The 57,671-nt window shown below is 34.4% G+C and carries 44 protein-coding genes and 1 tRNA gene (1 of these 45 cut by a window edge); 22 read left to right on the forward strand and 23 right to left on the reverse strand.

Features of this window, described 5'->3' with window-relative positions:
* The 5 genes from purB to dnaE all read right to left on the reverse strand — a co-directional run.
* Window positions 1–869, reverse strand: partial view of an adenylosuccinate lyase gene (purB, locus tag AAGD65_RS00890; protein WP_264682931.1) — the 5' portion only. The gene continues 433 nt to the left of window position 1, outside the view; the window shows 869 of its 1,302 coding nt (coding positions 1–869); the start codon lies at window positions 867–869; its stop codon lies beyond the left edge, outside the window.
* 112 nt (window positions 870–981) lie between these two features.
* Window positions 982–1,506 carry a 50S ribosomal protein L9 gene (gene rplI, locus AAGD65_RS00895; protein WP_264682932.1) on the reverse strand — a complete coding sequence of 175 codons (525 nt, stop codon included), beginning with the start codon at window positions 1,504–1,506 and terminating at the stop codon, window positions 982–984.
* Window positions 1,507–1,509: 3 nt separating this feature from the next.
* The gene (gene rpsR, locus AAGD65_RS00900) at window positions 1,510–1,788 is read right to left on the reverse strand and encodes a 30S ribosomal protein S18 (protein WP_010402759.1); all 279 of its coding nucleotides are present in this window, start codon (window positions 1,786–1,788) and stop codon (window positions 1,510–1,512) included.
* Window positions 1,788–2,561 (reverse strand): 30S ribosomal protein S6, encoded by a 774-nt coding sequence (gene rpsF, locus AAGD65_RS00905; protein ID WP_029237619.1) that lies wholly within the window; start codon window positions 2,559–2,561, stop codon window positions 1,788–1,790. Before rpsF ends, rpsR begins: the two co-directional genes overlap by 1 nt.
* A gap of 48 nt (window positions 2,562–2,609) precedes the next feature.
* On the reverse strand, window positions 2,610–5,930 hold the full coding sequence (dnaE, locus tag AAGD65_RS00910; RefSeq protein WP_341810944.1) for a DNA polymerase III subunit alpha: 3,321 nt from the start codon (window positions 5,928–5,930) through the stop codon (window positions 2,610–2,612).
* 199 nt (window positions 5,931–6,129) lie between these two features.
* Here dnaE and AAGD65_RS00915 point away from each other — a divergent pair, with 199 nt between their 5' ends.
* Window positions 6,130–7,452: an ankyrin repeat domain-containing protein gene (locus AAGD65_RS00915; RefSeq protein ID WP_264682935.1), complete on the forward strand. Its 1,323-nt coding sequence runs from the start codon at window positions 6,130–6,132 to the stop codon at window positions 7,450–7,452.
* A gap of 190 nt (window positions 7,453–7,642) precedes the next feature.
* Here AAGD65_RS00915 and AAGD65_RS00920 read toward each other — a convergent pair whose 3' ends face one another.
* Window positions 7,643–8,611: an LD-carboxypeptidase gene (locus AAGD65_RS00920; RefSeq protein WP_264682936.1), complete on the reverse strand. Its 969-nt coding sequence runs from the start codon at window positions 8,609–8,611 to the stop codon at window positions 7,643–7,645.
* Window positions 8,611–9,228 carry a lipoyl(octanoyl) transferase LipB gene (gene lipB / locus AAGD65_RS00925; RefSeq protein ID WP_264682937.1) on the reverse strand — a complete coding sequence of 206 codons (618 nt, stop codon included), beginning with the start codon at window positions 9,226–9,228 and terminating at the stop codon, window positions 8,611–8,613. Before lipB ends, AAGD65_RS00920 begins: the two co-directional genes overlap by 1 nt.
* Before the next feature lie 220 nt (window positions 9,229–9,448).
* Here lipB and AAGD65_RS00930 point away from each other — a divergent pair, with 220 nt between their 5' ends.
* The 3 genes from AAGD65_RS00930 (at window position 9,449) to AAGD65_RS00940 (ending at window position 13,164) form a co-directional block, all read left to right on the forward strand.
* Window positions 9,449–11,212 (forward strand): hypothetical protein, encoded by a 1,764-nt coding sequence (locus AAGD65_RS00930; protein ID WP_264682938.1) that lies wholly within the window; start codon window positions 9,449–9,451, stop codon window positions 11,210–11,212.
* Between the two features lie 273 nt (window positions 11,213–11,485).
* Complete coding sequence (locus AAGD65_RS00935; protein ID WP_264682939.1) at window positions 11,486–12,661, forward strand: phage portal protein; 1,176 nt, start codon at window positions 11,486–11,488, stop codon at window positions 12,659–12,661.
* Window positions 12,662–12,714: 53 nt separating this feature from the next.
* A complete protein-coding gene (locus AAGD65_RS00940; protein WP_264682940.1) occupies window positions 12,715–13,164 on the forward strand; it encodes an ankyrin repeat domain-containing protein in 450 nt (149 codons plus the stop codon).
* A gap of 69 nt (window positions 13,165–13,233) precedes the next feature.
* Here the strand turns inward: AAGD65_RS00940 and AAGD65_RS00945 are convergent, their stop codons facing one another.
* A complete protein-coding gene (locus tag AAGD65_RS00945) occupies window positions 13,234–15,714 on the reverse strand; it encodes an AsmA-like C-terminal region-containing protein (RefSeq protein ID WP_264682941.1) in 2,481 nt (826 codons plus the stop codon).
* A gap of 354 nt (window positions 15,715–16,068) precedes the next feature.
* Entirely contained in the window at window positions 16,069–17,565 is a 1,497-nt protein-coding gene (gene murJ, locus AAGD65_RS00950; protein ID WP_264682942.1) for a murein biosynthesis integral membrane protein MurJ, read from the reverse strand.
* Between the two features lie 144 nt (window positions 17,566–17,709).
* On the opposite strand from murJ, the gene AAGD65_RS00955 reads away from it, so the two are divergent.
* The 8 genes from AAGD65_RS00955 to AAGD65_RS00990 all read left to right on the forward strand — a co-directional run bounded on the left by AAGD65_RS00955 (window position 17,710) and on the right by AAGD65_RS00990 (window position 25,524).
* A tRNA-His gene (locus AAGD65_RS00955) sits at window positions 17,710–17,785 on the forward strand.
* 136 nt (window positions 17,786–17,921) lie between these two features.
* On the forward strand, window positions 17,922–18,482 hold the full coding sequence (locus AAGD65_RS00960) for a hypothetical protein (protein WP_264682943.1): 561 nt from the start codon (window positions 17,922–17,924) through the stop codon (window positions 18,480–18,482).
* Between the two features lie 89 nt (window positions 18,483–18,571).
* Window positions 18,572–20,620 (forward strand): tRNA uridine-5-carboxymethylaminomethyl(34) synthesis enzyme MnmG, encoded by a 2,049-nt coding sequence (gene mnmG, locus AAGD65_RS00965; protein WP_264682944.1) that lies wholly within the window; start codon window positions 18,572–18,574, stop codon window positions 20,618–20,620.
* A gap of 1 nt (window position 20,621) precedes the next feature.
* A complete protein-coding gene (locus tag AAGD65_RS00970) occupies window positions 20,622–22,418 on the forward strand; it encodes an aminopeptidase P family protein (protein WP_264682945.1) in 1,797 nt (598 codons plus the stop codon).
* A gap of 94 nt (window positions 22,419–22,512) precedes the next feature.
* Window positions 22,513–22,878 carry a hypothetical protein gene (locus tag AAGD65_RS00975; RefSeq protein WP_019236690.1) on the forward strand — a complete coding sequence of 122 codons (366 nt, stop codon included), beginning with the start codon at window positions 22,513–22,515 and terminating at the stop codon, window positions 22,876–22,878.
* 97 nt (window positions 22,879–22,975) lie between these two features.
* Window positions 22,976–23,620 carry an alpha/beta hydrolase gene (locus AAGD65_RS00980; RefSeq protein ID WP_264682946.1) on the forward strand — a complete coding sequence of 215 codons (645 nt, stop codon included), beginning with the start codon at window positions 22,976–22,978 and terminating at the stop codon, window positions 23,618–23,620.
* A gap of 5 nt (window positions 23,621–23,625) precedes the next feature.
* On the forward strand, window positions 23,626–24,405 hold the full coding sequence (locus AAGD65_RS00985; protein ID WP_007302062.1) for an SDR family oxidoreductase: 780 nt from the start codon (window positions 23,626–23,628) through the stop codon (window positions 24,403–24,405).
* 90 nt (window positions 24,406–24,495) lie between these two features.
* Window positions 24,496–25,524 carry an ankyrin repeat domain-containing protein gene (locus AAGD65_RS00990; protein WP_264375802.1) on the forward strand — a complete coding sequence of 343 codons (1,029 nt, stop codon included), beginning with the start codon at window positions 24,496–24,498 and terminating at the stop codon, window positions 25,522–25,524.
* Window positions 25,525–25,545: 21 nt separating this feature from the next.
* Here AAGD65_RS00990 and AAGD65_RS00995 read toward each other — a convergent pair whose 3' ends face one another.
* The 8 genes from AAGD65_RS00995 to AAGD65_RS01030 all read right to left on the reverse strand — a co-directional run bounded on the left by AAGD65_RS00995 (window position 25,546) and on the right by AAGD65_RS01030 (window position 35,578).
* Entirely contained in the window at window positions 25,546–26,046 is a 501-nt protein-coding gene (locus tag AAGD65_RS00995) for an IS630 family transposase (RefSeq protein WP_306794344.1), read from the reverse strand.
* A 10-nt stretch (window positions 26,047–26,056) separates the two neighbouring features.
* Window positions 26,057–26,404, reverse strand: coding sequence for a transposase (locus AAGD65_RS01000; RefSeq protein WP_264336399.1), 348 nt, complete (start codon window positions 26,402–26,404; stop codon window positions 26,057–26,059).
* Window positions 26,405–26,690: 286 nt separating this feature from the next.
* Entirely contained in the window at window positions 26,691–29,570 is a 2,880-nt protein-coding gene (locus tag AAGD65_RS01005) for a hypothetical protein (RefSeq protein WP_341810945.1), read from the reverse strand.
* Window positions 29,551–31,905: a type VI secretion protein gene (locus tag AAGD65_RS01010; RefSeq protein ID WP_264682950.1), complete on the reverse strand. Its 2,355-nt coding sequence runs from the start codon at window positions 31,903–31,905 to the stop codon at window positions 29,551–29,553. Before AAGD65_RS01010 ends, AAGD65_RS01005 begins: the two co-directional genes overlap by 20 nt.
* Window positions 31,906–31,959: 54 nt before the next feature.
* Entirely contained in the window at window positions 31,960–32,325 is a 366-nt protein-coding gene (locus AAGD65_RS01015) for a hypothetical protein (RefSeq protein ID WP_264682951.1), read from the reverse strand.
* 101 nt (window positions 32,326–32,426) lie between these two features.
* A complete protein-coding gene (locus AAGD65_RS01020; RefSeq protein WP_341810946.1) occupies window positions 32,427–33,923 on the reverse strand; it encodes a DUF350 domain-containing protein in 1,497 nt (498 codons plus the stop codon).
* A gap of 132 nt (window positions 33,924–34,055) precedes the next feature.
* Entirely contained in the window at window positions 34,056–35,051 is a 996-nt protein-coding gene (locus AAGD65_RS01025) for an NAD(P)H-dependent flavin oxidoreductase (RefSeq protein WP_007302056.1), read from the reverse strand.
* Between the two features lie 5 nt (window positions 35,052–35,056).
* Window positions 35,057–35,578 carry a cytochrome b gene (locus AAGD65_RS01030; protein WP_264682953.1) on the reverse strand — a complete coding sequence of 174 codons (522 nt, stop codon included), beginning with the start codon at window positions 35,576–35,578 and terminating at the stop codon, window positions 35,057–35,059.
* 265 nt (window positions 35,579–35,843) lie between these two features.
* Between AAGD65_RS01030 and AAGD65_RS01035 the strand changes: the two genes are divergently transcribed.
* A complete protein-coding gene (locus AAGD65_RS01035; RefSeq protein WP_019236681.1) occupies window positions 35,844–37,016 on the forward strand; it encodes an NADH-quinone oxidoreductase subunit D in 1,173 nt (390 codons plus the stop codon).
* A gap of 18 nt (window positions 37,017–37,034) precedes the next feature.
* On the opposite strand, the gene recJ is transcribed toward AAGD65_RS01035, so the two are convergent.
* Window positions 37,035–38,771, reverse strand: a complete 1,737-nt coding sequence (recJ, locus tag AAGD65_RS01040) for a single-stranded-DNA-specific exonuclease RecJ (RefSeq protein ID WP_341810947.1) — start codon at window positions 38,769–38,771, stop codon at window positions 37,035–37,037.
* A gap of 666 nt (window positions 38,772–39,437) precedes the next feature.
* On the opposite strand from recJ, the gene miaB reads away from it, so the two are divergent.
* Window positions 39,438–40,760, forward strand: coding sequence for a tRNA (N6-isopentenyl adenosine(37)-C2)-methylthiotransferase MiaB (gene miaB, locus AAGD65_RS01045; protein ID WP_264682955.1), 1,323 nt, complete (start codon window positions 39,438–39,440; stop codon window positions 40,758–40,760).
* Between the two features lie 55 nt (window positions 40,761–40,815).
* On the opposite strand, the gene AAGD65_RS01050 is transcribed toward miaB, so the two are convergent.
* On the reverse strand, window positions 40,816–41,049 hold the full coding sequence (locus tag AAGD65_RS01050; RefSeq protein ID WP_341810948.1) for a hypothetical protein: 234 nt from the start codon (window positions 41,047–41,049) through the stop codon (window positions 40,816–40,818).
* A 138-nt stretch (window positions 41,050–41,187) separates the two neighbouring features.
* Here AAGD65_RS01050 and ileS point away from each other — a divergent pair, with 138 nt between their 5' ends.
* Both ileS and AAGD65_RS01060 read left to right on the forward strand, forming a co-directional pair.
* A complete protein-coding gene (ileS, locus tag AAGD65_RS01055) occupies window positions 41,188–44,358 on the forward strand; it encodes an isoleucine--tRNA ligase (protein WP_264682956.1) in 3,171 nt (1,056 codons plus the stop codon).
* Window positions 44,359–44,402: 44 nt separating this feature from the next.
* On the forward strand, window positions 44,403–47,393 hold the full coding sequence (locus AAGD65_RS01060) for a hypothetical protein (RefSeq protein WP_264682957.1): 2,991 nt from the start codon (window positions 44,403–44,405) through the stop codon (window positions 47,391–47,393).
* Here AAGD65_RS01060 and pheT read toward each other — a convergent pair.
* Together pheT and AAGD65_RS01070 are read right to left on the reverse strand one after the other, a co-directional pair.
* Entirely contained in the window at window positions 47,390–49,729 is a 2,340-nt protein-coding gene (gene pheT, locus AAGD65_RS01065; RefSeq protein WP_264682958.1) for a phenylalanine--tRNA ligase subunit beta, read from the reverse strand. The genes AAGD65_RS01060 and pheT overlap by 4 nt on opposite strands.
* Before the next feature lie 112 nt (window positions 49,730–49,841).
* Complete coding sequence (locus AAGD65_RS01070) at window positions 49,842–50,111, reverse strand: hypothetical protein (RefSeq protein WP_010402566.1); 270 nt, start codon at window positions 50,109–50,111, stop codon at window positions 49,842–49,844.
* Window positions 50,112–50,319: 208 nt separating this feature from the next.
* On the opposite strand from AAGD65_RS01070, the gene AAGD65_RS01075 reads away from it, so the two are divergent.
* Genes AAGD65_RS01075 through AAGD65_RS01100 form a run of 6 tightly spaced genes read left to right on the forward strand, consistent with a single transcriptional unit; the run spans window position 50,320 to window position 54,865 of the window.
* On the forward strand, window positions 50,320–51,045 hold the full coding sequence (locus tag AAGD65_RS01075) for a F0F1 ATP synthase subunit A (protein ID WP_007302047.1): 726 nt from the start codon (window positions 50,320–50,322) through the stop codon (window positions 51,043–51,045).
* Window positions 51,046–51,104: 59 nt separating this feature from the next.
* Window positions 51,105–51,332, forward strand: a complete 228-nt coding sequence (locus tag AAGD65_RS01080) for a F0F1 ATP synthase subunit C (RefSeq protein WP_006014985.1) — start codon at window positions 51,105–51,107, stop codon at window positions 51,330–51,332.
* Window positions 51,333–51,335: 3 nt separating this feature from the next.
* A complete protein-coding gene (locus tag AAGD65_RS01085) occupies window positions 51,336–51,815 on the forward strand; it encodes an ATP synthase F0 subunit B (protein WP_007302046.1) in 480 nt (159 codons plus the stop codon).
* A gap of 7 nt (window positions 51,816–51,822) precedes the next feature.
* Entirely contained in the window at window positions 51,823–52,299 is a 477-nt protein-coding gene (locus AAGD65_RS01090; protein ID WP_052264897.1) for an ATP synthase F0F1 subunit B, read from the forward strand.
* A 5-nt stretch (window positions 52,300–52,304) separates the two neighbouring features.
* Window positions 52,305–53,894 carry a glycosyltransferase family 2 protein gene (locus AAGD65_RS01095; protein ID WP_052264898.1) on the forward strand — a complete coding sequence of 530 codons (1,590 nt, stop codon included), beginning with the start codon at window positions 52,305–52,307 and terminating at the stop codon, window positions 53,892–53,894.
* Window positions 53,876–54,865: a COX15/CtaA family protein gene (locus tag AAGD65_RS01100; protein ID WP_341810949.1), complete on the forward strand. Its 990-nt coding sequence runs from the start codon at window positions 53,876–53,878 to the stop codon at window positions 54,863–54,865. Before AAGD65_RS01095 ends, AAGD65_RS01100 begins: the two co-directional genes overlap by 19 nt.
* Here the strand turns inward: AAGD65_RS01100 and AAGD65_RS01105 are convergent.
* Together AAGD65_RS01105 and AAGD65_RS01110 are read right to left on the reverse strand one after the other, a co-directional pair.
* Window positions 54,848–56,818: an acetyl-CoA carboxylase biotin carboxylase subunit gene (locus tag AAGD65_RS01105; RefSeq protein WP_264682961.1), complete on the reverse strand. Its 1,971-nt coding sequence runs from the start codon at window positions 56,816–56,818 to the stop codon at window positions 54,848–54,850. The genes AAGD65_RS01100 and AAGD65_RS01105 overlap by 18 nt on opposite strands.
* A gap of 61 nt (window positions 56,819–56,879) precedes the next feature.
* Complete coding sequence (locus AAGD65_RS01110; protein ID WP_264682962.1) at window positions 56,880–57,557, reverse strand: ankyrin repeat domain-containing protein; 678 nt, start codon at window positions 57,555–57,557, stop codon at window positions 56,880–56,882.
* Between the last annotated feature and the right edge of the window lie 114 nt (window positions 57,558–57,671).

Here is a 57,671-nt window from a genome sequence, read left to right on the forward strand (position 1 = left end):
GGAAAAACATAGCTGCGTATTAAGCGTGAGAGCCCAGTCAAATTCTCACTTAAAATAGGATTACACTTATGCGGCATAGCAGAACTTCCCTTCTGACCAGTGGAAAAATACTCAGAAATTTCTCCAACTTCAGTTCTTTGCAAGTGACGTATTTCAACGGCAATATTCTCTATTGAACTTGCAATCACTCCTAAAACTGAAAAGAATATTGCGTGTCTATCACGAGGAATGACTTGAGACGATATGGTTTCAGGTATAAGTCCCATTTCTTTCGCTACATACTCTTCAACAAACGGATCAACATTTGAAAAATTACCTACTGCACCTGATATTTTACAAATCGAGATCTCTGTTTTCGCGCTAATTAATCTCTGATAATTGCGTTTAAATTCAGCATAAAATCTAGCAAATTTTAATCCAAGAGTTGTTGATTCTGCATGCATTCCATGACTGCGCCCAACACAAACAATATTTTTATAGTCCTCAGCCTTTTTTTTCAGTGCTGCAAGTATATTTTTTAAATTTTCGAGCAAAATATCACATGATTCCTTTAACTGAACCGCAAGGCATGTATCTAAAACGTCAGAACTTGTCATTCCATAATGAAGATAACGAACATCAACTCCCGCTTCTTCAGCAACATATGTTAAAAAAGCTATAACATCATGTTTTACAATGGATTCAATTTCGTTAATACGTTCAATATCAAATTCAATAACATCAGAGAGCTTCTGAGCAACACTATTTGGAATCACTCCTAACTCTGCTTGAGCTTCACACGCTAATTTTTCTATTTTGAGCCATATATTAAACTTATTTTTTTCTTCCCAGATGGAAGACATTTCTTTGCGGCTATAGCGTGGGATCATTAGATGATCCCTGTCTTATCTTTGAACATACTAGACCCCAGTGTGTAACACTGGGACGACAGAAAAAAAAGGCACTGGAATGACAAGAGTAGTTGAAATATTTTATTCACTGCTATTCGTTATTTGTATCTTCCTGTTGCTCAGATTTCTGATTTTGCAACTTTACTTGCCTCAATTCATGTGCATCTTTTTCAGATCTTACAACGTATATAGTAATTGGAACTATCACTTTACTATGTAATTCTATATTTACTTGATACTCGCCCAAATTTTTGATACTTATTCCACCAAAAGATAAACTATGATGACTTATATTATATCCTTCTTGTAATAAAGTTTTTGCAATTTCACGTGTGGTTACAGAGCCAAAAATCTTTCCATCCTCTGAAGCTTGCTTTATTAATATAATAAATTTATCATGCAGTGATGATGCAAGCACTTTTGCTGCATTTAATTTTTTGATATTTTCTTCTTCCAATAATAAACGCTGTTCCTCTAACTTTATTAAATTTTCCTTAGTGGCTTTCATCGCCTTTTTTTGTGGAAAAAGAAAATTACGTGCATAACCTGGCTTAACTTTGACAACTTCACCAAGCTTACCTAAAGTTGTTATATTTTCCTTTAAAATTATTAACATAAATTACCTAACTTTTTTAGTACAGTAAGGAGCAAGAGCTAAAAAGCGTGCTCTTATAATTGCTAAGCGCAACTTTCTTTGTTTTCTTGCGCACACACCTGTTAACCTTCTAGGTAATATTCTACCATAGTCAGAGGTGAATTTGGACAATAAATCTATATTCTTATAGTCTATGTCCTCATCTTTAGATGCAGTAAGAGGACAGACCTTAGGACGCCTAAAGCCAGTTCTGTTATTTACAGACACGTAAGAATTATTAAAACTATTTCGTCTTTTCATCATTATGCACTTTTCTCCTCAATTTGTTTATCCAGCATGTAAGATTTACCTTTAAAAAACTCATTAACCCGTACAGACAAGTGGCGAATAATATTCTCATTCAGTTTTACTCTACGCTCAAATTCATCCATAATGCTTGAAGTAAAACTTATACACATCATACAGTAATGACCACTTTTCATCTTATTTATTGGGTATGCAAAATCCAATAGACCCCAATATTCATATTTTATCAATCCTGAAGCTTCAATATTTTTCAAAAGCACTTCCAGCGTTTTACTCAATTGATTTGAGTCTACTATTTTAAAACTTTTTAAAACCTCTTGAAGGGGCTTTATTAGATGTTGTGAAATATTTTCCTTAAAAGCATTTACTACATTATAGATAAATGCACTTTTAGTGTTAGCTCCTGGAAGGTCCATAAAATTTTGTTTTATTCCCGTATCACTTAGTTCATTTTTCAATTCTTTATCGATTCTTGACTTTATTTCTTTTAAATTTGAGAAATCTTCTTCCAATTCAACCCATAAAATTTTTGTCAGAGTTTCCAAAAAATCAGAGTAAACAATCAGACTTTTTTTAATGCTTTCAGTACTTGCCTCTAGCTCTTGTTTTGTAACTGTGCTATGTTCTCTTTCTATGAGACCTTTAACCTCCTGAGAAATAACATCTGCTTTAATATTTTTCAACAAAATAGCCAATTCTTGGACCATTTCTTCTACTTCTTGCTGCAATAAGTTCGGTTGTGCTATAAAAGTAAATTCATAGAGATTCACTATATCTTCCTTTAATATCAATTAAACACTTTATTATATAAAACTTTTTTATATAAGCAAGTTATTTGTATTAATTTCTACGCCTTCAATCCAACTTAAGTGAGATATTTCATAAATAGCTTGGGGGGTGATTGAATATGTACCTGGCAACAAGATGCTGACTTTATGTTTTTCGAGAAGAAACTTTAGCATTATTTTGGTTTTGCCTCCATTTTTCAACACTGAATTCAACTCCTCAGCAACTTTTTGCGAGTCTGCACATACAGCAGTTAAAACTAATCCTTTCATTAGAGAAGTAACCTTTTCTGTAAATTCAGATATGTCCTTTCCTGATAGTCTCGTTGTGTTTTCTGAAATTTCAAGATCAATTATCACAAATGCTCCAGGTGAAAATAGATTCCTTTTTTCTTCTATTATTTCATTATTGTAGAATGCTATTTCAGAAACATTGTGGGGATCAGAAAGTGTTAGGATAACAAATCTTCCACGTTCTGAGGTTCTCATACGCACATTTAATATTACACCAGCAGTTTTTATCGTTTTACTCTCTCCGATAAACCCAATATTTAATTTTTTCAAGAGAGTTCTAAACTTTTCAAGTGGATGATTAGTTAAGTAAAATCCCAATGAAAATAACTCATGCTCTAATTTTTCCTCTTCATTAAAATCTTCCACGTTCTCAAGTTTTGGCTTCAGAATATCAAGATTACCAAATAAAGCAGCTTGATTTGACTGCCTATTTTTATTTGCAAAGTAAATCAATGTGTCTATTGACTCGTATAACTGCTTTCTATTTTTGTGCACACTATCGAATGTTCCAGATTTAATTAAACTTTCTAGCGCCCTCTTATTTATCATATGACCAGAATTTTGAATAAATTCCCATATGTCCTTATAAGGTGCATTTACTATTCCTTCTGCTATAGCAAAACCAACATTACGCAAAGCAGCAATTCCGTAGCGTATGTGCTCACCCTCTATTGAAAATTCAGCCTTAGATTTGCTGATATCAGGTGAAAGAACAGCAACTCCACTGAATTTTGCAGCATGATAAAACAAATTCAGTTTGTCTCTATCATCAATGTTGAGATTCATCAAGGCCGTAAAAAATTCTAGCGGGTAGTTAGCCTTAAGGTAAGCTGTTTGGTAAGATATAATCGCATATGCTGCAGCGTGGGATTTATTAAATCCATAACCAGCAAATTTTGCAACAAGATCAAAAATATAACTTGCCCTGTCGTAATCAACACCGTTTTTTGTTGCTCCTTGAACAAAAAGTTCACGTTGTTTATCCATCTCTGCCTTAATTTTCTTACCCATGGCACGTCTGAGTAAATCCGCCTCTGCTAAGCTATATCCAGAGAGAATACGCGCTATTTCCATTACCTGTTCTTGGTAGATTATTACTCCGAATGTTTCTTTTAACACCTCCTCAAGCAATGGATGAATGTAATCTGGCTTTTCAAGTCCATGCTTTCTTGCAACATAAGTTGGAATGTTATCCATAGGCCCTGGGCGATAAAGAGAAATTAAAGCGATGATATCTTCAATGCAGTCTGGCTTTAGTTTGATTAAAGCTTCTCTCATTCCCGAACTTTCAAGCTGAAACACTCCGATTGAATCACCTCTTGAGAGCATTTCATAGGTTCTTTGATCAATCAAAGAAACCGAGGAAATATCAAATTTTTTTTCATCACGATTAATTAAACGACATACATGATCTATTAGTGTTAGCGTACCAAGTCCAAGAAAATCAAATTTTATTAACCCAGCTTTCTCTACATATTTCATGCTGTATTGAGTGATTGGCAGAGCCGAGTTTGGATCATAATAGACGGGAATAAAATTTTCTAATTTTTGATCGCATATTACAATTCCAGCAGCATGAGTTGAAACGTGACGATATATTCCTTCGAGCTTTAGTGATATATCAAGAAGCTTTGCAATTACCTCATCACTATCTCGTTCTTTCTGTAGGTTTTGATCAAGCTCTATCGCTTGCGATAAAGTTACAGGATTTACTGGATTAAATGGAACCATTTTAGATATTTTATCCACTTGAGAGTAAGGCATTTGCAATACTCTACCAACATCACGCAATACTGCCCTTGCTTGCAATTTTCCAAAAGTGATTATTTGAGCAACATAACCGTACTTTTTCTGAACATAATCAATAACCAGGTCCCTTTTCTCTTGGCAGAAATCGATATCAAAGTCAGGCATCGATACACGATCAGGATTTAAAAATCTTTCAAAGATCAGACCAAACTTTATTGGATCAAGATCTGTAATTTGTAAGCTCCAAGCAACAATCGATCCAGCACCAGAACCTCTTCCCGGTCCAACTGGAATGCCATTTGCTTTGCTCCAACGAATGAAATCAGAAACTATCAAAAAGTAGCCAGCGTAGTTCATCGAAGTTATTACGCTTAGTTCGTAATTCAGCCGATCGTAGTATTGTTTAAGGTCTATGTCCGTTTCATTTGCAATGCGGAATTCTAATCCTGCAACTGCCTGCTCCCTCAGTTCTTCATTCTCAGTTTTATTTTCTCGACAAGGAAATTTAGGCAAGATAGGCTGCCTGCTTCTTGGCATGTAAGAGCACCGCTTAGCTATCACTAAAGTGTTATAAATTGCTTCGGGAATGTCGCTGAACAGTTCCTCCATTTCTGCCACAGATTTGAAGTAATGCTCGGTAGTTAACTTCTTTCTGTTATTCTCCAGGGCATAACTGCCCTCCGATATGCACGTTAATATATCATAAGCTTCATAATCAGATCTATTTGAAAAAAACACATCATTCGTTGCAACTAGTGGTATATTGCGCTGATAAGCAAAATCTATTAAAGCTTCTTCAAGCTCTAGCTCTTTATTTAGCCCATGACGCTGCAATTCAACATATAAATGACCATCGAATGCTGAGAGCAGTCTTTTTATCGTTTCTTTATCTTGCTTCAATAACAGTTGAGCCAATATGCCGTCATATCCACCAGTTAAGGCGATTAGGCCTGAACTTAAATTTAATAGCTCATCAAAATCAACGTAAGGAATATCGCTGTTATTCTTGCGCTTTTTAAAAGACTCACTCACCAAGGTGACTAAATTAGTGTACCCTTGTTCATTTTTTGCAAGTAGGAGTATTGATAAATTTTGTTCTAAGTGTCGAACGATAATATTGCATCCTATTATTAGCTGTATTCCCCTACTTGCTGCATATTCTGCAAATTCAAGTGAGCCAAATAAGTTACCTGAGTCAGTAACTGCAACTGCCGGCATTTTGTTCTGCAAACAAAGACCAATCAGCTCCTCAATTTTAACCGAACTCTCAAGCAGAGAATAAACGCTATGAACACGCAAGTGTATGAACATAAAAAACTTTAGATTAGCAATAAAAGGATAACATTAATTTGCTCGTAGGGATATGAAAAGGTCTAACACTGAAATAACACAAAGAGGCTATTTGAATCTAATTTACTATTCACAATCCCGGTTATTAGCTTGTTTTAATTGACTTTTTATCATAATTATGTAATAATTAAATAACTCTTTTAATATTGAAGGTAAAATCATGACAGGAGAATATGAATCACTGAAAACAGTACTGAGGACGATTGAGGCTAAGAAAGATTTAAATAAAGATAATATAATTGATAAAATAAAAACAGAACTAGAGGAACAGGATCAAGATCTATATGAAGAGTGGGAGGAAGATGAATTTGGTGTAAATCATGGATTTAGCTTAAATATTTCAGGGATAGAGTACTCAAAGCTTCCATTATTAATAATAGCTGCTCAGAATGTTTACACTCAGAATGTTTACACTCAGAATGGTTACACTCAGAATGGTTACAAAAAGACAGTAGAGGCTTTAATTAAAGCAGGAGCAAATGTTAACGCAGTGGATCAATGTAAAAGGACTCCTTTACATCATGCTGCTTTGAATGGTTGCGTAGACACAGTAGAGGTTTTACTCAAAGAAGGAGCAAAAGTTGATTCAGTAGATCAATATGAAATGACTGCTTTGCATAATGCTGCTGAGAATGGTCACAAAGAGATAGTAGAGGTTTTAATCAAAAATAAAGCAGATAATATTGATGCGAAAAATTGCAATGGTAGTACTGCTTTGTATTGTGCTGCTTTAAATAATCACGCAAATATAGTAAATACTTTAATCAAAGCAGGAGCAGATGTTAATGAGAAAGATATAAGTGGGTGGACTGCTTTGCAGTGTGCTGCTAGTAATGGCCACGTAGACACAGTAGAGGCTTTAATCAAAGAAGGAGCAAATGTTAGCGCAGTGGATAAAGATAAAAGGACTCCTTTACATCATGCTGCTAGTAATGGCCACGTAGACACAGTAGAGGTTTTAATCAAAGAAAGAGCAAATGTTAACGCAGTGGATAAAGATAAAAGGACTCCTTTACATCATGCTGCTAAGAATGGTCGCGTAGATATAGTAAATGCTTTGATCAAAGCAGGAGCAAATGTTAAAGCAGTAGATAAAGATGGAATGACTTATTTAGATTATGCTGAGAAACATACTAAAAAGTGTGCTGAAGAAAAGTATGCTGAAGGTTATGCTAAGAGTGAAAGCGTAGTAAAAGCTCTATCAGATGCAGCTTTTGTGAAAGCACGTAATAAGGCAATGATTGCTGGTGGAGTAACTACATTATTAGGCACTGCTATAGCAGTGGCACTTTTTACAACTGGAACAATTACAGCTCAGTTGATACCTATCGTTATAGCAGTGGTTGCAGTTACAGCAGCAGCACTGGTAGTTGGTTGTGCTACATATGAATTACTAAAGCCTAGTACTAAAGTTGATGGAGCAGAGAAACCATCTGCCGCCTTAATAAATGGACAGCAGGGAGTTACTAGCATTCCTTCATAGTAGAGCGCGTGACGCAGGTTCCTGGATCCCAGTACTGGGATGACAACGAAGGGGCTGCTTGAATAACAACGAAGGGTTATTTGGATAATAGCCGTACTTGATCTGGATTCCAGTGTCTAGGCACTGGGATGACAAGGGGGATACTAGGATGACAACGAAGGTGCTGGAATGAAAGGAGTGTTAGATAAAGCTACTTGTATAACTGTTGCACATCCATAAACTCCTTCTCATCTTGAACGCTAATGGTAGTGTGAGTGTTGAAAGGTAAAGGGTCATTTATATGTCCATGGCCTACTTCTTTCATTGTAAATACTGGAAAGTTGACACTTTTTGCAAACCTTTCTTTTACAATTTCAACAAGATTATCATTATAACAGTTAACAAAGTCACCGAATATTACTGCATCTACTCCATCAAAAATATGAGCTTGTTTTAGGTGATCTAAACTTCGCTCAATTGAATATGGATAAACTTTTATGTCTTCTAAAAATAGAATTTTGTTTTTTGCGTTTATTTGCCAAGCAGTTCCTATGCTATTTTCAACCAAAGTCATATTACCACCGATGATTTTAGACTCTAATTTGCCATTTTTTAGTCTAATGCCATTGTCGATCATTTTTAGGTTATCAAATCTGATAGAGTTGCGTTGCTTAAGAATTAACTCTTTTAATTTTTCAACAGAGCTTTCAGCAACAGAGTTATTTACTATCATTTCCAACATGGTGCCGTGAAGAGTTTGCCAATCATATTTAACTTGCAGATAAATATGTAAAGCAGTGATATCACTATAGCCTATAAGAATTTTTTTGTTTTGAGCAATTCTTTCTTTTTTATCATTGGGCAGCTTTTCTAGGTAAGGAATTAGCCGAGAAGCCCCTTCTCCTCCTCTGATACACCAAATTATTTTGCTATCATCAGTGAGCGCATTAACCAAATCATTCGCTCTAAACTCATCAGAGTTAGAATAAAATGGGTTGTCATTACTGTATATTTTCTCCGAAATGTGAGGATTAAAACCCAAAGTTTTTACGTATTCTCTTATAGTAGGCAGATCTGATTCTTTTCCTTTCGAAGAAGGAGCAATAATATCAACTTGATTGAGTGTGTGTGCAGGATTAGTGAGTAAAAGGCATAGAAAATAAAGAATAAAGGAATACATTAAAATATCTTATGAAACTCTTGCTTTAATATATCATCTAATTCGCAAAGAGAAACTTTTACTCCTAGTTTTTCCATTGATGTAACGCCGTAATCTTTTAGTCCACAAGGAATAATACCCTTATAGTGGGAAAGGTTTGGAGAGACATTAAGTGCTATGCCATGATAAGTTACCCATTTTCTCAAGCGAATGCCAAAAGCTGCTATTTTTTCTTCTACTCCGTTGTTGTTCACCCAAATGCCTATTCTATCTTCCTTAAATTCCCCAAGTATATTAAAGTGTTTTAAAACATTTATGATCCAATTACTTAGGTCTCTAATGTAGAGCTTTATGTCGCATTTGTTTCTTTTTTTAAGGTTTAGCATTAAGTATATAATGCGCTGCCCTGGTCCGTGATATGTATATTTACCACCCCTACCTGTTTTATATATAGGAAATAATTTTTCAATAATGTCATCATCTGTTGCACCGATTCCTGCAGTATAAAGTGGAGGGTGCTGGAGTAGCCATACTAACTCATCAGATAAATTATTGTAAATTTGTTGAATTTTTGCTTCCATGAATTTCACAGAATGGTTATAATCAGTAAATTGGTTAGAGGTTAGCCATTTTGTCATATTTAATTTCTTTCATTCAGTTTTATATTACTCAATAATTAGCTTAGCTTTCAAGTAAGTTTAGGTTGTTGTTAAGCCTTCCATGCAAAGTCGTATAACGAAAAACTTGCCACTGTCTGGTGATAATGAAAGACTTGACATTTATTACTAAATACACCATTATTAATAGATATTTAACATTTGGATTAAAATTTTTTTAGTTTTTTTATAGGAGAAAGTTATGCCAGATATAAATATAGGCAAATTACATATTACAGATCCGGAGTTTGAACAAAAAACTCAGCTTCTTGAAAAACATTTACGCGATAGAACACTGCAGCCTATAAGCGAGTTCAAGAAAGTAAGAGAGAAAGAAGCGGGCTACAGCTCAGGGTTTCAAGCAGAGCACGAGTATAGCGACAATGAAGGTGACAAGGCAGCTTTCATGATTAAGTCTGTTCTAAACCATACTCTGACAGAAGAGGAAAAACAGTCTAAACTAGAACAATTCAAAAAATCCTTTTATAAAGGATCAAGAAAAGCTGCAAATTATAAAGGATCAAGAAAAGCTGCAGAATTGCAAGATTCTTATTTGTTAGATTTTGTGATAGATAATATGATTCATTCATCATGGCAGAACGTAGAAAGCAATATATGTTATGACGACTTAAATATTGCTGATTTTATCAGGGAATATGTTGCTGGTGATTTATATAAGCTGTTTTTATATGACAGAGCTCCAATTGTTGAATTGGTAACAAATAACGATTTGCCAAAGGAAAGATTTGCTAATGGTAATGATCAATTTAAAGAGCGCATTGAGCAAGAGAAAAATCAAGGGCAACTTCATTTGAGATCAAAGTTTTTGGACAAATTTACAACATTAATGGATCTTCAGGAAAAAGGCAAAAATTACCAAGATGCAAAAGGTTTTGAGAAAATATTAGCTGCACAAATATTACTCGGGGAAGCTGATACTATACAACCAGAAAATTTTGGTGTAATAGAAAAGGAATATGAAAATGCAAAGGGTGAAAAAGTAAAAGAAAAACTCTGGGCAAAAATTGATCATGGTAGGTCACTTTACTATTGTGTTAACCATTGTAGTCAAATCCTCTTGCGTAACCTTGAAGCCTTGTATGGAATTAAAGTGGATTATAAAAAATTGGCACTTGAGTTAAGCGCATATGTTAGGACTATATCTGAAAACGAGGAACTGATTGATAGGTTAATAGATAAAAAAGCTAGTAGTTTAAATCAACTTCTAAACCCTAAAATGAAGTTTACTCTTAGATATATTTCTAGTAACATGCCGGCTGTTTTTTGTAAAGAAGTGTTTAGTTACTCAGCTGAGTCTAAGGGGTTTGTATCTGATAAGGGTAATAGTTTAGGTAGTTACTTTAAGCAGAGGTTAAAGAGTCAAATTCAGACTATGAGAGAGTATTCAGAAGTGCTACATGTTACATCAGCAATTGGCAGCGATTTTAAAGATATTATCGACTTATCAAGAGAGTTTTTTATGTCTCAGTGCAAAAATCCGCTGATTTGGGCAATAGAAACAGATAAAAAACTTGATGATAAGCACCCTATAATCTGGGCAGTAGAAACAGATAAAAAACTTGATGATAAGCACCCTATAATCTGGGCAGTGGACAATGGTAAAAAAATTGAAGGAAAGAAACCAGGAAAATGTGCAGCAGAGCATGGTTTTTTAATTAATGGAAAAAATCCTGAAATTTTTGCAAGTAAGGTACAGTCAGTGAAGTTTGTAAACAAAGCATCACTCCCAATTGCTGGGCTGGCGATTGTTGCTTGTAATGGTTTTATTATTGCAAATCTAAGTATGGCATTGATTATCTCCGCAGTTGCAGTTGCGTTAGTTGCTGCACTTATTGTTAAGCCCATTGCTTCATATGTACAAAGAGATTTGTTACAAAATAGTATTGTAAGTAGAAGTCTTAACAATCCAAAAGTTGAGGGATTTCAAGAAGAGCTTCAGCTTTGATAACAGCTTTTCTGGTTTCTTTAACGATGGTGTAGTTGAAGTAGTCCATGTTTGTCATCCGAGTAGCTGACACTGGTATCCAGCTTTTCATACAATCTAGTCAAAGGTGTTCGTTCTGGTATAAAACAGCTATGCTCACCAGTTAAGTGCGCTATCTACAATTAAATTCTTGGATCCCATTGTCAGCTACTCGGATGACATCATTCTTGTAACACTAATTGATATAATTCAACTACAATTTCAAATTTTTAACAAAATTTTCAGGAGGCACATATGAATTTTAACATTTTTCAAAGAAAGAAAAGCAGTGAATACTCTGCTTTGCAACTAATGATGGAACCAAGTTGGAGTAGGCGCGATTATGCAAGTTTTGCTGAGGAAGGCTACATAAAAAATGTCATTGCCTTTCGAGCAATTAATATGATCGCAAGTGCTGCATCTGCGGTACCTTTTACTCTCTGTCAGATTACTGACCAGGGAAAATCACAACTAAAAGCGCATCCATTACTGAAGTTACTTTATTCTCCTAATCCAATGACATCAAAATCGGAATTTATTGAGGGGATTGTGACTTATCGATTAGTTAACGGCAATTCTTATATATTGATGATTGAGCCGCAGAACAAACCAACAGAGCTTTATCTTCTGCGCCCTGATAGAGTTGAAATTATTCCAGGGAGAAGTAACGTTCCTTATGCCTATCGTTATACCGTAAATAACAACAATTATGACTTTAAAGTTGATAAATTGACTGGGCGTTCAACAGTACTGCATCTTAAAACCTTTAACCCTTTGAATGATTGGTATGGACTTTCACCAATTGAGGCAGCTGCATATAGTATAGATCAGCATAATCAGGCTGGTGCTTGGAATCAGGCAATGCTGCAAAATGGAGCAAGACCAAGTGGTGCAATAGTTGTAAAATCAGAAAAGGATGGAAGTGGTGGAAATTTAAGTCAAGAGCAGTACCAACGCTTAAAAGCACAGATAAATGATCATTACTCAGGTCCTGTCAATGCTGGAAGACCTATATTGCTTGAAGGGGGCCTAGAGTGGAAGGAAATGAGCTTATCACCGAGGGATATGGATTTTATTGAGTCAAAACATAGCTCAGCTCGTGATATTGCGCTAGCTTTTGGCGTTCCGCCTCAGTTGCTTGGCATACCAGGTGATAATACTTATAGCAATTTGATCGAAGCACGTCTTTCCCTTTGGGAACAGACGATTTTACCAACGCTAGAAAATATTATTTGTCACTTAAATTCTTGGCTAGTGCCCAAGTTTGGCAAAGATTTATGTTTGTCATATGATAAAGACGCGATAGAAATTCTAATGGAGAAAAGACAAAAGATGTGGAAATACGTGCAAAACGCAAGCTTCATGACGCTCAATGAAAAAAGAGAAGCTTTTGGCTTGCCACCGTTACCCGGTGGTGATAAGTTGAATTGATATTTATATAGTGTAGATATTTATACTAAGCTGTAATAAACTGGGGGTATTTTATGTATCAAGAACAAGGAAATTCAGTAAGTAATTCTCGATTTACTCTTCCTCATATAGAATTGTTATCGACATGCAAAGCGAATGTTAATGCAGCAGATCATAAGGGTGCTACTCCCTTACATTATGCTGCTTGCGGAAACCGCTTAGAGGAAATGAAATTATTGCTTAAAAACGGAGCGAGTGTTAATGCAGTAGATTATAATGGCGCTACTCCCTTACATTATGCTGCTTGCGGAAACCGCTTAGAGGAAATGAAATTATTGCTTAAAAACGGAGCAAATGTTAATGCAGTGGACAATTCTGGTTTTACTCCTTTGCATTTGTCTGTTTGTGAAGGCTACAGGGAGATAACACGTTTATTGCTTGGAGAGACAGAGAGTCCAAGCACAAGCTGCAGCGACGCAAGCATTGAGAATGTACAAACAATCAATCAGTTTTATCATTGGTGAGAGTAGAACATCTTTTACTAAGGTCTAACTTAAAGATAGATGGTCCCTTAAATCCTACATCTAAATGAGTTAACTATTTTTCTTGCTAACTAAGGTGTTGTAAATTTGGTCTACATCAAAACTCATCTTAGGGCACCAAATAGGGCCATCTAAGTGTGCCTCGATATAAAGAGGACTATTGTGATTTGGTAGTATGAAAAAGAGTCTGAATATAGAAGTTAAGGAGAAATTAGATAAGATTAAATTAGAAGAGATAGAACCTGATGCTTGATCGGTACTAAACTGTGAACTAGTTGAACATACACCACTGTTAATACTTACTTTTCCATTAATATTTTCAAAAAGCGTACTGCCATTATATATATCAACGTAAGCAAGCTTGGAAATTTCAGGTTTATTCTTACTGCTTAACAACTTAGTGATGAATGAATTAAAATCCACATTTGTAAACTCTATTTTCTGTGCTTGAAAGTTTACATTTCCTGATAAGTTACTAGCCCAATCATCAAAGCTTGTCCCTTGAGTTTTGATTTCACCACTTAAGCTTATCTTGCCATTTATGTTATTAACTCCTATAACTTCCTTGGTGTCCAAATTTGCAATAGAAAATTTTGTGTGAATTGAGCCTGCTTTTAGATAACCCTGAAAAAACATTTGTCCATGTTCTAGTATGTAACTTATCTGTTTGATAGTGATAGTGTTGTTTCTTATCACTGTATCCAAGTTAAAATCTTTTAAGACGTTTTGCCCAATTTTAAATTCTGTAGTTTTGATTTCCACGTTTGCATCAAAATCTCCTTTCTCATCTAAAAAATTAAGCTGCTTTGTTGACCATTGAATTTGATTTATTTCATTTCTTGAGTTTCTTTTTACCTCTAATAGTTTTGGTAATTTAAAGATATTTCCATTAAATTTATTACCTGTAAGGTTTACGTCTAATAAAGGCTTAGTGTATTTTTGATCCACTAATATTTTTACACTACCGGTAATGTCGAAATTTTCTCCGAATAACTTTATTTTATCTGCAACTAGCTTGTTCTCTTGTATTTTTAATGAAAAATCCAAATCTTCAATTTTTGTACCATTGAATATAGAATCTTTAACACTAGTTCTTATATTTACATCATATTTAAGATTTTTCAGCCATTGCACTTTGCTGAATAATGAATAATCATATTTATCTATATTAATGTTATGTATGCTAAATTTACTATCGATCATATTGTGTTTTTTTGTGTGATTTACCTTAATTGATCCTTGCCAAGATTCTTTGTTATTTAGCAATCTGATATCTGAAAGAGATAATATTCTAGGTGCTAAATATAGTTTAGAACTTGCTGTAAATTGACTTTTCTCTCTTTCTTGCATCTTGATAGAAGGTAAAATATGTGAGATGAACGACTCACCCTTTATCAATATATCACCATTAAATTCAGACAAGTTGCCATTGTTTGAAACTCTTCCTGATAAGCGAGATATATTATTGGTTCCAGGAAATTGAAGAAGAGTATCAACGTTTATTTCGCCATTAGCAAATTTTAGCGTAGCATGAAATTTGTCCAATATCCTGTTTTGATATTGAATATTTGAAGCTTCCATATTAAAATCCAAGCTCAGGTTCTTTGGCACAACCTCTCTAAAAGATTCTAAAAGACCCTTCATATCTGTTGTTTTGTGTGAGCCGTTTTTTAGGTCAACTTTACTAAAACTAATATTGATATTAGTATGATCACTTTTTCTATCATTTTGTATTATACCAGTGCCTTGCATGCTTTTGGACTCAATTTTTAAATCAGTTGCCGTAAACTCGCTTTCATTGAGATTGATATTGGATGATATCTCAATATTTTCGCTGGGAATCACATAAGAAAGGAAGCTAAGATTAATGATTTTTGCTAAATTGCTCACAGAACCGGAACTGTTATTGATTGTCAGTGTTAAATTACCCTGTTGATTTCTATTACCTTTAAATAGCAAATTTGCAAAATTTGAATCAACACTAATGTATACATTATTTTTTGTGACATTAACCTTTCCAGAAAAATCGTAATTGTTGTCACCAATCTGTACTTCACCAAAAAACTGCTTATTTTTTTTTATAGCAACTTCCTTGATGTTAATAGTATCGGCGTTAAAACTTATTTGGCTGTCCTTTATTAATATATCAACTATATTATCATTGGCTTTCGTATTTATAATATTAAGTAAATTTTCTTTGTTGCTTTTCATGCCCAAAAATGAGATTGACTTTGGTTGCAATGAAAATGAAAACAACGATGGCCTTATTTCAATTTTTTTTGCACTAATTAAATCTGATAATTTTTGTTCCTTGTTTTTGTTATATTGTACATATACATTGTAAATAGTAAGTTTTGGAGTAATGAGCGAAACTTCAATTTTTCCTCCAACATGTACTTTAGCATCATACGTCTTCTCTAACTCTTTTACGATATATTCTCTGTAGCCACTCCAATCCTTAAAAGTTGCAGCAACGTGCATGAGAATTAATAGCAACGAGATTGATAATATGGAGTATAAAGAAAGTTTCATAATAGACCTCTCATTCCAGCATCCCTTCTCTTCTTGTCATCCCAGTCTGGGGTCCAGGAAATTTGATTAGACATTAAGTTAATTAGCAAAAAAGTAGCTATTCTTATTTTAAAACACAGCATTTTTACATGAGAAGCTGGTCTGATGAGCACTGGGTTCCCAGTGGAAATTGCTCTCAAACCACAACACTCATACAGTTGTGTGTGTGACACTGTGATCCAGTGTGACTTAAATAAGGTTTTCCAGATTATATAATCGACAAAATTTCTGGATCCCAGTGTCAAGCACTGGGATGACAGGAATAGGTTATGGGATGAAAGGAGTGGATATTGGAATAGTAGCTGAAATGACATATTATACATATTTCAAATTATTCAAATTTCCTCTCAAAATTAGGTAAAGAGTGCTAGAATAAATAATAACACTCAAAGCTATTAAAGTTACTAAATAAACAATACGAGCTAGCCCTCTATCGAAAAACAACCCTGCTGATAAGTAATTAGAGAGATAAAGAACTATTGACATAACCAATGTTGCAGTGAGAATTTTTACAATATTTAGTAATAATGCTTGGCTAATCTTATACATCTTATTTATTGTTAAATAATTAATCAATAAAATAGAATTTATCCAAGTGGAAATGGAAGTAGCAATAGCAATTCCTATATGTTGGTATTTGTTCATTAATATGAGATTTAGTATTACATTAATTCCAAGGCACGTTAATGAGAACATAGTTGGTATTTTTAGCTTTCCCCTAGCAAAGAATGTGGGTAGCAATACTTTATTTATAATAAATGCGGGTAAAGAAAGAGAAAATGCTACTAATGTAGGAACAGTTTGCTGCACTGCATAATAATCAAATCGGCCGTAAGAAAAAAGCGTAAGTAAGATTATGTCAGGAATAATGATAAAAGCAGCAGTTATTGGCATAATTAATATTAACCCTATATTAAGGGCCTTGTTCTGTATTTTGACTATATTCTCAGTATCATTTATTCGTTTTGAAATCAGAGGAAGAAGTACTGTACCAATTGCAGTGCCAATTACTCCTTGCGGTAGTTGATTTAGTCTATCGGCATAATATATATAAGAAACTGCATTTGGTATAAAACTCGCCATGATTGTGTCAATCCATACACTTATTTGTATTACACAATTGTTGATAATTGCAGGTATCACACGTTTAAAAAATAATTTTACTTCGTTACTTAATTCTAAACTAAAAGAAAAGAAAGCCTTTAATTTGTATGCACTAAATATTATTAAAAGTAGCTGCAAAATACCTCCAATCAGGACGGCTATAGAAAGGTTATGAGCCGGTGTTTCAATGTAAGGTAAAAACAAACTGATGATTAAACAGAGGTTCAAAATGATTGGTGAAATAGCTGTTGAAGCAAAATGCTGTTTTACTTGCAACATTCCACCAATAAGTGATGCGATTGACACGAAGATTATGTAGGGCATCATAATTTTCGACAAAGTTACAGTAAAGGTAAATTTATTTTGGTCAAATCCAGGAGTGAAGATTTTGATCATGTAAGGGAAGAAGGTTTGTGTGATAAGGCAAAAAATTACTAGAATAATAAACGTAATGGATATTACACTACTTGCGAAATTAAATGCCTTTTTATTATTATATGACTCTGCAGAGTATAATGGTATGAATGAGGTAGTAAATGCTCCCTCTGCAAAAAACGATCGAAATAAATTAGCAAAGCGAAACGAGGAAAAGAATATATCTGCAAGAGAAGTTGCACCAATAACCGTAGCAATCAATACATCTCTTATTAGCCCTAAAATTCTTGAAATAGCTGTAAAAAAACTAAATGTGAAAATACTTTTAAACATATCACGATTTCAATACGATTAACTATAATGCTAAAAGCATAAATGAAAATGTTTATTCGCTAAACTTAAAACTCTATGCAAAAGTAGGTAGCTTAAATAATTAATTGACTATTTATGCTTGTGTGTTAGAAATTTTATACCTTGGCGGGCGTAGCTCAGTTGGTAGAGCGTCAGTTTGTGGTACTGAATGTCGCCAGTTCAATCCTGGTCGCTCGCCCCACTAAAAATTTCCACTTTACATAAATATAAACATTAGATATTTTTGCACGGCCGTTAGCATTCCTTGTTGCTCTAGTATTTAGATGGCGGAGGGGAAGTTTGCGATTTAGAGTAAAAATATTAGTGAGAGGGATTGTATGTATATTTGTTTGTTAGCTTATAGTATAGTGTCAGCACTAGGAGTATTATCTTGGTGGTTAAGTTTTGACACTTCATCACCTTTAGCCATAGGTGGAATTGCTGGTTGTATAGCTCCAGCATTGATTGCGGTTTTTCACGTAGGATGTTTGCTATATAAGTTTTGCAAAAGAGATCCTGTTGGGGAAAAGCATGAAAAAGCAGCAATTCTTTTGAGTATTACTATATCTGCAAGTGCTATAATTGGAATTACACTTACTGCAGGTGCAGCTTCTATTTTTCCTAATCCAATAATAGGATTTACATTTATAGGTACAATAATAGGTCTAATAGCACCGATTTTAGGGCTTTTTACAACTGTAGCTATAATGCATTGTGTAGATAAAACAGCAATTACATCTGCAGTAAGTGCAATTTCTATTACAGATTCTACATATGTCAAAATATCTCAGGAAGAAGAAGTAGATGAATGTATTACCTTTCCGGAAGAAGAAGTTAATAAAAGTATCATCTTTCCCAAAGTTGAAAAAGTTTTTTCTGCGAGAGAGACGGCAGTTTGAGCTAAGTTAGTGTGCAATGTTGTAATCTGTAAAATTTGACATCAATCACTGATAGTTGGAATATTATAGAGTAGGAATTACTCAAGAAGATGCATAAGTACGATGTAGTGGTAGTAGGTGGCGGTCATGCCGGGTGTGAAGCAGCCGCAGCTTCAGCTCGTCTTGGTGCAAACACGCTACTTATAACTCATAAAATTTCAACTATAGGAGAGATGTCCTGTAATCCAGCAATTGGAGGAGTTGCAAAGGGTGTTGTGGTGAGGGAAGTTGATGCTCTTGATGGAATAATGGGAAGAGCTATCGACCGAGCAAGCATACACTCAGTCATTTTAAATAGCAGCAGAGGTGCAGCAGTATGGGGACCACGTGCACAGGCAGAACGAAAATTATATAAAAAAGCAATACAGGAAATTATTCTAAATTATAACAACTTGACAGTAAAAGAAGAGTCAGTTGACGATTTTCTTATCGAAAGTGATAGCAATGGAGAATCTTATATAAAAGCTGTAATAACAAGCTCGGGTGAACGTATACTGACAAATAAAGTTGTTTTAACTACAGGAACTTTTTTGCGTGGTGTGATTCATATCGGAGAGCAAACAACTCCTTCTGGAAGAATGGGAGATAAACCTGCAATAGAGCTTGCAAACACGCTAAAGAAGTATGATTTTAAACTGGGCAGATTACGTACCGGAACTCCACCGAGGCTTGATCGTGGCACTATAAACTGGTCGGTATTACAAGAACAAGTGGGTGACAATCCACCTACACCATTTTCTTATCTTACAGAGAAAATTAACCAGCCTCAGGTTTCATGTTTTATTACTCATACTAATGAACATACACACAAAGTAATTCGAGAGAATCTTCACAGATCAGCTTCTTCATATTTAGATAACGTTATTGCACCAAGATACTGCCCATCAATTGAAACTAAAGTTAAAAAATTTGCAGAAAAAAATAATCACCAAATATTTCTAGAACCAGAAGGGATTGATGATAACACTATATATCCAAATGGAATTTCAAATTCATTGCCCATCGAAGTGCAGTATGAAATGATAAAGAGTATAAAAGGGCTTGAAAATGCAGAAATATTAAGACCTGGATATGCAGTTGAATACGATTATATCGATCCACGAGAGCTATTTCATACTCTCGAAACTAAGAAAGTTAAAGGACTATATTTTGCTGGTCAAATTAATGGTACCACTGGATATGAAGAAGCGGCCGGGCAGGGAATTATTGCCGGAATCAATGCAGCACTCTCTTTATCTCAAAAAAGTTTTGTTCTTCATCGTACAGACTCATATATCGGTGTAATGATAGACGACTTGGTCACTAAGGGAATTGCTGAGCCTTACAGATTATTCACCTCGCGTGCAGAATATAGACTGGCAATCAGGTCAGATAATGCAGATAGAAGATTGACACAAAAAGGTTATGACATCTCTCTTGTGTCGCATGAGAGATACTCTGTTTTGCAGGGTAAACTTAAATCCATTAAGCAACTTGAGGAGAAATTAGAGAGCCTAACAATTACTCCTGAGCAGCTCAGGTCCTATGGCATTAAAATATCTTATGATGGAATAAGAAAAACAGCATTAGATTTGCTCGGTTATCCAAATATTGACTGGAATAAATTACGAGAAATATGGCCAGAGTTAAACATGGATTCCAGTGTCAGCTACTTGCATAACACCAAAGCACCTCTTCCTGTCATCCAAGTAGCTGACACTGGGATCCAGTACTTGAATGATGATAGAATGGATGCAGTTGACACTGAAAAAAATGTAGATTCCAGCGTCATGTGCTGGAATAACACTATAACTGATAGCATAGCCAAGAATGAAATATATGAAGCAGTTGCAATTGAAGCAAAATACAAGCCTTATTTAGTAAGACAAGAAGCCGATATGAAGTTTCTACAAGAGGAAGTTAATACTCAAATTCCAACTAATTTCAACTACTCACAGATTAAAGGCTTGTCAACTGAAGTGATAGAGAAGTTGCAATCAATAAAACCAGCAACAATTGGCATTGCAAAGCAAATACAGGGCATCACTCCAGCAGCAATAGTTAGCATATTAGTGTACCTTAGGAATAAGAAAACGAAAATAGCTGCTAATTCTGCGTAACATGTCAAAAATCGAAGAATTTCGCTCTTTTATGCACGAAATAAATGTTGATGCATTTATGTTGCATACTAAAGACGAGTATTTAAATGAATATTCAAAAGAGTTAGCAGAGTTATGTGGCTTCACGGGAACAAATGGGCTACTTATCGTTACAAAGAGTAATAAGTGCCCATTTTTTACAGATGGACGCTATATCACACAAGCTCGCAGTCAGCTCGATCAGGGCAGTTTTCGAGTATATAATATACAAGAAGAGGATCCACACAAATGGGTAAAAGCAAACTTAACATTGACTACCTCACTGGGTTACTATCCGCAATATTTTACTATGAAGGACATAAGAAAATATGAAGGCATTTGTAAACTAGTACCATACTTAATTAAAAAAGATAGTAGTCATAAAGCACAAACAATAGTCTCACATGTATCTGGTGAGAGTGGTAAGGATAAATGTGAAAGAGTAGCTAAAAACATAGAGGCTGAAGCAGTGCTTCTGACTGATCCAAATTCAATTTCGTGGTTATTAAATTTAAGAAATGAAAGTGCTGAATATACTCCTTGTATATTGGGTCGTGCTATATTGTATAAAAATGCCAATGTTGATTTATTTATTCAAGATAAAGAACATTCAACTATAGAAGCAAATTTTGATAACCATATAAATGTTTTTGATATTAGTGAGCTAGAAAATTCACTACATAAGTTAAATTTGGTGGTGATAGATCCAAGCACGACTCCAATGAGCATTATGAATGCAATAGATCCCTTGTATAACCATTATTTAAATGAAAAATCAGCTTCGGTGTCATTCCAGTGCTTGACCAGAAATAAAAAAGCATGGATCCCAGTGTCAAGCACTGGGATGACAATAAGTAATGAAAGAGGTCTAATAGAAAATAAGCAGATAATTGAGAAGGAGGATCCTTGTTTGATTCACAAAGCAGTAAAAAATCAAACTGAAATAACTGGAGCTATAAGTGCGCACATCAAAGATGGAGTAGCAGTTACAAATTTTCTATATTGGCTTGAAAACAATATTGACAGTGAAATTACTGAGCTTGAAGCTGAAGAAAAAGTTTTAGAATACAGAAAAGAGCAGAATTTGTTTAAGCAACCGAGTTTTCCAACAATTTCAGCATTCAACGAGAATGGAGCAATCATTCATTACCGTGCAAGCAATAAGACAAATAAAGCTATTAAAAAAGATGGAATATATTTGATCGATTCTGGTGGTCAGTACCTTGATGGTACAACCGATATTACAAGAACTATAGCAATTGGTAGTCCAACCAATGAGCAACGAGCTCACTACACAATAGTACTAAAAGCTCACATTTCGATAGCAAGTGCGGTCTTTCCTTCTGGCACCACTGGTGGAGAGTTGGACATATTAGCGCGTATACATTTATGGAAATTTGGAATGGATTACATGCACGGTACAGGACATGGAGTAGGAAGTTACCTTTCGGTACACGAAGGACCGCAAGCAATATCAAGGGGAAATAAAGTGGAACTCATTCCAGGCATGATACTTTCTAACGAGCCTGGTTATTATATTCCAGGAAAGTATGGAATAAGAATTGAGAATCTGATGTATATTGAAAGGCGAGAAAACGTCTTTTTAAGCTTTAAACACTTGACCTCTGTTCCTTATGATAAAAAGCTAATAGATATACAAATGCTTACTGAAGATGAAGTTAAATGGATAAATAGCTATCACCAATTTGTTTATAAAAATATAGAAAATGGCATAAAAGATAAGGAATGGTTAAAGAGAGTATGTGAATCTTTAAAATAGTTAATTTGTCATTTAATAAAGTATTAATATAGTTGTTCTTGTATTGTTTTTAATTAAAAACAATATATAATATTAGTTTCAAATAGGTGTAATTATGACAGATAAAATGCAAGATGATGAATTTATGAAGCAGTACATGGATACTTGCAAAGAGCAAATAGAAAAATTGGCAAGCGACCCTAATTTGCTTCAACAGACCTTAAAGCCATTCATGCAAATGTCTCAGCAGCTTATGGCTGGCGGTATGCTAGAAGGAAATATGCCTAGCATGATACCTGATATGGGTGGTATGGATATCAACAAGATGATTGCTCAGATGAAGGAAATGTATGATTACATAAAGAGTAATCACAAAGAGCTCATGAGAAAAGATGCTTCACAAATTCAAGAGCTTGATGATTCCAGCAGAAGATTGAGAGGCTTGGTCAAGAAATTGATAGAGAAAGTTGAAGCTAAGTAGTATTTATTCATATCAAAGAGCTATAGCAGTAGTGAGGTCTTGTTCCTCAAATTTAGTATTAACATAAAGTTAAATATAAACATAAAGGGATGAAGAGATGATTGAACTTAAAAGCCAAGAAATTTGTCCAAATGGAAATAAGAAAAATTTGATTATTTTTTTTCATGGTTGGGGTTCAAGTGGCGATAATTTCGCTCACCTTGCTAAAGTTATGAGCAAATTTTTACCCGATTCATGTTTTGTGGTACCGAATGCTCCGTTTGAGAGGGAAATAGGTGATGGTTATCAGTGGTTTAGTTTAGAGGATCGTAGTGAAGAAGCACTATATAATGGGGTGAAAAATGCTGCATCAATTGTAAATCATTTTATTGATACAAAATTAAAGGAGCTTAATTTAAAAGATACTCAGCTTTCTTTAGTTGGATTTTCTCAAGGGGCAATGCTTGCAATACATGTGGCTCTTACCCGGCTTCAGTCTTGTGCGTCAGTTGTTGCGTATTCTGGTAGATTTCTTTCGCCTTCAAAAACTGCACCGCAGATAAAATCAAAACCTAACATATGTATTATTCATGGTGACGCTGATGATGTGGTACCTTTTTCTTCCCTTGATTTAGCGGTTAAAGCTCTGAAAGAAAATGGAGTAAACGCTCAAGGATACCCAATTCATGGATTAGGCCATATTATTAATGAAGAAGGAATAAGGTTAGGGGTTGAGTTTATCAAGAAGAATTTTGGAAATTAATTTCCATGCACTTGTTTTGCTTTGGTTACGGATATGTAGCTAAATTTCTATCGAAAAAATTGCTAAATTTAGGCTGGAAAGTTAACGGTACATCAAGAAATAAAGATATACAACTTTTTGATTATGAAAAGGTTGATCAAGATCTGCTTAAAAGCGTAACGCATGTTTTAGTTTCTATTCCTCCAGACGGCGATGATGTTATGGAGAGATACGGTCATTGTCTGGAGAATATTAAATGGCTTGGTTATCTGTCTGCAACTAATGTTTATGGTGACCACTGTGGTAATTGGGTGAATGAGGAATCTGAAACAAAGCCTATAGAAATTAGAGGAGAAAAGCGCCTTGAGTCTGAAAAGAAGTGGCTAAGTAGCAAATTGCCTGTACATATTTTTCGTTTGGCTGGGATATATGGTCCTGGTAGAAATGCGCTAATTGACCTGCAGCTTGGCAAAGCAAGAAATGTGAAAAAAATTTTTTCTCGTGTTCATGTTGAAGATATATCGAATATTTTATTTTCTTCCATGCAAAATATAAAGCCTTATGAGATATACAATTGTGCAGATGATTTACCTGCTACGCAATCTGAAGTGGTCACGTATGCAGCCGAGCTTCTCAATATTAGCCCTCCAGAGCCAGTTGAGATCTCTTCCGTACCAAATTACGCACGGGGTTTTTATTTAGGGTCAAAAAAAGTAAGCAATACTAAAATTAAAAAAGACCTTGGTGTCTCTCTAGTTTATCCTGATTACAAGGTGGGTTTAAAGAGTTTGTATATATTAGAATAGAGAAAATAGATTGCCAGATGCAAAAATTTTTCTTGAATGTTCCTTGTTTTGATGTAGTACCACTAGGCATACTATTATATAGAGGTAAATATGTTCAGCACTCAATCGCTCCCGGTTGAAAATATTCTATTACATCAAGCCGCTTATAATGGTAACATAAATGAAGTTAGGTTATTACTTAATGTAAAAACTGATATCAATATCAAGGATAAAAAAGGATTTACAGCTTTGCATTTTGCTGTTTATTCAGGACATTTAGACGTAGTAAAGTTACTAATCAGTAAAGAAGCTAATATTCATGCAAGAACTACTAAAGGCAGTACAGTTTTACACTTTGCTGTTGTAGCTAAAAGCAAAGCTATAGTAGAGGAGTTAATTAAAGCGGGAGCTGATCCCAATATAAAAGACTGTACTGATGGTAAGACACCTTTACATATTGCTGCTCAAAATGGACTTGTAGAAGTTGTAAAGGTGTTACTTAATACTCAAGAAATTGAGATTGATGCTAAAGACAATGAATTTGGTATAACAGCTCTGTACTTAGCCTCTCAGAACGGACATACTGAAATAGTTGAACTATTAATTAGCACAAAAAATGCTGATGTTAACATAGTAGATAAAAAAAATAATGTCACACCCTTGTATCTAGCTGCTCAGAATGGGCATGAAGCAGTAGTCAAGTTGCTTCTTGATAATGGTGCTAAGGTCAATGGCTGTAATGTCGATAGAGATCCTTTAAGTGTAGCTATCAAGAATGGCCATAAGAAAATAGTTGAGTTATTACTTAGTATAGAAGGAATAAATGTCAATATTGGCGATAAGATTGGCAATACACCTCTACATATAGCAGCTATAACAGGCCGCAAAGAAATAGCAAGATTACTATTAGCAAAAGGAGCTGATGCTAATATTAAAAACCATTCAGGAGATACTCCTTTACAAATAGCTGAGATAATTGAAAACTCTACAGTTTTTATGCTTGAAAAGGATACAAATTCAGTACTTCTTGTGAAAAAAGGAGTTAAGGAGCTTTTGTCACAACATGTGAAGAACAACAAACCTAGCTCATCAGTAGATAAAATTGACGTATCTGTTCAGCAGAGTAGCAAAATAAGATAGATGAGAAAACTATAGTATTTTCTAAAATGAATGATAAATTTCCATTATGGTATTACCAACCAAAAGTTGTAAGTCTGTACATTTATACATTAGAGGTCTGAGGCGGCTTTTGATGGTATGCCAACAGTGTTCTATGGGATTCAAATCTGGTGAATATGTTGGAAGATACAGCACATGACAGCCAAAAGACTCTATTAATGATTTTGTTTTAGTGGTCTTATGAAATGTAGCATTATCCATAACTATGGTTGTGCCAAGTGGCAATTTAGGTAATAACATCTTCTCCAACCATATATTGAATACCTCTTTGTCACACCCACCTTTGAAAGTCATTGGTGCAATAAATCTCATTCCAATCCACCCGGCTACTATACTGATTCTCTCTCGAGTTCTCCCTGGAATATCTGCATAAATTTTCTTTCCTCTTGGAGCACGTCCATATTCTCGGTATAACTTATTATCAACTCCTGCTTCATCTATATATAAGATGCTGGAATGGTCTATTTTTGAGATTTTATCAATAAATTGCTGCCTATCTTCTTGATTGCGCTCTTGATATAGTGTGACTTTTTTTTAAAGTAATTTTTAGCTGTTTTAGTCTATACCAAATTGAATTTATTCCAAATCCAAGATTTTGTTTCATCTCTGCCAGAGTATGATCTGGATTCTTTGTAACATATTCTTCGAGTATTTTTGGGTCTATTTTTCGAATAAAGCTACCGTTTTTAGATGGCTTTAGGCTTTCACCAGCAGCTTTCTTTTTTAACCAGCGGTACAGAGTTGCTATTCCTATCTCCATGAGCTCTGCTATCTCAACCTTTGTCTTCCCTTTTTCTATCATCAATACTGCCTTTTCCCTTAAATCCACACTATATGCCATTATAACTCAAATACTTCATTATACCTTTATCATTTACTTTAGGAAATACTATAGTTTGTGACATTGGCGTCCAGTTAAATTTACATGGATTCCAGTGTCAGCTACTCGAATGACATTATGGAAGCTGTGATGACAAGGAAGGAAGCACTAGAAAGAAATGGGTGTCACGCACTGGGATGACATTATGGGAACTGAGATACAAGAAAAGAAACACTGGTTTGACATGCATCTGTCTCAGTGATGTAAATTCAACTTTACCCCATTTGCAACCATCAGGGTCCTTTGACTATAATCCTAACAATTCTTTTTTAATTTCTTCTTTAATTGTATAAATAATCTTTTGATCAAGTTTATTTATTAAGGAATCATCAATACCTGTGATATCATCTGGATTTTGTATCATTTTGTCAATAGCATCATCTATTTTTTTTACTCTTTTTTCATTAATTTCCTCAAATATAGGTTTAATGTTTGCGTAACCAGGAGCGCCCTTGCTATAACTTTTGCTGCTTTCGTTGATACAACCACCAGCACCATATGTTTTATTCACGTAGTTTTTACTACATTTTGTTACATCTTTATACCCAATCTCACCATTTTCTATATATGCTATTTTATTATCTTTACTAGAGTTTAGCTTGTCCCCTTTCTTAATTTCTTCTTTTAATTTTAAACTTTGTTCATGAATTATTGTATCTTTGTAATCCCTTCCCCCATAGGTTCTGTATGTACCTCCGCCTGCAACAGTAATTAAATCTTTACAAATTGTTTCTGAAGAGTCTCTGCACATTTTTATTAAAGTTGGTCCCCCATCCTTGTTAGATTCATCATCTTCTTGTCCACCACCTCTTTCTGTCACTTTTACTTTAATATAGGGATAATTGGGGTTGATTTTTAGTTTAGCTTTAATGTAATCACCTGGCATTCCTAGTCTACTTACAGTAGACTGAGCTTTATCAGCTATATGACCAGCTTCACCACCTCCCCATGCTTCTATTTCAACGTAATCATACATTGACAGATCATCTGTATAGCCATCTCCAAGCTCATAAAGTTTTTGATCCCTGTCTTCAATAATCTTCTTCTTATGTTTCAATTGTGCTATTATTATTTCACGCAATCTCTTTTTTAAACCATCTAAATCGAACCTACACAATTTATCAGCATAAAAGACTTCTGTTCTATTTGCTTTAATCGGTTGATTTTTTAATTGTGTGCACTTTTGTATTTCACCTTTCTCGTTTTTTACTGTTTTACCATCCTTATCCTTGCAATCCACTTCTTCATATCTTAAGTAAAATAGTTTATCATTCTTATCTACATACTGTGTTGAGCGACTACATACTCCATCAAAGCAGAGGCAACCATCATCACCGTGATTACAGTTTTTTTCTTCATACTTTCCATCTGTTAACTCATATACTATTTTGCATTTGTCACAATTTTGTTTTGTATCTACCTCTTTATCCTCTTTTGCCATGCAGTTATCTCTAGACTTATTTTCAGCAGGAATGGAAATATATCCTTTTTTATTAAATATTATTTCATTCAGTGCATCTTGTGGCTGTGCTAAAACCTCAATTGTTTCGTTACAGGGAAAATAATAAAGCTGATCAGACTCCTTTGAATAAACAGTATTGTATTTATTGTATCTTGCCCCCATTGATTTTAGCGATATTAGCTTACTTTCTTTTTCAAGAACAAACTCCTCTGGTTCTGGTTGCCACCCAGAAAGGCAGAGCATTTTACTTTTAGGATTTTCTTTATATTTTATTTCTACTTTTGGATATCCTGAGCCATCTAGTTTGCACTTACCATTCTGAAGCTCTTTACATTCTGTTTCAATATCGGGAACATATCCATATTTTTCTAGAACTTCAAATTGCGAATTATTTTTTAATATACCTTCTATTACGCTATCGATGTCGCTTTTACTGTTACTGCTATCAGTTGTTTTTGCCACTATTGCTGGCTTTACTACTTTTAAAGGTAGATGGCCAACATATGTAGGAGAATTTTTATTAACATAAAAAGTACAGATGCCATTACTGTGAGTTCCACGTGCGTCATAAGTACAAACGTTCTCACTCATCTTCATTTTTACTTTTAGCGTATTTTCACCTTTACCCTCATTAGGCTTTGGTATGCTCACTTCTTCAATCTTTGGAGCAGGTGGCGCTGGGAAGCAGCGAGCAGGAAATTGTAATTTTCTTTTGGACTCTTCTATCTCAGTACCATAATATTCAGTGCAGAGCTGACCTTTTTTTCTATAAGTTTTAAAGTGATGGTGGGTATCTTTATCTGGAATAGAGTATGTAGCACTTTGAATGTTTTTATTACTTGAAATAACGCGTGGAAAAGGTAGCTCCCTTCTTTCCTTCAGCTCACCAATAATGACTCCAACTCTTGGATGGAAATAATCATTTTCTTCATTTGTTATAGGAACAATTCTAACTTGTGGAGGTGACATTGCAAGTTGTTCACAAAATGGAGGGGGGCCAGGTGCAAGTGGTACAGGAGCACATTTTATCTTTTGCTTTCCTTTATTCCATGATGAACAAGTATCACAAACGTTTTCCATATCCCCTGGACGGAAAATATTTTCTCCCTGAAGCACTCTTGAAAACCATGCAGAACTACCCATACAAGCGCCTTTTTGGCTACAAGCACATATTTTAGGAGACTTAGCAAACTTCGTTTTTTCTTCATCAGTAACATTGTCTGCCCATTCCCACTCAAGACTATCTGCTATTTTTGCATTAACAGATGTTTTATCTCCTTCCCAATCAATAAACACTGCTGCAGAGACTCCACCTCCTGTATCTTGTGTACCATATATCTGGCGGCAGGATGTTCCACTAGGTAATATATAACAATTATCTTTTCCTTCATAATCACAGACTTGAATCTTTGGATTAAAATAACCATCAATTCCTTGGTCTTTTACTTGTCTTACTGTAATATATTGGTATAGCTTTTCATCAACTTTAAAACTACCTTTAGTACCAAAAGTAAAAATTGCTAAAAAACCCTCCAAAGCTTTTTTGCCTCCAGCTTCAAGTGTAGTATTACTCTCTACAAGAGGCGGACAATCAGCATATCCTTGATAAGAAAGACAAAATATCAAGGAGAATATCAATAAAAAATTAAGCTTTACATTTTTCATAGAACGCCGGTAACCACTTACTCACTTTTTCGCCTTTTTCCTTTATTGCTTCATACATATACTTTATAGTCTCTTTATTAGCTGAAAGTACATGTATTTCTTTCATATTCTTCAAATCTAGATTTAAAGTTACTAAACCTTTGTATTGCTTTATCAAAAATAAACCTTCCTGTGTTGGTGTTTGCAAAATGACATTCAGTTCCTCTTTCGACAGAGAAAATGCTTTCATGTATAACCTGTTTGCATTTATGTTCGGCATCAGGATCCTCGTATCGACATGCTTATCTAAATATTGAGTAAACTTGCTAGCAAATGCTAGGTTTAAGTTTTCAGTACTTAGAATTACTACAACATTTAACTTTGTCATTCTTTGCATCCAGTCGTCAAACTCTCCCTCTGTAGGAAAAATATTACTTACCTCCCATGCTTCATCCAAAACAAGTATTGCAGGTGAGCCATCACATTTTGCTTCGAAAGAGTATAAGAAATAGTAAAGTATCACGGACATACATTCTTTTTGCTTAGTGAGATTTGCAGTATTGAGGGATATAGTTTTTGTTCCCCAGTCAATATCTGACTCATCACCATCTTGGAATAAGTAAGCAAATTCACCTTCACCACACCATTTACTTATTTTGCCTCCAAGAAGTAAAAGCACTTCAGAAATTTGAGAAATAGATCGCGATTCTCTTGGTATAGCAAATATAAAATCTACAATTTTTTTTGTCTTTTCTTCTACGTCTACCAAACTTGCATCTGCAACCATCCTTTTGATCAATTCAACAAGCATATTGCGATTAGAAGCACTATCTTCAATGTTCAGTGGGTTAAATTTTAGACTTTTATCTTTATATTTTGGATCAATTATGTAATATTGGCCGCTTACTGCTTTAGTAAATATTATTGATTTTCCAGTATTATCCAATATAACAATCCTAGGGTTAAATTTTCTTGATTCCGAAAGTAAGAAATTGATCAGTGAGGTTCTACCTGAATTTGGAGCTCCAAGTATTGTGGTATGACCATTATTTTTCTTTCCATGAAAGTTAAAAAAGTAAGGACTGCCTTTTTTTGAAAAAAAAACTGTTACTGCTTCTTTCCATCTTCCTCCTTTCAACGTACCTGATGTAAAATCATGCAACATAGCAAAGCTGCAAGCATATTTTTCTAATATATTTTTTGGTTGTGTAACAAAAGCAAAGTTTCCAGGAAGCTGTGCCCAAAAATGATTTTCCATGTGCAGATCAGTTCTAAACATCATCAACCCGATTAACGACATTACAGAGGATAAATCGCTGATATTTTTAGCTAACCTATTCTTATCATCTGCAAAGATTGTAACAATAATTTTCTGTTGACAAAAATCCATAGCAGAAATTTTTTCAAGCTCTATTATTTCATTTATTCCTGAGTTTTGAAGTAAGGTATTGTCCTCACTGATTTGCAGTATATTAATTTGTTTTTTGAATTCTTTTACTGCTTTATTATTACTAGTAAATATTATTATTTCTGTGATGATAAGCTCAGAGTCAAGTTGCAAACACCTATCTATATTTTCTAAGGGGATTTCTCGATATTCCTTTATGCAAAAAATAGAACCAAACTTCTGTTGACCTTCAAACGATGTTTGAAATTTATTGAAACCGAAAGCTACTTTTAGGTTTTTCACATGCTGCGATAGGTCCCTTTCACATATTGGATAATCTTTGTGCGTTAATGTAATAATGTAATGGAGAAATTCCATCATTTGAGAATATATTTTGCCTTCACTAGACCTAAGGCCCAGTTTTTTAGCTCCAAAAGGTTCTAAATCTTTTTGAATCAGGTCAGTTATTTTTTGTAATTCTTGATGATTTTTTTGTAAAAATAACTTGTGCCTATTCTTTATCCCGCCAAAAAAAAATGCATTATTAATATTTTTGCCAAAATCACTAAGTAACACCACAATGTACAATTCATTTATATACTGTAGTTTACTATCAACTAGTTTATTAAACCACGTTGAGTGTAGCTGATCGGAAAAGTCTGCAGTTTTATTCCACTGTAAGCTCAGTTTATTGCGCTTACGGACAGTGTGAATCCAAACGGTAAAATATAAACTCTTGATATTTTTTGATATACTTTTTCTAATTTCAGTTCTAAGATCACCATAGTTATCAACTGAAGAATAGTCTTCTAATTTGATTATTTTTAACAATTCCCCCTGTTTTGTTAGTATAGTTTCTTCATCGTAGTGGCAAGCATAAGGGATAAAATCTAAATTAATACTTTCTAGTAACGCTAAATTGTTCTTTTTTTCAGAATTAGAGCTAGTGGCTGGTACTTTTGGTTGCATACAACATTATGTGTATTCAATAAAAAGATAATTAAAAAACATAAAAATACTATCTTAATTTTTATCTTTTTTTTCGCTGTCGGGCTGTAATTTTATATCTTTTGCAAAGTTGAATTTTTCTTTCAAGTAATCTGTTGCTTTTTCTGTACTCCCAAACATCATGATCAGTACACCAAACAGTATCATGAAGAAAATTAGACCTCTGAACACTACTGCAAGTATCACTGTAGCTATACATAACCCTATAATTGTCGAAGGATTCATATTTTCCATAGTATCTTTAACTGAAAATGAAGAAATAAGTTCTTTCAACGTTCCTGGTATATTTTTCAATTCATCACTTGCTTTGCTAGAACATGACATGAAGATAAAACTTAACAGGGCTACAATAGCAAAAACTTTACCCAATTGAATACGCATCAGCTAAATACCTTTAAGATACTCCTTAACTGTAACAATTTTTACATCAATAGGCAAGAACCGAATTCACTTGCTCACCATAAGTAACTCATATTTAATTTTTACCACGCCGCAAGCTTTTTATCGTCAACAAGAGGACTCACATTAATGGATGTCAATTTACTTGATAGAAAGTTTGAACGCAATTCAACTGCTGCAGCTGTAGCAAACACTGCAGCCACCACAAACAGTCCTGCTCCTACTAATCCTGATGTCATTGCTCCTGCAACAATGCACCCTATTGCTAAGAGAGCAGAACTTGTTACAAGTGCGACGTGAAGATTTTTGTTTTTGATTTTACTATTATTTTCATAATTATTGGATTGCATTGTATCTTTTACCTTACTGCCTGTCACTGAGATCACACAATGAGGCCCTTCTTCAATCTTCTTATAATATTTAGAAGGGGATCTTCTTCCGCTTGGGCCTTTGGGCCTTGTTTTGTTCGGATGTGCTAATTTTGTTTTTCCTTCATCTTCTAGTTGCAAACTATTATCTTCCTCAGCAGGGTTTAATTTTAAGTGTACACTTTCCTCAGATGAAATGCTTGTTACTGAAGTTAAGCTGTTCCTTCTGCTACTTGATGCCAAGCTAGATGAATTTATTCGACTATCTAAATCACTACTACTACTGAGTTTAGAAGTATTTGCACCACTTGGCACTTCTACAGCATTCACAGTTATATTAGGCTTTTCATTTTTTAAATCTTTACTATCAATCGAAAGATCAGATTGACTATTCAATTGTGATTGTGTGATCTTCTTTCTTGCTTGCGATTGTTTTGATGTAAGAATTGTTGAAGCATCATAACTATCTAAACTTCTCAAGGAATTATATGTTCCAGAGATTCCTTTTCCACTTACACCCTTAGCTAAAGAATCCTTTTCCAGAGGATTAATACCTGAATTTTTGGGAATTTCAACTTCACCAGAAAGAATTTGTTTGTTAAATAGTTCCATAGTATTATTTTGTCTATTTGCTTGATTACTTCTAAGACTTTTCTGATTTTGAATAGTGCTACTAGAATGATCTTTATTGTTGCTCTTTTTAGTAATCTCTGAAATTATTTTTAATATTTTTTCTCTTCTTGTTGGTGATCTTTGTGATGATTTTTCTTCATTGTTAAGTACTGAAGGTTTCATTAATTCCTTTGATCCCATTACTTTTTTTTCCAATGCTGGAAGGAAGTTCTCGATATAATACTTATAATGGTTTTGATATTCTTCTTTTTTTTCTGGTGATTTTTCTAATTGTTCTCTCAGCGATTTTTCTAATTTAGTTAATACCTCAGGGTCAGCCCCTTCCTTGAACAACTCTATGCATTTTGTGATAGTTCCATCTCCCTCTTGTGGGCTTGGATACTTATGCTTCACTTTTGTGACCTTTGTGTGTATAATTTCGTGCAACTCTTTCGTTTTTGATGCTGAAGAATTCCCTGTTTTCTCCTTTCTCTTATCTGAGATTTGTGAACTTCTGATAGGATCGCTAGTAGATGAGTAAGTATTGTTTCCTACTGCGCTATCAAATAGCACTCTTTTCTCATATGATGAATCAAACATAACATTCCTCTCATATAAATAAAATGTATGAATACCTCTTTAGCGTTAATTTTACATTAAAACCGGGCAGTTATGCCTTATTGCGGATAATTATAGCAATTTGCTAACTATTTTCTTTGCTGATTACTGATTTTACATTTCAACATAATTGCTTGCCTGTTGAACTAACATATCTATCACTTCTTTTACAGGCTTTTCTCTATCAACCATGCCAACACTTTGACCGGCCATTAAAGATCCTGTTTCAACATCTCCATCAATTACTGCCCTTCTTAAGGCTCCAGCCCAGAACTTTTCTATTTCAAGCTGCCCATTTTCTTTTGAGATTTCTCCATTTTGATATTTATCAATAATGTCTCTTTGATGCTCCATAAAATCGTCACTTGCTTTGTTAACTATAGCCCTTACTGGAATTACAGGGAAATCAGCACTAATCTGCACAGAAGATACAGCATTACGCGCAGCTGATTTGATGAATACTTCTTTAAAATTTTTGTGAGCGATTGACTCATTCGTGCAGACAAATAATGTACCTATTTGACAGCCACTTGCTCCCATTTCTAGGTAGTTCACTATCATTTCGCCTCTTCCTATTCCACCTGCAACAAACACCGGTGTTTTCTCATTTTTAAAATGAGGTAATATCTCTTGTGCGAGAACAGAAGTGCTAACAGGACCGATATGTCCTCCTGCTTCCATACCTTCTATTATTAACGCATCTACTCCCATTTTTACTAACCTTTTCGCGAGGCTTAATGCTGGTGCAAAACACATAACTTCAATGCCCGCACTCTTGATTTTTTCTATATTAGGCTTCGTTGGTAGTCCACCGGCAAGCACTATATGGCTTACTTTCGTTTCAATGCACACATCTATCAACTCACTCAACTTTGGGTGCATAGTAATTAGATTTACACCAAATGGTTTGTTAGTTAATTTCTGTGTCTCTATGATTTCTTTTTTCAGTAAGTCTGGAAACATTGCACCACATGCAATTACACCAAAACCACCGGCATTTGAGATTGCTGAAACTAAATTTCTCTCTGAAACCCAGCTCATAGCGCCACCCATTATGGCAAACTCACTACCGAGAAAATTTGTTCCTTTTTTCCAGAGGCTACTTAACATATAACCTATATCATACGTTTAAAAATGTTTTGTTTATCTATAAATGTGTGTTTTAAAGCACCAATTATATGCAAGGCTATAAAGAGTATCATAAAATATGCAAGTATCGAGTGTAACTGATTAGCTGCACTAGCTAGATCTGCATTATGGTTAATTAATAAAGGGATATGAAAAAAATATTTGATCTCTTTGCTAGAAGCAGAAGACATGACATAACCAGATAGTGGCATTAGCACCATCAAAGCATATAAACCAAAGTGTATCGTTTTGCTCGCATTAATTACGAATCGAGAAAAATTGGCTGGAAGTGGTGGAACATAAGTAAAGACGCGAAAAAATATGCGTACTATAATTAATCCAAGAACGGTGATACCGCAAGCCTTATGAATAGCGTATATGCTGAATTTAATTTCACTGCTAATCGGCAAACTTTTCATGTACAGCCCAGAACAAAGCATGCCAATAATAAAAGCAGACATTAACCAATGAATGATCCTTAAACCTAAACTATATTTATTGTCTTTCATTAATTTTGATTACTCTAAAGTAGAATTTATATAGTAGAAAAACTATTTCTCAATCAAAATTATCTATACATAATTTCGCTGCCTTGATCAACATAAGTGCAATAATTGTATGTGACACATAAACATTGTCTATCAGATTATGAAGAAGTGGTGAAGTTTTTGAGAGTTTTTCTATTGTAACGATGAGTTATAGCTTGTACAAGAAGCCTATTGACTTTAAGCACATTTTACCCTATAAAGTTCCAATACCTTAAGCTACCAAAGCATGCCTGATCTAAAGACAATGATGCTAAATTTTGGTCCTCAGCACCCAGCTGCACATGGGGTGCTACGACTTGTTTTAGAGATGGATGGTGAAGTGATCGAGAGAGCAGACCCCCATATTGGGCTTTTGCACCGTGGCACTGAAAAATTGATAGAACATAAAACATATCTTCAAGCTCTGCCTTATTTTGACCGCCTTGATTATGTGTCGCCAATGTCACAAGAGCATGCATATTCGTTGTGTGTAGAGAAATTGTTGCAATGTGAAATTCCAATTAGAGCAAAATATTTGCGTGTTTTGTTTTGTGAGCTGACAAGAATACTAAATCATTTACTAAATATCTCTTCTCAAGCACTTGATGTTGGGGCGATGACTCCTCTTTTATGGCTCTTTGAAGAGAGAGAAAAAATACTCGAGTTCTATGAAAGGGCCTCAGGTGCAAGATTTCACGCAGCTTATATAAGGCCAGGTGGACTTGCAGCAGATATCCCAGAAGGTTTGATTGAAGATATTGCAAAATTTATAGAGCAATTTCCAAAGTATATAGATGATGTTGATGAACTTTTAACGGAAAATAGGATATGGAAGCAACGCACTGTAGGAATTAGTGAAATATCAATAAAACAGGCGCTTGATTGGGGCTTTAGTGGACCAATGCTCCGTGCTGCTGGGCTTGCTTGGGATCTGCGAAAAAGCCAGCCATATGAGATATATGATCAGTTAGATTTTGATATACCTATCGGCCAAAATGGTGACTGTTATGACCGTTATTTAGTAAGAATGGCGGAGATTAGGCAATCTATTAGCTTGGTGAAGCAATGCATAGAGAAAATTCCTAAAGGGCCAATAAAAACTGAAGATAGAAAAATTTCTCCACCGCCAAGAGCAGAAATGAAAGAATCTATGGAGGCTATGATTCATCATTTTAAGCTTTATTCAGAAGGATATCATGTGCCAGAAGGTGAGGCATATGTGGCTGTTGAAGCGCCAAAAGGTGAGTTTGGAGTATATATAGTTTCAGATGGTACCAATAGACCTTATAGATGTCGAATAAGAGCACCTGGCTTTGCGCATTTACAGGCCTTAGATTTCATGGCAAAAGGACACATGCTTGCTGACATTGCAGCAATTATCGGTTCACTCGATATAGTCTTTGGTGAGATTGATAGGTAATTATTGTAAAATAGTAACTCAACTAATGGTCAATACATCCTCTATTAAAAACTGCACAAATTCATTGCCATTCCAGTAATTCATAGAGATTTTACCCAAAATGGCTTTAACATTACCCTGCATAATAGCAGAGCCAAGCTCAGTATTTGCACAGCGAAACGCAATAGCTTTGACCATAACATTATCGTCAGCAATAAAACATTTTATATGGTCAACTCCTATAACTTCCGGCTTTCTTATCTTTGCTCCTTGAATGATGAATCTCGGTTCAGGATTGCCAGCTCCAAATGGCTCTAAGCGCTGCAGTTGATTCCAAAGGGATAAGTTTATTGCTTTAGCTGTTACTATACCATCAGCTTTTATGATTTTGTCATTTGTAGAGTTTGCAAATCTTTCAGTAAAGAAATCATGTAGATCACTTATTTTATCTTCCTTAATCGAAAATCCTGCTGCCATACTGTGACCACCACCTTCAATGATTAGGTTGGTAAATTTTGCAGAAAGAACCGCAGCACCAATATCTACCCCAGAAATTGATCTGCAGCTTGCTTTTCCTATTCCATTATTTAAAGATATTACTATCGTTGGTAAGTGAAATTGCTCCTTTAGTCTTGATGCAATTATACCAATTATTCCCTGGTGCCAGTTGCCACTTACCATTATAAAATTTACACCTAATTGTGCAAATTTTCCTGCTTGTGTTGTAGCTTCCAAAATAGCCTCATTTTCTAGCATTTTTCTTGCATTATTTAAATCTATTAATTTTAGCGCGATTGAATGTGCATCATCATCATCGGTGGAAAGCAACCTTGCACCGAGCGATGCTTCTCCAATTCTTCCTCCGGCATTTATACATGGCCCAATACTAAACCCTAATCGCGAAACACTTGGTTTTTCAAGGATTCCCAAAGCGTCAAACAAAACACGTAAGCCAACATTTTTTCTTGCTGACATAACTTTTAATCCTTGTAAAACAAAAGCCCTATTTAGGCCTGTAATCTGCATAACATCACAGACAGTTCCAAGAGCAACCAAATCCAGTAGATCAAATAAATCTGGTTCTTTTTTGTTGGTAAAAAATCCTTGCTCACGTAGGATTCTGTTAAGAGCAACAATTAGCAGAAATGACACTCCAACTGCTGCTAAGTTATTATAAGGAGAGCTCTCATCAAGGCGGTTGGGATTAACAACTGCTACAGCACTTGGTAATTTTTCTGTTCCAAGGTGATGGTCGACAACTATAATATCAAGTCCAAAGACTTTTGCATCTTCTATTGGTTGATATGCAAGCGTACCGCAATCAACAGAAATACATAAATCAATACCATTCTTTTTAAGTTGTAATAAAGCATCTGTGTTCAATCCATAGCCCTCATCAACACGATCTGGAATATAGATTATAGAGCGTGTTCCAATCGCTCTTAGGTACCTATTAATCAATGCTGATGACGTTGCACCATCAACATCGTAATCACCAAATATTGCAATATTCTCATTATTGTTTATTGCTTTTATTATGTGAGAAACAGCTTTATCCATATCAAGGAGGTGAAAGGGATCTGGTAATAGCGATCTGATTAGTGGGTGTAAGAAGTCATGTGCATTTTCTATGTTAACACCACGAGCAACTAATATTCTTGCTAATATTTCTGGCAACTCAAATCTCTGTATAAGAGTAAAAATCTCCCTTTGATCTGCTTCTTGTAACTTCCACAGTGCATTTGTTATGCTGCATTTTTCAATATCAAGTAGCATATTTTTTGTAAATAAAACTACTTTACCAGAACTTTTACGCTTGTTCTATAATTGTGTTAGACTTCTGTGTAACCTAAAGAAAGATATAGGAGAGTGTCACTCGAAAGGAATCACATTTATTTTGACAAAGAGCATCTGTAAAATCTGATACTTCTTCTTGCATAACATGCTCTTTAATTAGTATTATATCTATATTGGCATATAAGTGTGAATATTATATTAGTGTAATTACTTTTTGGTATACATGACAAATTTATGCCTGGAAACAGTTTTTGGTTACTCAAACCTTTTCTACCTTTATTTCATATTCTTTAAAGTATTTTTTGCACTTTCTTTATAAAAACCATAGGTACCAATCGGTTTTTAGCTTAAGAATAAAGGTTAAGTATCTGGAATTCTGGACATAAAATCCTCCTGAAAGATTAGAAAGAAAATGCAGCGCACATACAACAGAATTTGAACACGTGCTGAAGAAGATACACTACGTTTTTTTTTGAAAAATTGACTGAAAAGTCTGCAGACGAAGATAGATTTTTGAGCTCTTAAAATACCTCTACTGTTAGAGTAAGGAAAGCGAGAAGGTTTGTCAAGCAATCTTTATTGGCTGTTGTACTAGAATTCAGTTTTTCGTATAATTTGCTAGAATTTGTGTGAAGAATTTTAAATATGAAAGGCCTATATATTAAAACTTACGGCTGTCAGATGAACGTTTATGACTCCATTTTAATGGAGAATATAGTTAAGCCTTTAGGGTTCAACGTTGTTAGTGATGCAGAACAAGCTGATTTGGTGATATTAAATACTTGTCATATTAGAGAAAAGGCAGCAGAAAAGCTTTACTCAGAGCTTGGAAGAATCCATTCATCACAAAAAAATAAGGAAATGACCATAGTGGTGGCTGGATGTGTAGCGCAAGCAGAGGGAGAAGAAGTGTTCAGAAGGGCTCCTTTTGTTGATATTGTTGTTGGTCCGCAGAGTATTTCTGCTTTACCGGAGTTAATAGTCAAAGCAAGCAGAAGTAAAGGTCATGTAATAAATACTGATTTTCCAGAAGTTGCGAAGTTTGATAAATTGCCAGATGAATGCTATGGCAATAGCCAGGGGTCTTCTGCGTTTCTTGCCATACAAGAAGGTTGTGATAAATTTTGTACGTTTTGTGTGGTACCATATACACGCGGGGCTGAGTATTCACGACCAGTAAATGAAATATTCCGTGAAACATTGAAGTTAGTTGCAAATGGGGCAAGGGAAATCAATTTGCTCGGTCAAAATGTTAATGCTTATCATGGAGAGTGCGAAGGAGAGGTGTGGGATTTAGGAAAATTAATTAGTCACATTGCTAAAATTGAAAAGCTAGAAAGAATCCGCTACACAACTTCTCATCCAAGAGATATGCACGAATCTCTCTACTTGGTACATGCGGAGGAATCAAAACTCATGCCGTTTGTTCACCTACCTGTGCAGTCAGGTTCGAATAAAATATTGCATGCAATGAATAGAAAACACACGGCAGAGGAATATTTGGGAATAATAGACAGATTGCGCAAATTGAAACCTGAAATTGAATTTTCTTCTGATTTTATCGTTGGCTTTCCTGGAGAAACTGAAAAAGATTTTGAAAAAACTATGAAATTAGTAGAAAAAATAAAATATGCTCAGGCTTATAGTTTTAAATATAGCCCAAGGCCAGGAACGCCAGGGGCGGAAAGAAAAGATCAAGTACCAGAAGAGGTTAAAACAGAGCGCCTTCTTCGTTTACAGGAATTAATTAGCAAGCAACAACTTGAATTTAATCAGAGTATGATAGGAAAAACTATTCCTGTTCTATTCAGTGATAAAAAAGGTAAACACCAAAATCAAATTATTGGTAAAAGCCCATACATGCAATCAGTATGCGTTGATGATCCTGACGATAAATACAAAGATAAAATAGTAAATGTAAGGATATTGGAAGCTCGGCAAAATAGTTTGTTGGGATGCGCTGCCTAATTAGAGAAAAGTGCTCCCATGGTCTCGTGTAGTAGCACTTTGTGTGTTTTATAAGCTATCTAGATTTAATCCTTAAAGGACTACAACTCTCTGTTACGTAATCATATGAGACTTGATATAATAGATTTGCGGGATTTTTTTTCTTTTCCCACTGATAGTGTACTTTTTCAACCTTTCCAGAATTATTATATTCATAAGAAAGCGATCTCCAAATAACGCTGCTTTTACTATTATTTTTGTTAGCATCGTGAAATTTCTGATAAGGCCAACTGTTATTGTCTTTATTCATCTTTAACTTAAGTAAATAAGTCTGATTTATTAATATGCTGTATAATAATGTCAACACCTATCAATGTTTATAGAAACAGAGTTTTTGGATTTGTAATTTTCTGGAAAGCTCTATATTCTTTGATTTTATCCAGTTAAAATGAATATGAAGTATTATCCTGATACAAGCAGCAATCCTGATTTTTCATTGCTAGAAAAGGAAATCATAAAATTTTGGCAGGAAAATAAAATTTTTGAGCAGTCAGTCGAGAAACGTTCCAAGGATCATTGTTTTGTATTTTATGATGGGCCTCCGTTTGCAAATGGACTTCCGCATTACGGACACTTGCTTACTGGTTTTATAAAAGATGCATTTGCAAGATATCAAACTATGCTGCAAAAAAGGGTTGAACGCAGATTTGGTTGGGATTGCCATGGGCTACCGGCTGAGATGGGCGCGGAAAAGGAACTTAGAATATCTGGTAGAACTGAGATAGAGAAATTTGGCATTGAAAAATTCAATAATCATTGCCGTACTTCTGTGATGAAATTTTCATCAGAATGGGAGAAGTATGTAAATAGACAAGCAAGATGGGTAGATTTTCACAATGACTATAAGACTATGGATAAGTCATTCATGGAGTCGGTCATGTGGGCATTTAAGCAGCTTTATGATAAAGGTCTGGTGTATGAATCAATACGCGTTGTTCCCTATAGCTGGGCGTGCGAAACTCCACTCTCTAATTTTGAAACAAGGCTTGATAATGCATATAGAGAAAAAATTAGCAAAGCTGTAACTGTTGCTTTTGAACTTTTAGAAAATCCAAAGCAATTTAAACAAAAATGTAGATTACTTGCTTGGACTACAACGCCTTGGACGTTGCCGAGCAATCTTGCACTGGCAGTAGGGGAGGATATTGAGTATTGTATGGTGTTAGTAAATGGTGAAGTCTGCATCTTTGCTGAAAGTTATTTAGAGAAATTTGTCAGCCACTGTGAACAAAGCAATATTCAATATGAAAACTGTAATACAAAACTTAAAGCGAGTGATCTTGCAGGTCTTTCCTATAAACCACTGTTTGATTACTTTAAAGATACAAAGAATGCGTTCCGTGTTTTCATTGCTGATTATGTTACAGGAGAAGATGGTACTGGTGTTGTGCACACTGCTCCTGGATTTGGTGAAGAAGATTTTTACCTTTGCCAAAGCCATGATATTCGAGCTGTTTGTCCAGTTGATAACGCTGGAAAATTTACTACTGAAGTTTCAGATTTGGCAGGAGTTCATGTTTTTGATGCCAATGATACAGTAATCAAGAAATTAAAAAGGCAGGGGAGCTGGTTTAAAACTGAGCAATATATTCACAATTATCCACACTGCTGGAGAACTGACACTCCTTTAATCTACCGCACTATGCCTTCTTGGTATGTTGCTGTGACAAAGTTTAAGGGAAGAATGACAGAGCTAAATAAGAGAGTTAATTGGATGCCAAATCATATAAGAGATGGTCAATTTGGAAAATGGCTTGAAGGAGCGCACGACTGGTCTATTTCACGCAATCGATTCTGGGGTACTCCAATTCCTGTGTGGAAATCAGACGATGCAAAATATCCAAGAGTGGATGTGTATGGCTCAATAGCAGAACTAGAGCGAGACTTTAATGTTAAGATAGATGACTTGCACAGACCGTTTATCGATACTTTGACGAGACCAAATCCTGATGATCCAACAGGAAAATCAGTTATGCGTCGTGTGCCTGATGTGTTTGATTGTTGGTTTGAGTCTGGCTCGATGCCGTTCGCGCAAGTTCACTATCCGTTTGAAAATAAAGAATGGTTCGAGAAAAATTTCCCTGCGGATTTTATCACTGAATATATAGCACAAACAAGAGGATGGTTCTATACGCTTTTTGTGCTTTCCACTGCTTTATTTGACAGTGAGCCATTTAAGAACTGCATATGCCACGGTGTGGTTCTTGATGTGAAAGGGCAGAAATTATCCAAACGTCTGAATAATTATGCGGACCCAATGGAAGTGTTTGACAAATATGGTTCTGATGCGCTGCGTTTTCTTATGCTGTCTGGTTCCATTGTCTGCGGTGGTAATTTACTACTCGACAAAGAAGGAAATTTAGTGCGTGATGTTCTGAAAAACGTAATAAAACCTATTTGGAACAGTTATCACTTTTTTACTATGTATGCAAATGCAGATGGAATTAAAGCTGAGATTTGTAGGCATTATCAGAATACTATTGATTGCTACATGATTTCAAAATGTTTTGAAGCTGTGGAAGGTATGCGAGCTTCTATGAACAACTATAACTCTCAGGAAGCTTGCAAAATCTTGACAGATTTTTTTGAAGTGCTAAATAATTGGTATATTCGTCGCAGTCGCGAGCGTTTTTGGAAAAGTGACTTAGATCAAGATAAAACCGACGCTTATAATGTTCTGTACACAGTTTTTTATTACATGCTTCGAGCTGCAGCTCCTTTGTTGCCACTCATAACAGAGACTATATGGCAAGGGCTTCAGTACAAAGAAACATCTGTTCATTTGGCTGATTTTCCACAATCAGATAGATATGACAGTGAACTCATTGCCAAGATGGATTTGGTAAGAGAGATATGTAACTCTGCATTATCCATCAGAAATACGTTTAACATGCGCATCAGGCAGCCACTTGGCAGTATGACCATTTATCATAGGTCTTCCTGCGATTTCCTTGAAAATGAATATCAAGAGATAATAAGAGATGAGGTGAATGTAAAAGAACTAGAAATAGTAAGTGAGTTGAAAGAAGTTGCGTCACTAGAGCTAAAACTAAATTTTCCGCTACTTGGTAAGAAGGTTGCAGATAAAATCAAGAAACTAGTTCAATATGTCAAAGAAGAAAAGTGGAAGCAAATTGAGAATGAGCAAATATTTCTGGGGGATGAAACAGAGAACTATACTATAGAAAAAGGTGAATATGAACTATTGTTAAAAGCAAACAGTGAATATTCTTCTGTATTTGATAACAATAAAGGGATTGTTATTCTGAGCACTGAGCTCGATGATGAACTAATTCTAGAAGGGCTTGCGAGAGATGTTGTGAGGCTTATTCAAGAAACTAGAAAACAAGCTGATTTTCATATATCAGATAGAATCAGAGTAATAATTAAAGCAGAAGATGAAAAAATTAAGGAAGCAATAAATACATGGGTTGAATATATAAAAGATCAGACCCTTGCCTTATCTTTGGACACTAATAAAGAGATTGAGGCCGATTTCTATTCTAAGGAATACCAAGGTTTGACAGTTGGTATTAAGTTAATAAAGTTGCAAAGTTAGTAATGTTTATGCTATACTTAAATTGCTTTAAGTAGGGTGGTGATATGAATCAAGTTGTTGCAGATGGTCATAGAGAAGTTATTGATTTAAATAACAACAGTGATGGTTCAGGTAAAGTAGAATCTATTTCCAATGTTGCTTTGGAAGAGGAAGAAGAGTTTTTTGATGCTATGGAAGATGTTTCTAATGTAGAAGAAGGGAATGATTTAGGTCTTGCTAATTCAGAAGAGGAAGAAGAGTTTTTTGATGCTGTAAGTAAGCAGAATTGGTTAATTAAACAAATAGCTGCTTTTAATGTTCCACTCAGTATATTTCATTATAAAGATTATAATTCTGAGTTTTTTACTTCCTGGTATAATATGTCAAGTGAAATATTTAAGGAAATAAACAGAGCTTGTCCAGAGAAGAAAATATTAAATTTAGCTCTGTCAGTTTTAATGCTCCCTTATATTGCTTTTACTGCGCTGGGGTTAGTCATATACAGTAGATTTAAAGCAAATAGCAAGACACAAGAAGGTGTAGTGGAAGATAAGACAAAAAAGAGTGAAACAGGTGTGCCAAAAAGATTGGCATATGGCGCTCTTGCTGCAATGGCAATTTTTGTTAATGTGACTGTGCTTGTAGCCTTAATCGTTCCTGCAACAGTTGCTTTGGCTACTTTTTATCTTTTAAATAGAGAGTTAGTCCATTCTTTAGTTACTGTTCTTAAAATAAGTACGGGGCAGTATTCTAATAAGCACCAAAATATAGAGGTATCTTTTCATGAAATGGAGGTTTCTGAGTCAAGCATTGCATATGATATGGAAATAAAGTTTCCACCACAATTTAAACAATTACTTAAAGATTTATGCGAGAATGAAGATAATAAGTGGTTTAATGTGACACGAGATTCAGAGCATAATACCATACTAAAATTGTCAACTAACATCAATTTAAAAAATGGTCTTAAGCCCTTACATAGTGAAATCAAGAATGTGCTTGCAACTTCGATTCAAGAATGCGCAAGAACTATGGGAAAGCTGGTGAGTCCAAAAAAGAAAGATACACATGATAAACTGAAGGAATTGTTGAACGAATTCAGGCTGAAAGTTGTAGATAGTATAGGCCATCAATTGACAACTCATTTGATAGAAAATGCTTATCAAGTTGCCTTCATACAAGCAATTAAGTTTCAGCAAAATAGACGGGGAGAAGATTTTTCACTGGAGGATGAGCTAAAAAATACTTTAGTGAAACAGAAATTAGAAAGTCAAGGTAAGGAATTACCAAATGAGAAAGAGATGATAATAAAAGATCTGAGAGAAGCAGGAGCAAAAGTACCAGATATCTTAGAAGATAGTGAATTTCCTGTATTTAAAGCAGAATGGGAACGGCTTAAAGAAGAAGGGAAAATAGCTAAGAGGACAATTATTGATGTTTATGAGGATATAAATCCTGAAAAAACAGAAGAAGCTCTAAATAATGCTAAAAAAGGAATTGAGGATTTAAAGAAAAAAGGAGAAGAAAGATATACTAAGATACATAAAGAACTGAAAAAAGTATATGATGAAGAAAAAAATAACTTCACAAACGATAATTTAAAAAAGAAATTAAAAGATTTTTTAGAAGAGGAGGGACCAGATGGGATACACGAAAAATTGGAAAAAATATTTAAGGATATAAAAGAGAATAACTCAACATATGGTGTTTTAGAAAGCAAATTAAGAGGTTTTTTAAAAGAAGCAGGAGAAGATAAGGGACATGCAAAATTGAAAGGAATATACGAGATTATAAAAAAGAATAGCTTAGCGGAGGATAATTTAAGAAGAAGATTAGAAGGTCTTTTTAAGTTCGAATATGGTAATCAAGAAGTTAAGCGAAGACTAGTAAAATCAGTAATGAGAAAAGCAAAGGGTGAGTTAAGCCTGTTAGGAATATTAAGCTTAATAGACCAGTTTCGAGATTTAGAAGAGGAGATAAAAGGTCCTTTGAATGGGGAAAGTTTAGAAGAAGCTTCAGGTAAAGTGAATGATTTTATAGCAAAGATGTATTTAGAAATAACGAAATGTAAAATGCAAAATTTATTTAAAGGTCAAGCAAAGGGTATAGAGAATTCATGTAAGTTATTAGAAAGGGAGGCACCAGATCTAGTAGAAAAGATTAATTCACATCGAGTGAGAATTGAAAAATACTTAAAAAGACCTGAAAAACCTATGCTATTGAGAAAAATAATAGAAGGGAGTAAGGATTTAAATAAGTACTTAAAAGATGAGCAAGAGAGAAGAGGAGAAAAGCATCCAAATACAAAGCTAGTACAGAAGCACTTAGAAAATAACAAAGAAATTCTAAAAACATTAGAACAGTTGAAATTGGAAGAAAAAGGATTATTGATAAATGAAAAAACAATAAATGATTATAGAGAAGAACTAGAATCTCGTGAAAAAATAAAATTTGCAATAATAGAAGATGATTTACTGAAGGCGTTCGAGCATGAAACTTTTAACGAAGAAGCAATTAAGAAATTATTAGAGAGAGCAGAACTTGAGTACTATTTTGCAGAAAAGTGCATAAAAAGTCCTGTGATTAAGACAAAAGACAATATCAAACATTTTTGTCAAGATTTATTGTCTCCTTTAATAAATAGGTTGGTGGAAAATATAGTAAATAATGTACCAAAAAGTGATAAGAGTTCATGGCTGCAGCCTATAAAAGCTATTAGGACAGGCTTGGGATATATTCAAACAGGTCTTGCCGTTGCAATGCGTGGGGATAAGAGCACAGAAGGGAAAGCATTGAGTGTGGCACATGATACTCATAAGGAAGTAGAGACATTTCTTCAACATTTTCAATCAAGTTATGAGGAAGTAGGAGTTTTTTTGGGTAATTTATTTTCTGATGATGGAACGACATTTAAAAATGATGTATGGCCTAAAGTAGAAGAGCATTTGCATGGAATGTGGGATAGGTTTTTCAAGGATATTGAATTCAAGATAGGGAATAAATTGGATGAAGTAAACGTGACACAGCAAAATCAGGAAACGGCGATTACGGCTTAATGATGAGCTCTCAAAGTTCCTTCAGTATTTTCACACACTAAGTTGACTATCATATTTGATTCTTTTTGGATTTCCTCTTCAGTTAAAGTGTGAGTTGGAGAGCAGAAAGTAACTGAAAATGCTATAGACATCTTATTCGATTCTATATTGTTTCCATGATATACATCAAATATCAAAACTTCTGTGATGAGCTCTGAGCTTTTTTTCACCATATTGATTATACTGCCTGCTGCTACATCTTTATTTACAATAAATGCAAAGTCGCGTTTTACACTTTGATATTTATAATCGATAAATTTTTTTCTACTTATAGGTAAATTTTCGATATTTTCTAATATCAACTCAAAGCCTACAATTTTTTGTTTGATGTTAAAAAAATCCAATATACTCGGATGCAATTCTCCAAAATAACCAACTATTTTACTTCTAAAAGATAAGGAGCCTGATTTTCCTGGGTGATAATATTCTTTTTCTGCTCTCTCTATTGCTAAATTATCACAATTGACATTAAAAAGTTCCAAAGCTGTTATGAGGTCAGCCTTTGCGTCAAAAATATCTATTTTTCTATCAGTGTTATAGTGGTTTTTCGGCGAATTATTTCCTGATCTAATTCCACTTAAAACGTACTTAGACTGAGCCTCACCATTATAAATTGGTCCAATTTCAAAAATTGCGAGATCAGATATCCCGTGAGCAATATTATCTGCAGTGACTTGCAACAAATTTGGTATGACACTTGGCCTCATTATATTGAAGTTATTATTAAATGGATTATCGATAATGAATAACTTATTCAAGTAACCAAACTTTTCAGCTATTGATTCACTCATAAAAGACCAAGTTATCACTTCATGAAATCCTCTGCTTGTCATTAAAATGCGCAAATCATCTTGTGTCTCTTCTTCTACTGTAACGTCTTCTGCTAGTTGCTCTTCCTTTATTTTATCATAGCCGTATATTCTTACTACCTCTTCAACTAGGTCAGCAGGTATGGTTATGTCTGGTCTCCAGCTTGGTACATGTACGCTCCAATTATTTTCAGTTCTTTTATCAATACTAAACCCTAATTTTGTTAAAATATTGAGTACTTCATCAGGTGATGCAGATACACTTCCAAGTTTGTTTGCATTCTGATAATCAAAATTTATCTTGGTATCAGCCTTATTCAGATTACCAGCAGACACTACACTTGACACTTCTCCACCACATAAATCCAAAATCATTTTGGCTGCAAGATTGAGTCCATCAAGGGTAAATTCAGAGTCAATTGAACGTGCAAATCTGTAACTTGAGTCTGTGGAGATGCCTAGCTGCCTTGAAGATTTAGTAATAGAGATAGGGTCAAACCAAGCAGACTCTAAAAAGATATCAGTAGTCTCAAGAGAGCATTCACTGTACTTACTGCCCATAATTCCAGCAATTGCATGAACATTTTTATCATCAGAAATAACGCTTATGTCTTTGTTTAATAAGTACTCTTTATCATTTAAACCAATAAATTTTTCTTCGTCATTTGCTTTGCGTACTATGAGCTCTCCTTCTATTTTTTTTGCATCATACGCGTGCATCGGGCGCCCGAAAGATATCATAATGTAATTAGTAATATCAACTATTGCAGAAATGGAGCGCATTCCTATCGATTCCAATTTATCTTTTAACCATTTTGGGCTCTCTCTATTTTTTACATTGGTGATGTATATTCCACTAATAAAGCTCTCCCCGTCAGTAATTTTGACGTTTACTGGTGAATTTATAGAGCAGGCAAGTTGTGGAACGCTTAAAGTCTTGAGTATCCCAATTCCAGTTGCTGCTAAATCTCGAGCTATTCCATATACGCCTAAGCAATCTCCACGGTTTGGAGTGATGTTTATGTCAATTACAGGATCGCAATTGAAAAATTTATCTCCTGTTTTATAATCATCAGAAAGCTCGATTATTCCTTCACTTTCATCTTGAGTCAGCGAAAGCTCAGAGGCAGAGCAGAGCATTCCTTCACTTAGCACTCCTCTTATTTTTGTAGGCTTAATTGTAAAGTTGCTTTCTGGCAATGTGCTACCAAGAGATGCAAGTACAGTCTTCATGTCTTCTTTAACATTTTTTGCTCCGCAGACTATCTGCAGAACTTTACTTCCATCATTTACTTTACATAATTTTAATTTATCAGCATTTGGATGAGGTGCGACTTCTAATACTTCTGCAACAACAAACCCGGCCAATCTGGAATTGTCGATCACATTCTCTACTTCCAACCCTATGTGAGTTAATTTATCAGTAATTTCCTCTAAACTAGCATTGGTTTCTAAGTACTCTAGTAACCAAGATAATGTGAACTTCATTTATTTAACAGAAAATAAAAAAGTTATTGTAATGTAAAATATAATGATTTTAAAGCTTGTTGTAGTGAGTAGCTTCTCTAATTGTAAAAAACGAAGGAGAAGCCTACTCTTTCTACAAAGAAAGAATTTTCTTTATATCACCTTTGCAGTCCATTTCCATGCAGAGTTGAATGTTCATATTGTGATCATCTATATGGAAATTATAAATGTAAGCATCACCAGTGAAATTTCCTATAACATCATGGCTTTCATTTAGCATTTCACCTGCCATGTGGAAAAGACCAGTGTCTGAGTTAGAAGAATAATCTGTAAACTTGATGTACCCGTTACCACATTCCTGTTCTAAATTTAAAGGTGGATTAGTAAAATCTATTTCGTTCATAATTGCCTCATATTAAAACTAAATTATAGTTAAAATAAGATGTTAAGTCAAGAATTTAGAATAAGATTGGTAGCTGACTATAATTTGCATTTTAATTGTATATTTTGTTAATATGTTAATAATACAGAGCTCCTTATCTTAATTCTTGACTTTATTCTATAAAATTTATACTTTATTTACTGCTGCAGTTTAAGTATACAGGGTCAAAATGGCGTTAAATCCGCTAGAACAATTTAAAGTATATACAATAATAGAACTACCAAAATTATTTGGGTATGACATAAACTTTACCAACTCATCTCTTTTTATGATGATCTCGGTGATATTAATGGTACTGTTTTTGCTCCTTGGAATAAGAAAAGGTGCAGTAATACCAGGATATTTGCAAGCTGCAGTTGAATATGTATATGATTTTGTTGTTTCAATAATAGAAAGTAACACTGGAAGCAAAGGTTTGGAGCACATTCCTTTGATATTTACAGTATTTATTTTCATTTTATCGTGTAATTTAGTTGGTGTTCTTCCTTATAGTTTCACAGTTACAAGTCATGTGATAGTTACCTTCGCTTTATCAATGGTGGTTTTTACTTATATAACGATTGTTGGGTTTAAAGAAAGAGGAGTAGAATTTTTACGCATATTGCTACCAAAAGGAACTCCTTCGTGGCTTGCACCTATAATCATCATTATTAAATTATTTGCTTATTTAGTAAGACCGATTAGTTTATCAATAAGGCTTGCAGCAAATATGATTGCGGGTCATACAATCATCAAAGTGATAGCAGGATTCGTCATAAATATGAACATATTTTTTACACCTGCACCTTTTTTGTTTATAATTGCACTAATAGGATTTGAAGTATTTGTTGCAGTTTTGCAAGCTTATATATTTACTATATTAACATGTGTATATTTGTCAGATGCAGTAAAGTAATTGACTTCCTTGCAGAATATTTTACAATTATATTATAAAGAAATAGTTAAAGGTAATATATGGATTTAGTGGCTTTAAAATTTATAGCAATTGGTTTGGCTGTATTTGGAATGCTCGGTGCTGGTTTAGGTATAGCTAATATCTTCTCTGCTATGTTAAATGGGATTGCGAGAAATCCTGAGTCAGAAGGTAAAATGAAAAGTTACGTTTATATTGGTGCTGCCATGGTTGAAATCATGGGGTTGCTTGCGTTTGTACTTGCAATGTTATTAATATTTGCTGCTTAACAGATGCCACAGCTTGATGTTTCAACTTTCTCTTCTCAAATTTTTTGGTTTTTAATTTTTTTCTCTTCACTTTTTTTTGTAGTGAGTTGTTTGTTTTTACCGAAGTTAGATGAAATAATAAGCACTAGAAGTAAAGAAGTGTTAGATTCATTTAATAGTTCTATTCACCTTTTAAGACTTACAGAAGAGCAAATTGCCAAGTATAATGCAGCTTTAAATCAAGCTAGAGTACGGGCAAAAAAAATCATAGATGATGCATTTGCTCAAGTAGAAGAAATGAGAGCGAATGTTAAGGATATATTGGAAGAGGAAGACAAGAAGATGATTAAACTTGTTGAAGAAAAGGTAGTACAATTTAAATCTAAGTATATTAGTGAATTAAAACAAATGGCTACTAGTATTGCTTTGATTTACTATACTAAGTTAACTAATTCTGAGATTGAAGAGGAATTTGTTGCTGACTTGGTGTCAAAAGAATTTTAGGGTTTTTATGTCTACATTACTAGTTATAAGCCTTGCTTTTTTAGTAGGTTTTATCCTCTCATATAAATTGCTAAGGAAGGTAATAAAAAACGCGCTTAACAATAAACGTAACAAAAGCAAGTTTTCAAGTGAAGAAACTGAAAAATTCAGAAAAGATATGTTGGAGTATTACAAAAAATCTTCTGAAAAATACAAAAAATTAGATGCAGAAGTTAACAAAATGATGAATGAAGCACTTGATAAGGCTAATAGTATTATTAAGCATAATAGACAGCAACTCGATCAAACGTTAGATGAAAATGCCCATTCTAATTTGAAGAAAGTTACTGACCAAGTTGAAAAAGCTCTTGGGGATTTACAAGCTAACACAGCGAGTATAGCTGCTGATGCTGTAAAAAAAATAATGCATGAACGTAAAGATGATAAGCGTAGTAGTGAGGTTATATCTTCGTTTTCACGTGACTTGAGCAAAAAGTTGCATTAAGTTTAATGCCTGTACTTCAAACTGATAATGTAGAAAAAATTAAATTTGATTCTAGTTTATGCAAAGAACAAGAGAAACTTTTCTACTATAGGTTTAATATAATTCCTTGGCAAAAATTAAATGATACTACTTTTTTTATGGTTGAAGACATAAGCCAAGATATCAACCTTTGGGTCGAATCTCATTACGGTATTGAATATGTATTGATAAAAGTAGATAGCAAACAGATTTTAAATCTTCTTAACTCACACTTTGGTATTTCAGAATTCGCAAGTAACTACTTATATTATAAGAATCCTAATTTTTCAGCTAAAAGCATTAGGCTCAGTTCAATCTTTTTTTCCTCTTTCTTTGTTATGATTTCGACTTTAACACTGACAAAAAAATATGCATATTTTGCTTTAGTGTTGATATTTATAATCGGATGTTCTAGTTCTTTATTCAAATTTGTAACTAAAATTTTTGGCTTGCGTAAAATTTCTAACCAAAAAGCAGATTATGATAAGATGAATGAACCTATATATACTATTTTATTGCCTGCTTTTAAAGAGAATGCGGTTATAAAGCAATTGATTAAGAGCATTGAAAGTTTGGATTATCCAAAATCAAAATTAGATGTAAAGCTTGTGATAGAGAGCGATGATCAAGAAATGTTGGCAGCTATAGAAAAATGCACTTTACCACAGTATTTTGAAGTAATAAAAGTGCCTCATTCTCTGCCTAGAACAAAAGCTAAGTCATGCAATTATGCTATGAGCTTTGCTAGAGGAAAGTATGTGGTAATATATGATGCAGATGACAAGCCAGATCCGTTGCAGTTAAAAAAAGCACTAATTGAATTTAATAAGGGCGACGAAAAGTTGGCTTGTGTACAGGCGAAATTAAATTACTATAACTTTGGTTGCAATTTTCTTACAAAATTCTTTTCTCTCGAGTATATGAACTGGTTTCAATATTTTTTGCCTGGATTTCAAAAAATGAACATGCCAATACCTTTGGGTGGTAGCAGTAACCATTTTTCAGTGGAAATTTTAAAGAAAGTGCTTTTTTGGGATGCTTACAATGTCACTGAAGACGCTGACCTTGGTTTGAGACTTGCGCAAATGGGATATAAAACCAGGATTATTGATTCAGAAACATTGGAAGAATCACCAACTACTGTGTTTGCTTGGATCAAACAAAGAGCACGCTGGATTAAAGGTTATATGCAAACTTATATCGTTCATTTAAAAAATATAAAATTACTTTTTAAGCACACTGGGCTTAAGGGAGTTTTGCTATTAAACCTTTTTGTTGGTTCCTCAGCTTTTATATTTTTCACGACTCCTTTTTTGTTACTTTCATTGGTGCTGACTCAAATTTTGAATGAATTATTCTTATATTATTTTATAATAGTATACGGTATTAACTTGATTTTTTTGATAATAGCTATCAGACAACAAAAAATGCCTTTTTATTTTTATATAGTATCAATATTTTTTCCCGTCTATAGTCTACTACATAGCGTTGCAGCTTTTCTCGCTTTGTGGGAATTTGTTATTCACCCTCAGCAATGGAATAAAACTCAGCATGGATTATGGAAGCAAAACCTGTAGCTATTTGGCTTTTTCTCTGCTCTCTCATGGTGATTTGCATGGTGGGAATTGGTGGATTTACCAGACTTTCAAAAGCAGGATTGTCAATCACGGAATGGAAACCAATTACCGGAACATTGCCACCGCTGAGTGAACAAGACTGGCTAAAAGAAAAATCAAAATATGAAGCTACACCTGAATATAAAGCATTTAATTATGGTATGAGTATGGAAGAGTTTCGCACCATATACTTAATAGAATATGTGCACAGGTTAATTGCAAGGCTGACAGGTTTAGTTTTTATTTTACCGTTTATATACTTTACACTAAAAAAAAGAATACCTAAAAATGCAGTAATAAGGTTATCTACAGCACTATTATTTGGAATTTTACAAGCTTTTGCTGGTTGGTATATGGTAAAAAGCGGTTTGGTAGTCAATCCTCATGTTAGTCACTATAAGCTCGCACTTCACTTACTGCTTGCGTTGGTTATCTTTGCATTATTGTCATATCAATTTTTTGATTACCAAATCAAACCAAGGCAAACTAAACTTAAGGTTAGTACATGTTACATATGGATAATTTTAATCCTAGTGACAGTACAAATAATCTTCGGTGCATTTGTTGCAGGGCTAAATGCTGGTTTAATTTACAATACCTTTCCACTGATGGATGGACAAATTGTTCCAGAAGATTTATTTTACTTACAGCCTGCTTGGCTAAATATCTTTGAAAATAGAGTAACAGTGCAATTCATACACCGGGCATTGGCATTGCTGATATTAGTTCTGACAGCAATACTCACAATAAAAAATGCTAGTGTAAAACCAGCATATATTATGCTACTCTCCGTCATTATTCAGGTAATTTTAGGAGTAGTCACTTTGTTGCTGCATATACCAATGGCCATTGCCATAGCCCATCAAATGTTTTCATTTATCTTATTTGGGTCAGGTTTATATTTCTTGTGTTATTTAAGAAACCAGATCTAATACCAAATCACCAGCATGTATATTTTTTCCTTCTTTAACAGGGATATTTTTTATCACCATTTCTGATTCAGCACATATTATATTTTCCATTTTCATTGCCTCTACAACAAATAGAGGTTGTCCTACCTCTACCTGATCTCCAGCATTGACGTGTAATTTAACCAATAAACCGGATATTGGAGATTTTACAGCGTCTACTGAAATCCCTTCTGTTTTGTTGTTTAGCATTAATTTGCTTAGTTCAGCTACATGAGGTTTCAATACACAACATTTAGCTTTCATACCTGCGTGTCTTATAAAGTATTTGCTGCCTTGCCTTTCTATTTTAAGTGCTATATTGGTATCATCATTAATTGTGATATATAGTAATCTGTAACTTGATTTCCACTTACCCACCACGGAGTATTTATTGTGGTTATATACTGTTGTTAATGTGTTATCTTGATATTTTGCATTTACGGAGTACTCATTATCGTCTATTTTCACTATGAATGCTTCATCTATTGACTTACTGTAATACTTTCCCTCATTTTCTAAATGAACATACAGTGCAGCAAAAATAAATATTTTAATATATTCCTCTGTGATAAAATCGCCTTGAAACCCACTGGGATAATGGTCTGGAATGAATCTTGTGTGGAGTTTTGCTGCAATAAAGTTTGGATGATGGAAAATGGATTCTAGAAATTCTATATTATTTGTTACTCCTTCTATATAACATTCAGACAATGCTTTTTGCATTCTGCTGATTGCTTCTATTCTATCTTTTCCATAGGTTATAATTTTTGCAATCATTGAGTCGTAGAACATGCTGATTTCTGAACCGCTAGCTACTCCATCATCTATTCTTACATCATCTGGTTTGTCGTAATATTTGATTCTTCCGCTGGAAGGAAAAAATTTCTTTGATGGGTCTTCAGCACAAATTCTACTTTCTATTGCAGAACCAGTAAGTTTAATATCATCCTGATTGAATCTCAATTTTTCTCCACAGGAAGTTCTAATCATTTCTTCTACTATGTCTATTCCAGTTATAAATTCTGTTACTGGATGCTCAACTTGTAATCTCGTATTTACCTCAAGAAAATAGAAGTTTTGGTCTTTATCTACAACAAACTCGACAGTACCTGCTGAAAAATAACCAACTTGCTTTGCCAAAGAAACACATTGGGCATACATTTTTTGTCTTACTTCTTCACTAATAAATGGACTTGGAGTTTCTTCCATTATTTTCTGGTTATTCCTTTGTATCGAGCATTCCCTCTCTCCAAGACACACTATATTGCCATATTTATCTGCTATGATTTGTATTTCAATGTGTCTTGGCAGCTCTATATATTTCTCTATAAAAATACTGCCATCTTTAAAACTTTTCTCTGCTTCATTTGTTGCTGATGTAAATGCTAGTTCAATTTCTTTTTTGGAATATACAATTCGCATTCCTTTGCCACCACCACCTGATGCAGCTTTGAGCATAACGGGAAAACCAATCTCTTCAGCAACGATGGCTGCGTGGGCAGCATCTTCGATCTTACCCATATATCCTGGCACTACATTTACTCCAGCCTTTCTTGCCTCTTCTTTTGCTGTTATTTTATTGGCTGTAACTTCTATTGTTTCTGCACTTGGACCAATGAAATCTATGTTATGTTTTTCCAGAGCACGGGGAAAATCTGGATTTTCTGCTAAAAACCCATAGCCAGGATGAACCGCTTCAGCACCTGTTTCAACTGCCACCTCGCATATTTTTTCAATATTTAAATAACTCAGGCAAGAAGGTGAAGGACCAATGTACTTCGACTCATCTGCTTGCCTTACATGCACAGAATTTACATCTGCATCTGAATATACGCATACACAAGATATACCCATCTTGCGCGCAGTTTTGATTATCCTGCAAGCAATCTCTCCTCTATTTGCTATTAAAATTTTACTATACTTCTTTCTTATCATCTTATCAGTATACTTTCTTAAGTTAAGAAAGTAAATTTCTATATTATTCCTTGCAAGTACTTCATGTTGGGGCTAAACCACCCTCTAAAAGTTGCATAACATTAGGATCTGTCACTATAGTACTTTCGTTATAGAGGCCATATACCTCGTTACATGCCTTAAATAACAGATATGAAGACCCTCCAGAAGCTATTGTCGCTATTGAAGCCAACGCAAGAGACTGAGAAACCGAAAATAGAAGATACAAAGATACACACATAGCGATAGCACACACTATAGCCCCTGCTATATATAAGCATAGATGAAACTTCTTATTACATATAAAGCCACATTTTATATCTGCAATTTGCTTAACTTCTTTCCGCTCTGCAGGGTCCAAGAAATAAAGGGGTGATACTGCCTTCTTCCCTTCATCCTTAATATAGCTTTTATCGAGGAGTGCTTCCTTAATATATTTCTTGTTATTCTTAAATTCCTTTTCTAATCTTTTTACTTTTTCCCAATCTTTAGCTTCTTTTGCTTTTTCAACCTCACTCCTGGTACTTTCTTCTAAATCCTTTATGATCTTCTGTAACGCAGATAATAGAAACCCTTTACTTGCTGCTATATGAAATGGGTTTCCATTTTCATCAATTCTATGCTTAGCTACACAAGCAACTCTTTTCTTGCAAGCTTCAATAAATTTATTTTCATCCTCTTTTGTTACAACTCCTCTTGCAATTTCAAATAAATTATCCATATATACACCTCACTGCATTCACTAATATTAAATTATACAATGCAGTTTGTTAAAAATAAATGTAAATTGATCTTTCAAATTTACTATAGTTCCACGTTGTTGCAAGTGCAAATT

The organism is Wolbachia endosymbiont (group B) of Chesias legatella (assembly GCF_964026945.1).
Taxonomy (GTDB): Bacteria; Pseudomonadota; Alphaproteobacteria; order Rickettsiales; family Anaplasmataceae; genus Wolbachia.

Bases quoted from the DNA above. Each gene is read 5' to 3' on its own strand.
- rplI (WP_264682932.1), bottom strand. From the start codon at position 1,506: ATGTTAATAATTTTAAAGGAAAATATAACAACTTTAGGTAAGCTTGGT.
- rpsR (WP_010402759.1), bottom strand. From the start codon at position 1,788: ATGATGAAAAGACGAAATAGTTTTAATAATTCTTACGTGTCTGTAAAT.
- dnaE (WP_341810944.1), bottom strand. From the start codon at position 5,930: ATGTTCATACACTTGCGTGTTCATAGCGTTTATTCTCTGCTTGAGAGT.
- AAGD65_RS00915 (WP_264682935.1), top strand. From the start codon at position 6,130: ATGACAGGAGAATATGAATCACTGAAAACAGTACTGAGGACGATTGAG.
- AAGD65_RS00920 (WP_264682936.1), bottom strand. From the start codon at position 8,611: ATGTATTCCTTTATTCTTTATTTTCTATGCCTTTTACTCACTAATCCT.
- lipB (WP_264682937.1), bottom strand. From the start codon at position 9,228: ATGACAAAATGGCTAACCTCTAACCAATTTACTGATTATAACCATTCT.
- AAGD65_RS00930 (WP_264682938.1), top strand. From the start codon at position 9,449: ATGCCAGATATAAATATAGGCAAATTACATATTACAGATCCGGAGTTT.
- AAGD65_RS00935 (WP_264682939.1), top strand. From the start codon at position 11,486: ATGAATTTTAACATTTTTCAAAGAAAGAAAAGCAGTGAATACTCTGCT.
- AAGD65_RS00940 (WP_264682940.1), top strand. From the start codon at position 12,715: ATGTATCAAGAACAAGGAAATTCAGTAAGTAATTCTCGATTTACTCTT.
- AAGD65_RS00945 (WP_264682941.1), bottom strand. From the start codon at position 15,714: ATGAAACTTTCTTTATACTCCATATTATCAATCTCGTTGCTATTAATT.
- murJ (WP_264682942.1), bottom strand. From the start codon at position 17,565: ATGTTTAAAAGTATTTTCACATTTAGTTTTTTTACAGCTATTTCAAGA.
- AAGD65_RS00960 (WP_264682943.1), top strand. From the start codon at position 17,922: ATGTATATTTGTTTGTTAGCTTATAGTATAGTGTCAGCACTAGGAGTA.
- mnmG (WP_264682944.1), top strand. From the start codon at position 18,572: ATGCATAAGTACGATGTAGTGGTAGTAGGTGGCGGTCATGCCGGGTGT.
- AAGD65_RS00970 (WP_264682945.1), top strand. From the start codon at position 20,622: ATGTCAAAAATCGAAGAATTTCGCTCTTTTATGCACGAAATAAATGTT.
- AAGD65_RS00975 (WP_019236690.1), top strand. From the start codon at position 22,513: ATGACAGATAAAATGCAAGATGATGAATTTATGAAGCAGTACATGGAT.
- AAGD65_RS00980 (WP_264682946.1), top strand. From the start codon at position 22,976: ATGATTGAACTTAAAAGCCAAGAAATTTGTCCAAATGGAAATAAGAAA.
- AAGD65_RS00985 (WP_007302062.1), top strand. From the start codon at position 23,626: ATGCACTTGTTTTGCTTTGGTTACGGATATGTAGCTAAATTTCTATCG.
- AAGD65_RS00990 (WP_264375802.1), top strand. From the start codon at position 24,496: ATGTTCAGCACTCAATCGCTCCCGGTTGAAAATATTCTATTACATCAA.
- AAGD65_RS01000 (WP_264336399.1), bottom strand. From the start codon at position 26,404: ATGGCATATAGTGTGGATTTAAGGGAAAAGGCAGTATTGATGATAGAA.
- AAGD65_RS01005 (WP_341810945.1), bottom strand. From the start codon at position 29,570: ATGAAAAATGTAAAGCTTAATTTTTTATTGATATTCTCCTTGATATTT.
- AAGD65_RS01010 (WP_264682950.1), bottom strand. From the start codon at position 31,905: ATGCAACCAAAAGTACCAGCCACTAGCTCTAATTCTGAAAAAAAGAAC.
- AAGD65_RS01015 (WP_264682951.1), bottom strand. From the start codon at position 32,325: ATGCGTATTCAATTGGGTAAAGTTTTTGCTATTGTAGCCCTGTTAAGT.
- AAGD65_RS01020 (WP_341810946.1), bottom strand. From the start codon at position 33,923: ATGTTTGATTCATCATATGAGAAAAGAGTGCTATTTGATAGCGCAGTA.
- AAGD65_RS01025 (WP_007302056.1), bottom strand. From the start codon at position 35,051: ATGTTAAGTAGCCTCTGGAAAAAAGGAACAAATTTTCTCGGTAGTGAG.
- AAGD65_RS01030 (WP_264682953.1), bottom strand. From the start codon at position 35,578: ATGAAAGACAATAAATATAGTTTAGGTTTAAGGATCATTCATTGGTTA.
- AAGD65_RS01035 (WP_019236681.1), top strand. From the start codon at position 35,844: ATGCCTGATCTAAAGACAATGATGCTAAATTTTGGTCCTCAGCACCCA.
- recJ (WP_341810947.1), bottom strand. From the start codon at position 38,771: ATGCTACTTGATATTGAAAAATGCAGCATAACAAATGCACTGTGGAAG.
- miaB (WP_264682955.1), top strand. From the start codon at position 39,438: ATGAAAGGCCTATATATTAAAACTTACGGCTGTCAGATGAACGTTTAT.
- AAGD65_RS01050 (WP_341810948.1), bottom strand. From the start codon at position 41,049: ATGAATAAAGACAATAACAGTTGGCCTTATCAGAAATTTCACGATGCT.
- ileS (WP_264682956.1), top strand. From the start codon at position 41,188: ATGAATATGAAGTATTATCCTGATACAAGCAGCAATCCTGATTTTTCA.
- AAGD65_RS01060 (WP_264682957.1), top strand. From the start codon at position 44,403: ATGAATCAAGTTGTTGCAGATGGTCATAGAGAAGTTATTGATTTAAAT.
- pheT (WP_264682958.1), bottom strand. From the start codon at position 49,729: ATGAAGTTCACATTATCTTGGTTACTAGAGTACTTAGAAACCAATGCT.
- AAGD65_RS01070 (WP_010402566.1), bottom strand. From the start codon at position 50,111: ATGAACGAAATAGATTTTACTAATCCACCTTTAAATTTAGAACAGGAA.
- AAGD65_RS01075 (WP_007302047.1), top strand. From the start codon at position 50,320: ATGGCGTTAAATCCGCTAGAACAATTTAAAGTATATACAATAATAGAA.
- AAGD65_RS01080 (WP_006014985.1), top strand. From the start codon at position 51,105: ATGGATTTAGTGGCTTTAAAATTTATAGCAATTGGTTTGGCTGTATTT.
- AAGD65_RS01085 (WP_007302046.1), top strand. From the start codon at position 51,336: ATGCCACAGCTTGATGTTTCAACTTTCTCTTCTCAAATTTTTTGGTTT.
- AAGD65_RS01090 (WP_052264897.1), top strand. From the start codon at position 51,823: ATGTCTACATTACTAGTTATAAGCCTTGCTTTTTTAGTAGGTTTTATC.
- AAGD65_RS01095 (WP_052264898.1), top strand. From the start codon at position 52,305: ATGCCTGTACTTCAAACTGATAATGTAGAAAAAATTAAATTTGATTCT.
- AAGD65_RS01100 (WP_341810949.1), top strand. From the start codon at position 53,876: ATGGAAGCAAAACCTGTAGCTATTTGGCTTTTTCTCTGCTCTCTCATG.
- AAGD65_RS01105 (WP_264682961.1), bottom strand. From the start codon at position 56,818: ATGATAAGAAAGAAGTATAGTAAAATTTTAATAGCAAATAGAGGAGAG.
- AAGD65_RS01110 (WP_264682962.1), bottom strand. From the start codon at position 57,557: ATGGATAATTTATTTGAAATTGCAAGAGGAGTTGTAACAAAAGAGGAT.